Raw genomic sequence first — 57,671 nt, 5'->3', positions numbered from 1 at the left:
TCGGCGCCGACTACTCCGTGCAGTTCATCGGCAACCTGCCGATCTTCGGCGAGATCAACCCGAAGATCCCGCACTCCTTCGGGCAGAACCAGATCCACGCCCGCCAGATGGTCGGCGCCACGCGTTCCGACGCCCCCGTCCTCGAGGTTCCGCCGCTGCTGCCGGAGAAGGGGTCGGCCGAGCACCAGATCGCCGAGCTCATCGCCCCGGAGATCGGCGACCGCGATTGCCTGCAGTTGGGCATCGGCAAGCTGCCCAACGCGATCCTGGCCATGCTCAAGGACCGCAAGGACCTCGGCGTGCACACCGAGCTGATGTCCGACGGCGTCATGGACCTGGTCGAATGCGGCGCCGTGACCGGCCGCTTCAAGCGCTCGCACCAGCGCCAGTGCGTGGCCACGTTCATCATGGGCACCCGCAAGCTCTACGACTGGGTCGACCGCAACCCCGTCGTCTACCTCGATTCGGTCGAGCGGACCAACGACCCCTTCCTCATCGGCCTCGAGCCCAACATGGTCAGCGTCAACGCCACCACCGAAGTCGACCTGCTCGGCCAGGCGGCGTCGGAGACGGTCGCCGGCCGGTTCTACTCGGGTTCGGGCGGCCAGCTGGACTTCGCCATCGGCGCGCGCCGCTCGAAGGGCGGCCGCGGCTACATCGTGTGCCCGTCGGTCACCCGCGACGGCACGAGCCGGATCAAGGTGGAGCTCGGCCGCAACTCGCCGGTGACCACGCACAAGAACTACATCGACAACGTGGTCACCGAGCACGGCATCGCCCGCCTGCGCGGCACGGACTACTCGACGCGCGCGCAGCGCCTCATCGAGGTCGCCCACCCCGACCATCGCGAGGAGCTCTACCGTCAGGCGCGCGAATACAACATCATTTCCCGTCTCGCGTCGAAGTAGCGCGGCCCCCTCCTTCGGGTGACCGCAACACCGCTTCCCTGGTGCGGCCGTGACTCAAGTGCATGCCGTAAACCAGTGGGGCGGTGTTCGGCGACATCCTCCCGAAACGCCTCGCAGGGGCGGGTTTACGCGGTTACCGTTTCTTCCGTAAGGCCCACAAGGCCGGAAGATTCCAACGACACGCACAGGGGAACCCCATGAAATTGAATCGGAGCACGTCGATCATCGCCGCGATGATCGCCGCCGGAGCCACCTTCGCCGCACCGGCCGCCGCCAACGCCGTCACCGTGGGGCCGGGTTCCCCGATCCGCATGCCCGAGCCCGGGGCCGTCGTCGACGGCGGCCGCCACGTCCGGACGGGCATGTGCTCGACGAGCGTGCCCGGCACCGTCACCGACGCCGACGGCAACCGGCACCGCGTAATCCTCACGGCCGGCCACTGCGTGAACAAGGAGGGCCACGAGGGCATGCCGAAGTCGAGCGGCGTGATCTACGCCCCGGCCCCGGAGGGCGACGTGCGCATCGGCGAGGTCGGCCCGGCCATGTTCTTCATGCCGGACGACTCCGACTTCGAGGGCGGCGGCAACCTCCTGGATTCGATGCTCAACGGCTCCGACTACGCCTTCGTCGAACTCGACGAGGACGTCGACGCCACGTCCGTCAGCCGCTCCGTCGACGAAGACGGGCGCGTGCACGGCGAGGGCGCGCAGATGACCGGGGTCGTCGACTACCGCGAGCTCCAGCCGGGCGAGGTTTCGGTGGACAACTTCGGGCAGCCGGTCTGCTCCGACGGCGCCCGTTCCGGCCGCAACTGCGGCGTCCAGATCTTCCGCGTCCGCAACGGCGTGTGGGCGGTGTCCCGCCTGGAGAAGGGCGATTCGGGCGGAAACGCCTACGATCCCCGCACGAACCAGGTCGTCGGCATCAATTCCATGGCCGTCGGCCCGGTGTCGCGCTACCAGCCGGCCGACCAGGCGCTGCAGGACGCCTACGGCATCGAGGACGGCAAGGTCAACGAGCATTTCCAGGTGGAGGAATCCACCGAGCCGCACAGCGAGTTCCGCACCATCGGCCAGGACATCGCGGCCGACGAGGCCTGGATCGCAGAGAACGAGCCGGAGCAGGCGCCGTCGTCGCCGCTGCCGAAGATCCCGGGCCTGCCCGAGATCCCGCTGCCGGAACTGCCCCTGCCCTAGCTCTCCTGCCCTAACTCTCCTGCCCTAACCCCGGCGGGCCCCCGTGCGCGGGTGCTCCACGATGACGACGGTCCGTTCGGCCCGCGCTCCCGGCAGGGCGGGCGCGGCGAGGATCGCGCGCAGTTCGGCGGCGCCGGCGTCGTCGAGGTGCTCGAAGGGTTCGTCGAGGAGCAGGATCGGGGCGTCGGTGAGCAGGGCCCGCGCCAGCAGCAGCCGCCTGCGTTGGCCGCCGGACAGGTCGTCGGCGCCGGCGGCGAGGACGGTGCCCAGGCCGTCGGGCAGCCCCGCCACCCAGTCGCCGAGGCCCACCGCGCGCAGGGCGGCGTCCATCATCCCGTCGGTCGCGTCCGGCGCCCCGACCGCGAGGTTGTCGCGCACGGTGGTGGCGAAGACGTGCCCGTCTTCGGCGACGAACAGCGCCCCCGGCGCGGAGCAGTCGCCGCCGCGGGGCGGCAGCAGCCCGGCCAGCGTCATCAGCAGCGTCGTCTTGCCCGAGCCGGAGGGCGCGACGATGGTCTCCCGCGCCCCGAAAGGCAGGTCCAGGTCGCGCACGCCGAGGTCGCGGTCGTGGCCGTAGACCAGGCCGCGGGCCCGCAGGCGGGGCCGTTGCGGGACGCCTTCGCTTGACGACGCCCGCGCGGGATCCGCTTCGCCCGGCCCGGTCAATTCGGCGAGCCTGCGTGCGGCGCCGGCGGCGCCCGTGACCGCGACCGCGGCGCCGGGCAGCGCGGCGACGGATTCGAAGGCGGCCAGCGGCAGGAGCACCAGCACGCCGAGCCACTGCGGCGAATGTTCCGGCGCGGCGAGCCCGGCGACGGCCACCACCGCGACGACCGTCAGCGCCGACGCGAGCACGGAGATCGCGGCTCCGGCGGCGTCGGCGGGTGCGGCGGCCTCGTCGGCGGCGGCCAGGCGGCGGGCGGCGCGGTCGGCGTCGGAAAGCGCGTCGCCGATGTCCCCGCGCACGCGCAGCGCGGGCGCGTCGGACAGCACCCGGTCGACCGCGGTGACGTGGTCCTCCATTGCGGCCGCCCGCCTTTGCGCCGCGATGCGCGCGGCGCGGGCGGAGGCCCACGGCGCCACGGTGCCGGCGACGAGCAGGCCGACGGCCAGGGCAATCGCCGCGGCGGGGGAGAGCAGCGCGGTGAACGCGACGGCGGCCACCGACGTCACGGCCGCGACGCCGGCCGGCACGAGGGCGCGGACCACGACGTCGGAGACGAGGTCGACGTCGTCGCCGAGGCGCGTGAGCAGCGAGCCGCGGCTCAGGCGCATGGTCCGCGGGGACGCGCCGTCGGCGAGGGCCCGGTACGCGGCGGTGCGGGTGCGAGCGGCGCAGGTCAGAGCGAGGTCGTGCGAGACGATGCGGTCGAGGTACCGGAACACCGCGCGCGAGATGCCCAGCGCGCGCACCGCCGTGACGGCGACGGTGAGCTCCATGATGGCGGGCCGCTGCCACGCCTTCGTGATCAGCCACGCCGACACGATGGTCAGCGCCAGCGCCGAGATGAGCGTCACCGAGCCCGCCGCGACGGGGGCGACGAGCTCGCGCGCGCGGAGGCCGGTCAGCGGTCGGGCGGCGCGCAGGGCGCGGAGGTCGGAGGCCAGGCTCATCGGGCCACCTCCACGACGACGTCGGCGGCGGCGAGGGCCACCGGATCATGGGAGGCCAGCAGCACCGTGGCGCCCTCGTCCGCGCGGCGGCGCAGCAGGGCCATCATCTCCGCGGCATTCCCCTCGTCCAGGTGGGCGGTGGGCTCGTCCAGGACGAGCAGCTCGCGGCCCCGGAGCAGTTCCGCGCCGACGGCGACGCGCTGCCTCTCGCCGAGGGACAGGCCCGACGCATCCCCGACGAGAGCGGCGTCGAGCACCGGGCGCTGCGGCACGTAGGACGTGCGCCGCCACAGGTCCTCGCCGACGAGCGGCCCGTCCGGGCCGACCGCGGCGGCGGTGCCCGTCACCCCGTCGACGACGATGCCCAGCAGCGCCAGCAGCGCCGTCGACTTGCCGGACCCGTTTCCGCCGGCCAGGACGGTGATCGCGCCGGGCTCGGCGACCCCCGACAGGTCCCGCGGACGGTCGCCGTCTCGCCCGGCGGCGGTCAGGCGATCGAACGTGACCCGGATGCCCGCGTCGGGCCGGGCGTGATCCACCTGCGGGGCGGACCGCGGTGCGGCCGGGCCGTCGTCAAGCGAAAAGACCTCGTCGATGGCCGCCAACCCGTCCTGCGCGTCGTGGAACCGCACGCCGACCTCGCGGACCGGGCCGTAGACCTCCGGGACGATGATGAGCACCGTCAGGCCCGCCGCCAGCGTCATGCCGCCGTCGATCAGGCGGAAACCGATGCCGACCGCGACCAGCGCCACCGACAGGGTCGCCAGGAATTCGAGGACGAAGCCGGACAGGAACGCGATGCGCAGCACGGACATGGTGGAGGTGCGGTGGGCGTCGGACAGGCGGCGGATTTCCTCGGCCGGCGCGCGCTGGCGACCGAACGCCCGCAGCGTGGGCAGGCCGGCGACGAGGTCGAGCATCTGATCCGACAGCAGGCCCAGATCGCGCAGGCGGCGGGCCGTGCGACCGGCCGTCAGCGTGCCCACCAGCCACATGAAGATGGGGATGAGCGGCAGCGTGACCAGGGCGATCAGCGCCGAACCCGCGTCGAGCCACCACACCGCCGCCAGCGCGGCCGGGGTCGCGATGACGGTCGACGCCAGCGCGGGGAGGTAGCCCGCGATGTACGGGCCGACGCCCTCGATGCCCTCGCCGAGCAGGGTGCGCCACCGCGCGCGATCCACATTCCTGGGATCCGCGGCGGCCAGCCGGGCGAGGGTGCGGGCGCGCAGGTCCGCGACGACCTCGGCCCCGGCGCGACGGCCGAAGCGGGCCTCCGCCCACGCCACCGCCGCCCGGGCCACGGCGATCGCGGCCAGGCCCGCCAGATGCGCGGAATGATCCGCGACGCCGCCGTCCCCCGCGATGATCGCCGCCGCCGTCGTGCCCGCGAGCACGCCGAAGGCGAGGACGCCGATGACCCGCAGCGCCGCCAGCAGCGCGGCCACGGCGATCCACCGCCGGGCCGGGGCGGAGAGCCGGGCCAAACGGGGATCGACGGGGCCGCGGCGGGTCATGCGGGGATCGGCTCCGCGGTGATGCGCTTGCGGAAGACCCAGTACGTCCACGCCTGGTACGCGATGACCAGCGGCGTGATGAACAGCGCCGACCACGTCATGATGGTCAGCGTGTACGGGTTCGACGCGGCGTTCCACACGTCCAGGCCCGCGCCGTCGGCGAGGGTCGTCGGCATGAGCCACGGGAACATCGACCCGAAGATCAGCACCGTCACCGAGACGATGGCGACCGACGTCGCGGTGAAGGCGATGCCGTCGCGCCCGCGCAGGACCATGGCCACGCCGCCGACGACGCCGAGCAGCGCGAGCACCGCGACCGCCCAGGTCCACGGCTTGCCGTGCACGATCTGCGTCCACAGCACGAAGGCGGCGCCGAGGACCACCGCCGCCCCCGCCACGGGACGGAGCACCGTCTCCGCGGACTCGCGCAGGCCGCCGGCGGTCTTCAGCCGCAGGAAAGTCAGGCCGTGGAGGACGAACACCGCGGTCAGCGCCGCGCCGCCGAGCAGCGCGTAGGGGTTGAGCAGGCCGACCAGCACGTCGAGGCCGCTGGACATGCCGTGGTCGGCGTCCAGGGGCACGCCGCGGACCAGGTTGGCCACGGCCACGCCCCACAGCACCGGCGGCAGCCACGAACCGACGATGATCGCGGCGTCGCAGCGCCGGCGCCACGCGTCGTCGTCGACCTTCTTGCGCCACTCCAGCCCGACGATGCGGACGATCAGCGCCAGCAGGATCAGGAACAGCGGCAGGTAAAAGCCGGAGAACATGGTGGCGTACCACTCGGGGAACGCCGCGAACAGCGCGCCGCCGGCGGTGATCAGCCACACCTCGTTGCCGTCCCACACGGGGCCGATGGTGCGCAGCATGGCGCTGCGGCGGGCTTCGTCGCGGCCGAGGATCGGCAGCAGGATGCCGATGCCGAAGTCGAATCCCTCGAGGAGGAAGTAGCCGGCGAACAGGAACGCCACCAGGACGAACCAGACGACCGGGAGATCGAGACCGGACATGGTGATCACGCGTCCTTTCCGGCGGGTGCGAGGTCGTCGGAGCGGGCGGCGGCCGCGAACCGCACGGGCGCGGCCGCGCCGACGGTGGCCGACGGGCCCTCCCCGGTGGCGGACGGGCCGGATTCGGCCGGCGGCCCGGCGACGACGACGCGTTGGATGAGCCTGAACCACACGATTGCGAGGATCAGGTAGATCAGGGTGAATCCGGCCAGGGTGAGCATCACGGTCCAGGGTGCGTGATCGGACACGCCCATGTCGACGGTCATGCGGATCAGCTCGGTTCTCGGGTCACCGGCGGACTCGGGGTTCGGGTGGACGACCCAGGGCTGGCGGCCCATTTCCGTGAAGATCCAGCCGGCGGAGTTCGCCAGGAACGGGAAGGGGATCGCGGCGACGGAGCCCCACGCGAACCATGTGGCCCAACGGCCCTTCGGCAGGCGGCCGCCTCGGGTGAACAGCCAGCTGAAGAAGGCGATCGCCAGCGAGCCGGCCATCAGGCCGATCATGGCGCGGAAGGACCAGTAGGTGACGAAAAGGTTCGGCTGGTAGTTGCCGGGGCCGAACATCATCTCGTAGCGCTTCTGCAGGTCGAGCACGCCTTCGAGGGTGACGCCGGTGAACTTGCCCTCGGCCAGGAAGGGCAGGACCCACGGCAGATCGAGGACGTGGACGACGGACTCGCAGTTGTTGTGCGTGCCGATCGACAGGATGGAGAAGTTCGGGTTGGTCTCGGTGTGGCACAGCGACTCGGCCGACGCCATCTTCATCGGCTGCTGCACGAACATCAGCTTCGCCTGGATGTCGCCGGTCCACGCCACGCCGATGGAGGACAGCAGGACCGTCCACCAGCCCATGCGGTGGGCCGGGCGGTGCGCGTCGTGGCGTTCCTCGCCGCGCCGGGCGGCCTTGATCATCCACCAGCCGGTCACGCCCAGGACGAACGTGCCGGCGGTGAGCAGGGAACCCGCCACCGCGTGCGGGAACGCCGCCAGTGCGGTGGGGTTGGTCAGCAGCGCGACGATGTCGTTGAGCTCGGCGCGGCCGGTTTCCGGGTTGTACACCGCGCCGACCGGGTGCTGCATGAAGGAATTGGCCACGATGATGAAGTACGCGGAGAGGTTGACCGCCACCGCGACGACCCAGATCGACGCCGTGTGCAGCCAGCCGGGGATGCGCCCCCAGCCGAAGATCCACAGGCCCAGGAACGTCGACTCGAGGAAGAAGGCGATCAGGCCCTCGAGGGCCAGCGGCCCGCCGAAGACGTCGCCGACCATTCTCGAGTACTCCGACCAGTTCATGCCGAACTGGAATTCCTGGACGATGCCCGTGGCCACGCCCATGGCGAAGTTGATCAGGAAAACGGTGCCGAAAAATCGGGTGGCCCGGTACCAATGGGCCTTGCCCGTGACTTGCCACATCGTCTGCATCAGCGCGACCATCGGCGCCAAACCGATGGTCAGCGGCACGAATATGAAGTGGTACACGGTGGTGATGCCGAATTGCCACCGTGCCACGTCCACGACGTCCATGGAACGCTCCTAAGCGGAAAGCTGGCTAGGGAAAGGGCTTGAGAAACCGACCGGAGGGCAAAAAAGTCCCCCATTGGTACAGTCGGGCCGCGCCGTGCGGAGGTTCCCGCCGTCGATAGGGGTGGGGGTAATCGTAGTGGGCCTTTCGTCGCTTGACGACGGGTTGTCGTGAAACCGGGCGGGGGTGAACATTTCGGTGCGAAGTGATCCGCGGCACCGCCGGGAGGCCGTCCGCGCGACATGCGGCGGGCCGCTTTTCGCCGCGCGGGGCGGGGGCGGTAGGATTTCCTGCGTCGTCGCATGAGCCCCCGTGGCCGCGTGTGGCGCGGGCCTCTAGCTCAGTTGGTAGAGCTGCGGACTTTTAATCCGTAGGTCGTGGGTTCGAGCCCCACGGGGCCCACTTCGTTTGTCCTGGCAGGCGCGCCGAAGGTGCGGTCCGACATCATGTCGGGCCGCACCTTTTCGCATGTGCGGCACCGGACTTCGGTGCTCTGCGGTTGCACCCTGAACTTTACAGGTGTAAGAAGTTTACATGCGTAAAATCCAGACCATGCCGCGGGCGTCATCACGCTCGCGGGACAAGTTGCGAGCAGCCGCCGCCGCCCTTCTGGACCAGCGGGAACCGGTCGACATCACGATCACCGACCTGGTCCGCGAAGCCGGCGTCAGCCGCCCGACCTTCTACGCCGTCTACCGCGACCTCTCCGAAGCCTGGGCGGATGCCGCCGTGCTCCGCCTGGAAGAGGCCTTCGACGGCATCGACCCCGCCGCCGACGGCTTCGACACCGGCGACATCGACAGGATCCTCGAGGTCATCGGCATCGCCGTCGCAAAGCTGGAGCCGCACGTCGACTTCATGCACCGCGCCCTCGCCGGCCCGGGAGGGCCGGAGGTGCTGCGGCAGTCCATCGACTACCTCGCCGGGCGGATCCTCGCCTCGCCGACGTTCGGAGGCAACCTCGCCGAAGGGCCGCTCGCGCCCGAAACCGCGGCCCGCGCCATCGCCGCGTCCATCGCCTGGACGGCTGTGGACTGGGCGGCCGACGACGACCGCGGCCCGCTCACCGAACTCGTCTCGGACCTCGGCGTGCTGCTGGTCCGCGGCGTCGACGGCGGACTGGGGGTGTCGCGATGAACGGAGATGACATGAACGAGAACGGCACAGAGGCCAAGCCCCGCGACCCGCGCAGGACCTTCATGTTCTGGTTCGCGCCGACGCTCGCGGTGGCGCTGCTGACCATCTTCTTCGGCGGCGCGTACCTGGCCGGCAACGTCAACCCGCGGGAGAACCTCCACGATTTCCCCGTGGCCATCGTCAACGCCGACCGCGGCGCCGACACCGTCGACGGCAGCCACCTCAACGCCGGCGACAAGGTCGTCGACGGCCTGGTCGAGGGCATCGACCCCAATCAGTTCGACCTGCGCCACCTCACCGGCCAAGAGGCCATCGACCAGATGAGCAAGGGCGAGCTCTACGGAGCCATCGTCATCCCCGAGAACTTCAGCTCGCGCCTCAACGCCTGGGGCATCGGCACGATGGTCGGCAACGACGTCGTCGCCCCCGACATCCGCATCATCTCCAACCCGGCCGCCGGGCTCGGCGCCCAGACGATCGTGAAGGAAATGGGCTTCCAGGTCGGCGATCGGGTGGACGACGCCGTCGGAAAGCAGCTGCGCGAGAAGGTCCAGGCCGCCATCGACGAAGCCCCCGAGGGCGCGCCGTCGCCCACCGGCACGGCCCTGGCCGCCGCCGCCCGCCCGGTCAACGTGAAGTTCGAGGACTTCCACCCGCTGCCCGACGGCACGGGCAACGGCCTGTCCGCCTTCTACTGGACGCTGCTCATCGTCCTCGCCGGCTTCACCGGCGCGATGCTGACCAGCCAGATCGTGGACAACCGCCTGGGCATCCACTCGCTGGAATGGGGCCCCTTCTTCGTCCGGCACACCCACCACGGCGTCTCGCGCCTGGGCACGTTGGTGGCGAAGTTCGGCATGTCCGCCACGCAGGCCGCGCTGGTCGCCGCGCTGTACGTGCTCATCGGCACGATCGTCGGCATGCCGCTGGGGTCGCCGTTCGCGCTGTGGGGCTTCACCGCCGCGATGATCCTCGCCGTCGGCTGGGTCAGCCACGCCATCATTGCGCTGCTGGGCAACCCGGGCCTGGTGGTCAACCTCGTCGCGTTCATCGTGCTCGGCCTGCCCTCGGCCGGCGGCACCCTGCCGCTGGAGGCGGTGCCGGAGGTGTTCCGCGTGATCTCGCTGGTCTCGCCGATGCACCAGATCTACCTCGGCTCCCGGTCGATGCTGTACTTCGGCGGGACGTGGGATTCCGGCGTCGGCCAGGCGCTGGCGTACGCGGGCATCTCGCTCGTCGGCGCCGTGATCGTCGGCGTGGCCGCGGCGGTCCTGTACGACCGCAAGGGCTGGCACCGCGCACCGGCGCCCGCCTGACCTGCCGCGGCACATCGGCGGGAACTCTCGGGGGCATTCATTCGACTAATGGTCATTCGGCCGAATGATCCCAGTCACATCCCCCGAGGAGTCCCATCCCATGTCCGAAACCCCCGTGGCGCGTCGCGAAGCCCGCGACCGGCCCGCGCGTTTCCTCCATCGCCTGCACTTCTACGCGGGCCTGATGGTCGGCCCGTTCCTCCTGGTCGCCGCGATTTCGGGTGCGTTCTACGCGCTCGCGCCGGCGATCGAGAAGGTCGTCTACGCCGATCTGCTCACCGTCGACGCCGCGCCGCAATCCAAGACGGTCGGCGAGCAGACCGCGGCCGCAGCCGCCGAGCACCCCGACCTGGCCATCGCGCAGATCTGGCCGGCGGCGAACCCGGGCGACACCACGCGGGTGCTTTTCGACGACCCCGCCGCCACCGACAAGACCATGCCCGCCGTGTTCGTCGATCCCGCGACCGCCACCGTCGTGGGCGAGTCGCGCACGTACTCCGGACTCGGCGAGATGCCCGTGCGCCGGTGGCTGTCCGCCATGCACGAGAGCCTGAACCTGGGGGAGCCCGGCGAGCTGTACTCCGAGTTGGCCGCGTCCTGGCTGTGGGTGCTCGCGCTCGGCGGCCTGTACCTGTGGTGGCGCCGGGTGTCCGCCGCGCGCCGCCGTGATCCGGGCACGTCCGCGCGGCTGTGGCGGGCGGCCCCCGCGCCGAAGGGGGAGAAGGGCCGGCGCCGACGTTCCCTCAACCTCCACGCCGTGTTGGGCGTGTGGCTGCTGGTCGCGCTCCTCGGCCTGTCGGCGACGGGCATCACGTGGTCGCAGAAGGCCGGCGCCAACGTCGATTCGGTGGTCACGTCCCTGAATTGGAAGGCGCCGAAGGTCGACGCCTCGCTGCCGCAGGGCTCGCCCGGCGCCTCCGCGCCGGCCGGCGGCGACGCCGCGGCGGACCAGGTCGACCGGGTCCTCGCCGCCGCCCGCGCCGACGGGCTCACCGGCTCCCTGATTCTCCGGCCCCCGGCGGAGGACGGCCACGGCTGGCGGGCCTCCGAGCGCTGGGTGGAGTGGCGCACCGCGTCCGATTCGGTCGTCGTCGACGGCGTCGACGGCACCGTCGCCTCGCGCCAGCCCTTCTCGGAGCTGCCGCTGTTCTCCAAGCTGTCGTCGTGGGGCATCTACCTGCACATGGGCATCATGTTCGGCCTGCCGCTGCAGCTGGCGCTGTTCGCCGTCGGACTCGGCATCGCCACCATGATCGTCCTGGGCTACCGCATGTGGTGGCTGCGCCGCCCCACCGCCCGCGGCACGTCGGTGCCGGGGCTGCCCGACCGCCCGTCGTGGGCGATCATCGCCGGCGTCATCGTCTTCGCCGCCACCGTCGGCGCCTTCCTGCCGCTGCTGGGCATCTCCCTGATCGGTTTCCTGCTGCTCGATCTGGTGCTCATTGCCCGCTCCCGGGCGTCGCGCCGGGACGTCGAAAAGCAAGCCCCACATGCTGTTTTGTCGGGTGGTGCGCCGTAGGCTAATCTTTGATGCGTTGCCGCGGGGCACGCCCCGCGCCCAACGCGAAGACGAGCTCCCTTCGTCTAGCGGCCTAGGACACCGCCCTTTCAAGGCGGCAGCGCGGGTTCGAATCCCGTAGGGAGTACCACTCCCCGAATGGGAGCACAACAGAACATGGCCCTGTGGCGCAGTTGGTTAGCGCGCCGCCCTGTCACGGCGGAGGTCGCGGGTTCAAGTCCCGTCAGGGTCGCCATTTTCGGGCGAAAGGCGGTCATCCACTTTTATGTGGGTGGCCGCCTTTCGCTTTCGCGCATCCGCATGCTTTGCGACGCCCGCCCATCCGCCCCCATCCGCGGGGTGCCGGCGCCGTGGTGCAATGCGCCGTTTTTCGCCTTGAACAGCGGATTTGTGCCCCCATTGAGCCGCTGTGTAGAGTAACGACTCGTGCACGGACGAGAGTTCGGGCGCGGCATGAGGCCCTGTGGCGCAGTTGGTTAGCGCGCCGCCCTGTCACGGCGGAGGTCGCGGGTTCAAGTCCCGTCAGGGTCGCCGACATTCCCTCCGGGGATTGTTCGGCCAGATAGCTCAGTTGGTAGAGCGTCCGCCTGAAAAGTGGAAGGTCAGCGGTTCGATCCCGCTTCTGGCCACAACATCGACAACCGGGGAGCCGTTGGAAAACAGCTCCCCGGTTTTTCGTTTCCCCGGCAGTGCCCCGGCGCAATGGGGCCGACGTGCCTCCGCGCAATGGGGCCGACGTGCTTCCGCGCAATGGGGCCGACGGTAAGGTGATTTCCCATGACTACCGAATACGCATCGGCGGGAACGATGTCCGGCGATGAGTCGCTGCCGTCGGTCATCCGCATCTTCATCTTCACCGACGAAAAAGGCCGCGCCGCCGCGGCCGGGAAGATCCGCGGGGCGCTGGAGGAATTCGTGCCCGGCGCCGGTGCGGAGGTCTACGAGGACGTCATGCCCGACGGCGACCAGGGGTCCTCCATGCAGGACGAGTGGCTCGACGCCAACCCCGGCGCAGACGTGGGGGAGCGGGCGCGCCAGCGCATCACCATCGTCGTCCCCGGCCTGTCCCACGCCGAGCTGGCCGACCTCTCCGCGCCGCTGGCCGGCGTCGTCAGCCCCGGCTGGGGCACCGGCGTCGCCGCCGAACGCGCCCACGGAGAGGGCTCCGTGCCCTGCCGCGTGGCCGTCGGCCGCGCCGACGAGCAGCCCGGCACCCCGCCGGCCGCCGTCGACCACCGCTCCGTCTGATCGGCGGCACCACCGCACGTACCCTGTGGGAAAGGACCCCGCGGGAAAGAACACCGTGGGGAAGAAACCCGAACAAGAGGAGAACACCACCATGGCGCACACCATCGACCACGATGAGGCCGGCCACCGCTACGTCCTCGTCGTCGACGGCGAAGAAGCCGGATTCGCCGCCTACGAGCCCGCCGAGGGGGCGCTGGACTTCAACCACACCGTGGTGCACGAGCAGTTCCAGGGCAAGGGCCTGTCCAAGCCCCTCGTCCAGGCCGCGCTCGACGACGTGCGCGCCAACGGCGGAAAGGTGATCGCCAGCTGCTCGGCCGTCGAGCGCTTCATCGAGAAGAACCCCGCCTACGCCGATCTGGTGGCGTAGCGCGGGGTTTGGGGGCGGGGGAGGAGCGTCGGGCGGCGGGGGCTAGATGCCGTCTCCGTCGCCCTGCACGTACTCGCAGGCGTCGCGCAGCGGCTTGTGCTCCTCCGGCTTGCGGCTGCGGATCTTGCCCGGGATGCCCACGACGATGGAATCCGGCGGGCAATCCCGCGTGACCACCGCGTTGGCGCCGATGGCGGAACCGGCGCCGATCACGACCGGGCCGAGCACCTTCGCGCCGGCGCCGACCGTGACATTGTCCTCCAGGGTCGGGTGGCGCTTGACCTTCGCCAGGCTGCGGCCGCCCAGGGTGACGCCGTGGTACAGCATCACGCCGTCGCCGATCTCCGCCGTTTCGCCGATGACCACGCCCATGCCGTGGTCGATGAAGAACCGGCGGCCGATGGTGGCGCCCGGGTGGATTTCGATGCCCGTCAGGAAACGGGTGAATTGGGCCAGGATGCGCGCGAGCCCCTTCGCGGGCCCTCCCCGGAGCCACAGCGCGTGGGCCGCGCGATGCGCCCAAATGGCGTGCAGGCCCGAGTAGACCAGCGCATTTTCCACGTCGCCGCGGGCGGCGGGATCGTGCTCGCGGGCGTTGTCCAGGTCCTCCTTGAGGAGCCTCAGGAACGAGTTCATGGTGACCAACTTTACATAGACCGCCGCCGACGTCCCGGCGGCGGGAACGTCGGCGGCGGTGGCGGAGCGGGGGACTAGTCGCGCAGGTCCTGGTACAGGATCGACGACACGTAGCGCTCGCCGAAATCGGGGATGATCACCACGATGGTCTTGCCCTCGGCCTCGGGGCGCGCGGCGATTTCCAGGGCCGCCTTCACGTTGGCGCCCGCCGAAATGCCGCCGAGGATGCCCTCCTGCGTGGCCAGCTTCCGGGACGTCGCGATGGCGTCGTCGTTGGTGCAGGTGAGCACCTCGTCGAGCAGATCGCGGTCCAGGATCTCGGGCACGAAGTTGGCGCCCAGGCCCTGGATCTTGTGCGGGCCGGCCTTGCCCTCGGTCAGCAGCGGGGAGTCCGCCGGCTCGACCGCGACGAGCTTGATGTCCGGGTCGTGCTTCTTCAGCGTGCGGCCGGCGCCGGTGATGGTGCCGCCGGTGCCGATGCCGGCCACCAGGTAATCGACCGCGCCGTCGGTGTCGGCCCAGATTTCCTCGCCGGTCGTGGCCGCGTGGACCGCCGGGTTCGCCTCGTTGGCGAACTGCGACGCGAGGATGGCGTTGTCGGTGTTCTCCACGATCTCGTTCGCCTTGTTCACCGCGCCCTTCATGCCCTCGGCGCCCGGGGTGAGCACCAGCTCGGCGCCGAACGCGCGGAGCACCACGCGGCGCTCCTGGCTCATGGTGTCCGGCATGGTGAGGATGACCTTGTAACCGCGGGCCGCGCCGACCAGCGCGAGGGCGATGCCGGTGTTGCCCGACGTGCCCTCCACGATGGTTCCGCCCGGCTTGAGCTCGCCCGAGGCCTCGGCGGCGTCGATGATGGCCTTGCCGATGCGGTCCTTGACGCTGTTGGCCGGGTTGTAGAACTCGAGCTTCGCGACCACCGTGCCCGGCAGGCCCTCCGTGAGTCGGTTGAGCTTGACCAGCGGCGTGCCGCCGATCAGGTCGGTGATGTTGTCGTGGATGGTCATCCAGTCGTTTCCTTTCCCGTTTGCTTGTTCGTTGCTTCGTCGGTCGGCGATTCTACGCGCCGCCCCCGGTTTTGTACAGACAGGTTCGTCTACTTTCGGGTGGGGGCGGGCCCGGCCGGGTGCGCAACCTGAAAGAACGCTTAGGATGGGCGCAGATCCTCGGTGGACGGGAACGCCCTGCGAATGGGCGGCGGCCCTCGCCACTGTGATCGGGGTGACCCCGGTCCGGCACATGCCACGGGATCCCGGGCGTCCGATGGAAAGGGCGCGCGGGATCCGGGAAGGCGCCGGCCCGGATGCCGCAGGGCGGCCCCGTCAGCCAGGAGACCGGCCGTGGATCGACTCCGGCGCCGACGGGCGCCGGACCGGACTGTGCGCCGCCGCGAGGTGTCGGGGGCGCGGGAGGAAAAATTCACATGCATATCGCGGAGGGCTTCCTGCCCGTCGGCCATGCGGTGGGATGGACGGTCGCCGCGGCGCCGTTCGTCGTCCACGGCGCGTGGCGCGTCAACAAGCTGCTCAAGGAGAAGCCGGGCACCGGCATGCTCCTGGGCGCGGCCGGGGCGTTCACGTTCGTGCTCTCGGCCCTCAAGATCCCGTCGGTGACCGGCTCCACGTCGCACCCCACCGGCACCGGCCTGGGCACCGTGCTGTTCAGGCCGCCCGTCATGTCCCTTTTGGCCACCATCGTCCTGCTCTTCCAGGCGCTTTTGCTCGCCCACGGCGGCATCACCACGCTCGGCGCGAACGTGTTCTCCATGGGCATCGTGGGCCCGTGGGTGGCGTGGGGAGGGTACGTCCTCACGCGCCGCCTCGGCGGCGGCCTGCTGCCCGCGGTGTTCGTCGCCGCGTTCCTGGCGGACCTGTCCACGTACGTCGTCACGGCGACGCAGCTCGCGCTGGCGCACCCGGCCGACCCGGGCGGCTTCGGCGGCGCGCTGGCCACGTTCCTGTCGCTGTTCGCCATCACCCAGATCCCCCTGGCCATCATCGAGGCGCTGCTGACGGTGCTGGTGGTCAAGGCCCTGCGCACGGTCGCCGAGAAGGAGCTCTTCTCGCTGGGCGTGCTGAAGAAGAACGAGCTTTCCGACGGCTCGATCGCCGATGAGGTCGCCCACGACGGGCGCCTCACCGCCGACGCAGATCGGACCGAGCAGAAGGAGGCCGTGCGATGACCGCGTCGGCGAACGAGAACGTCGAAAAGCAGGACAAGACGGAAAAGCAGGACAACGTGAAGGACAAGACGGCCGCCCCCAAGCGTTCCGGTGCGGGGGTCACCGTCGCGATCATCGCCCTGGTGATCGTCCTCGCGGCGTTCCCCATGTTCTTCAACCTGGGCGACCCGGACGCCGAGGAGGCCTTCGGCGGCACCGACGGCGCGGCCACCGAAGCCATCGAGGAGAGCAACCCGGATTACGAGCCGTGGTTCGAGCCGATCATCGGCGAGCTGCCGGGCGAGGTCGAATCCGGCATCTTCGCGCTCCAGGCCGGCCTGGGCGCGGGCGTGCTCGGCTACGTGCTGGGCTTCTACCGCGGCCGCGGCAAGGGGCGCGACGAGGCCCTGGCCGAGGGCCGGGAAGCGGGGACCGCCTAGCGTGAACGCCCTCGAAGCCGCCGCCGCCCGCAACCGGTGGGCGCGGCGCAACGTCGGCGAGAAGGCGGTGCTGTGCGGCGGTCTGCTCTTGCTGGCCATTTCGCTGCCCCCGTGGCCGGCCGCGGCGCTCATCATCGCCGCGGTGTCGGTCACGGCGGTCGTCGCCCGGGTGCCGGCGGGGCTGTTCCTGGCGCTGTGGACGGCTCCCGCGGCCTTCGTCGCCGTGGGCATCCTCCCCCTGCTCTTCTCCATCACGATGGACGGACCGGTCTGGTCGCCGACGGGGCCGCAGCGGGCGGCGGAAGTCGTCGCCCGCGCCACGGCCGCCATCGGCTGCACGATGCTGTTCACGGTGACCACCCCGCTGTCGGAGGTGCTGGCGTGGGCCGGGCGATCGGGCATCCCGCGCACCCTGACCTACCTCGCCGAGCTCATCTACCGGATGGTCGGCACGTTGGCGGGCACCGCGAAGATGATGCACGAGGCCCAGGCGCAGCGACTGGGGCACCTGACCCGGAGGGGCCTGCTCACCGGCGTCGCCGCGCAGTCGGCGAATCTGTTCGTCCTCTCATTCCAGCGCGCCCGCCGGCTGGGGGAGGGCCTGGAGCTGCGCGCCGAGCCGGGGTCGGCCGACGTCATGGTCGTCGACCGCCCGCGCGACGGCCGCTTCCTCGCGGTGGCGCTCGGGCTGCTCGTCGCGGTCGTCGCCGCCACCGCGACGGTGCGGGGGTGGTGGCCGTGAGCATCCTCGCCGCCCGCGGCCTGGGCTTCCGGCACCCGGGTGTCCACGTGCTGTCCGGGGTCGACCTCGAAGTCTTCCGCGGCGAGCGCATGGCGCTGCTGGGGGCCAACGGCTCGGGCAAGTCGACGCTGCTGCGCCTGCTGGCCGGCGCCATCCGCCCCACGTCGGGCTCCCTCGAATTCGACGGGTCGCCGTATTCCTACGGGCGCCGCGGTCGCAACCACCTCCGGCAGCGCGTCCAGCTGGTCCTCCAGGACCCCGATGACCAGCTGTTCGCCACCTCCGTGGCCGCGGACGTCTCCTATGGGCCGGTCAACCAGGGGCTCCCCGACGACGAGGTCCGGCGCCGCGTCGACGAGGCCATGGCGGCCGCCGAGGTCGCCGACCTGGCCGACCGCGTCCCGCACCAGCTGTCCTACGGCCAGCGCAAGCGGGTCGCGCTGGCGGGTGCGCTGGCCATGCGCCCCGACGTCCTGCTCCTCGACGAACCGACCGCCGGCCTCGACCCCGCCGCGACGGAGAATCTGCTGGGCACCCTCGGCGCGCTCCACGACGGGGGCGTGGCCGTGGTGATGGCCACCCACGACGTCGACGTCGCCTGGTCCTTCGCGGCCCGCGCCGCCGTGCTCGTCGACGGGTCGGCGGTGACCGGTGCCGCCTCCGAGATCCTCGTCGATCCCGATCTGGCGCGGCGGGCGCGGCTGTCCCTGCCCTGGGCGCCGGTCGTGGCCGAAGCGCTGGGCCGCGACCCGGCGGGCATCCGGCGTCCGGAGGATCTTCTGGGCCGATGACGCCCACGTGGGCGTCGCAAAGCGAAAAGAACCGCTCCCCCCGCCACGCGGACTGCCGGAACGCGTACGGGGGAAGCGGTCTTTTCATTCATCGCCGCAGCATGCGGCCGGCGGTAGGAGGCCCGCCGGCCGGCCGGCTACAGCGACGCCCGGACCTTCCGGGCGGCTTTCACGAGGGCGTCCAACGACGCCCTGGTCTCGGGCCAACCGCGGGTCTTCAACCCGCAGTCGGGCACCACCCACACCCGGTCGGGGCCGAGGGTGCGGGCGGCGTGGTCGATGCGCTCCGTGACCTCGTCCACGCCCGGCACGCGCGGCGAGTGGATGTCCCACACGCCGGGGCCCAGGGGCAGGTCGAAGTCCGAGGCGGCGATGGCGTCGACGAGCTCGAAGCCGGCGCGGGCGGCCTCGATCGTGGTCACGTCGGCGTCCATGTCCCGGATCAGGTCGAGGATCGACCCGAAATCCGAGTAGCACATGTGCGTGTGCAGCTGGGTGGAGTCCGCCAGTCCGCCGGTGGCGGTGCGGAACGCCTCCACCGACCACTCCGCGTACTCGTCGCGGTCCTCCGGGCGCAGGGGGAGCAGCTCGCGGATCGCGGCCTCGTCCACCTGGATCACCTGCGCGCCCGCCGCCTCCAGGTCCTCGCACTCGGCGCGGATCGCCAGAGCAACCTGATGCGCGGTGTCCGCCAGCGGCTGGTCGTCGCGCACGAAGGACCAGGCCAGCATGGTCACCGGGCCGGTGAGCATGCCCTTGACCGGCCGTTCCGTCATGTCCTGCGCCGCGCGGAACCAGCGCACCGTCATCGGCGCCGGGCGCGAGACGTCGCCGTGCAGGATCGGCGGGCGCACGCACCGCGTGCCGTAGGACTGCACCCACGCGTTCGACGTGCAGTGGAAACCGTCGAGCTGCTCGGCGAAGTACTGCACCATGTCGTTGCGCTCCGGCTCGCCGTGCACCAGCACGTCCAGGCCCAGGCGCTCCTGTTCGCCGATGACGTTGACGATCTCCCGGATCATCGCGGCCTCGTACGCCCGGGCCGACGACTCGCCGCGGGCGTACGCCGCGCGGGCGGCGCGGACCTCCGGCGTCTGGGGGAAGGAACCGATCGTCGACGTCGGCAGCGGGGGCAGGTCCAGGGCCCGCTCCTGGGCTTTGCGACGAAGCGGGAACGGCGAACGATCGTGGACGCCGCCCTTCCGGCGGGGGACCCGGTGCTCCGGGGCTCGTGCACCCCGCTCCCGCTCGTTCCCCTGCTCCTCCGCCCGGTCCCCATTCGCGGCGGCCTCCGCTTCGGCCAGGAAACCGTTGCGGCGGATGCGCTGGCCGTCCGGGTGGTGCAGGGCGCGGGCGAGCGAGACGACCTCGATGATCTTCTCCTCGCCGAACGCCAGCCGCGCCCGCAGCTCCGGCTCATTCGCCAGCGACGGCTCCGCCGCCAGCGAATGCGGGACGTGCAGGAGCGAACACGACGTCGACACCGCCACCGGGTGCGTCCGGGCGACGCCGGCGAGGGTGGCCAGCGCCCGGGCGCAGTCCGTGCGCCAGACGTTGCGGCCGTCGACGACGCCCGCGACGATCAGCGTCGACTCCGGGAGAGCCGACAGATCCGGCGCATCACCGGCGACGTAGTCCACGCCGATCGCGTCCACGCCGGTGCCCGCCAGCACATCGACGGCCCGCTGCCCACCCGTGAAGTACGTCTGGGCGAGCACCCGCAAACCGAGGCCATGGGCGTGGGCCACCAGGCGCCGCCACTGCCGGGACGCCTCCGCCCCGCGGTCGGCCGGCAGGCGATCGGTGTTGAGGGCGGGCTCGTCGAGCTGGACCCACTCCACCCCCTCCGCGGCGAGTGCGTCGAGGATGCCCAGGTAGACGTCGACGAGCTCGGGCAGCCTGTCCAGCGGCTCGCCGGGCGAGCCCGGGGCGGCCTTGGACAGCGCCAGGAACGTCACCGGGCCGATGAGCACCGGCCGCGCCGGCACGTGGTTCCGGCGTGCCCCGCGCACCTGCGACACCAGGAACGACGGATCGGCGGCGAAGGGGCGGGCGGCGTCGAGCTCGGGAACCAGGTGGTGGTAGTTCGTGTCGAACCACTTGGTCATCTCGAGGGGCGGGATGCCCTCGGCGCCGCGGGCCGCCGCGAAGTAGCGGTCGAGCCACGGCGGCAGCAGGCCCCCGGACTCCGCCACCTGCTCCTCCGGGTAATCGGCGATGCCGTCGACGCGGGCGGGCAGGGCGCCGACCATCGCGGCGACGTCGAGCATCTGGTCGTAATAGGAGAAGGTGCCGACGGGCACCGAATCCAGGCCGGTGGTCGTGGCGCGCCGCAGGCGGCGGTCGATGAGCGTCGCCGCGGTGTTCGCGAGCTCCGGCGCCAGCGACGGGTCGCGCCAGTAGGCTTCGATGGCCTTCTTCAGCTCCCGGTGGGCGCCGATGCGGGGGAAGCCCGGCACCGTGGCTATGAACGGCGGGCGTTGTCCCGCCGGGTTCGGAAATGCGGTCATTGGGTGATCTCCTCGATCCTCGTCAAGAAAGACCGGGGCCGCTCGCGGACCGCACGCGGGAGCATCCGATGGGAGACGCGCGTGTGCGACATCGCCGAAACGACGTCCGCGCCCATCGGGTTTTGCCACGTCGCGCCTGTCCGCGGGCGCCCTCGGTGAGCCGGATCGGATGAGCCGGCGCAACGGGCAGGTATTCGGGCTCGCCGGCGACGCCCAATCGGGCGGGGACCTACCGGCCGTCGCTTCCCAGGGATCGACCCCAGTGCCTCTGACGGCTTTCGTTCCGGCATACCGCTGCGGGACAGCTCCGGATTCTCACCGGATTCCCTCTTGCGACCGACACCCCGCGGTGAACGCGGGGGCGGAACCTGTTGCGCAGCTCACCATAGGGGAGGATTCGCAAAAAGAAAACTCGTTCGGCGAATCGGGTGCGCGGGGGCGTCGTAAAGCAAGGTGGGTAATGGTGTTGGTGGCCCATATGCTGGGGATCCAAGAGTTAACAAGCGATTCGCAATCTTCACTCGCCAACCCCGTTCGTGAATTGCTTTTGCCCCTGGCTAGATTTCGTGACCCCCGTCACATACCTTTTCGGTTAGTGATCATTAACCGAACTGCGGCGGGCAACCGCCCGCGACGAAGGGAACACCAGGCATGAGCATCCGCATCCCCCACATCATCGGCGGCGAAGAGGTCCACGCCGAAGGCGCCGTCATGGACGTCACCGTCCCCGCCACCGGCGCGGTCCGCGGCACCGTCGGGCTGGCCGACCGGGCCCTCGTCGACCGGGCCGTCGCCAACGCCAAGGAGGCGCAGAAGGACTGGGGTGCCTGGAGCCCGCTCAAGCGCACGCGCATCCTCAACGAGTGGATCCGCCTGATCCGCGCCAACGCCGACGACATCGCCCGCGAACTGTCGCTCGAGCACGGCAAGACCTTCGCCGACGCCCACGGCGACCTGCAGCGCGGCCTCGAGGTCGTCGAGTTCTCCCTCGGCGCCCCGCACCTGCTCAAGGGCGAGTTCTCCGAGTCCGTCGGCACCGGCGTCGACGTCCACTCCGTCCGCCAGCCGCTCGGCGTCGTCGCCGGCATCACCCCGTTCAACTTCCCGGCCATGATCCCGCTGTGGAAGGCCGGCCCCGCCCTGGCCGCCGGCAACGCGTTCATCCTCAAGCCCTCCGAGCAGGACCCGTCCGTTCCGGTCACCCTGGCCAAGCTCTTCCTCGAGGCCGGCGGCCCGGCCGGCGTGCTCAACGTCGTCCACGGCGCCCACGACGCCGTCAACGGCCTGCTCGAGCACCCCGACGTCAAGGCCATCGGCTTCGTCGGCTCGACCCCCGTCGCCGAGCACGTCTACGTCACCTCCGCGAAGCTGGGCAAGCGCGCCCAGTGCTTCGGCGGCGCCAAGAACCACATGATCGTCATGCCGGACGCCGATCTCGACCGCGTCGTCGACGCGCTCATCGGCGCCGCGTACGGCTCCGCCGGCGAGCGCTGCATGGCCATTTCCGTGGCCGTGCCCATCGGCGACGAGGTCGCCGACGCCCTGCGCGACGCCCTGGTCGAGCGCATCAAGGAGCTGAAGGTCGGCCACTCCCTCGACCCGGACGCCTCCTACGGCCCGCTGATCACCCCGCAGGCGCTCGAGCGCGTCCGCGACATCGTCGGCTCGGCCGAGGGCGAGGGCGCGACCCTGGTCATCGACGGCCGCGAGTCCGGCGCCACCGACGACGAGTTCGAGGGCGAGTCCCTCGCCGACGGCCTGTTCATCGGCCCGTCGCTGATCGACAACGTCAAGCCGGGGATGCGCTGCTACGACGAGGAGATCTTCGGCCCCGTCCTCTGCATCGCCCGCGCCAAGGACTACGAGGAGGCCCTCGCCCTGCCCAGCGAGCACGAGTACGGCAACGGCGTGTCCATCTTCACCCGCGACGGCGACGCCGCCCGCGACTTCGCCTCCCGCGTGGAGGTCGGCATGGTCGGCGTCAACGTCCCGATCCCGGTCCCGGTGGCCTTCCACACCTTCGGCGGCTGGAAGCGCTCCGGCTTCGGCGACCTCAACCAGCACGGCCCGGACGCCTTCCGCTTCTACACCCGCACCAAGACCGTCACCACCACGTGGCCGAAGGGCCCGCGCGAGGGCGCGTCCTTCAACATGCCGGTCCTGGGCTCCTAGGCCCCACCGGCCACGGCCCACCGCCCACCGCCCGCGAAAACCCGCCGGAACCACAGGAAGATCAGGAAGGTACCCATGACCTGGATCACCGAAGACCAGAAGATGCTCGCCGACACCATCGACGCGTACGTGGCCAAGCACATCGCGCCCAACGCCGCCGAATGGGACGCGACCCACCATTTCCCCGTCGACGAGATGCGCGGCCTGGCCGAGCTGGGCGTGGGCGCCCTGTACTGCTCGGAGGACCACGGCGGCACCGGCCTGACCCGGTCCGACGGCGTCGTGGTGTTCAACCGCATCGCCCGCGGCTGCCCGGTCACCTCGGCCTTCCTCTCCATCCACAACATGGTCACGTGGATGGTCGACGAGTTCGGCACCGAGGAGCAGCGCGCCGAGTTCATGCCGAAGCTGGCGGCGATGGAGATCATGGGCTCCTACTGCCTGACCGAGCCCGACGCCGGCTCGGACGCCGCGTCGCTGTCGACCCGCGCGGTCAAGGACGGCGACGAGTGGGTCCTCGACGGCGTGAAGCAGTTCATCTCCGGCGCCGGCGCGTCGGACGTGTACCTGGTCATGGCCCGCACCGGCGAGGAGGGCGCCAAGGGCATCTCTGCGTTCCTGGTGGACAAGGGCACCCCGGGGCTGTCCTTCGGCCCGAACGAGAAGAAGATGGGCTGGCGCAACCAGCCGACCGCCCAGGTCATGTTCGACGGCGTGCGCGTGCCCGCCGACCGCCTGATCGGCGGCGAGGAGGGGCTGGGCAAGGGCTTCACCATGGCCATGCGCGGGCTCAACGGCGGCCGCATCAACATCGCGGCCTGCGCGCTGGGCGGCGCGGAGTTCGCCTTCGGCCGCGCGGTGTCCTACCTGCGCGACCGCAGGGCCTTCGGCGGTTCCCTGGTGGACAACGACGCCCTGCGCCACCGCATCGCGGACATGGCCGCCGGCCTGCAGTCGTCGCGCCTGATGCTCTCGCACGCGGCGAATGCCCTGGACACCAAGGCCCCGGGCTACGCCGAGGCCTGCGCGATGGCGAAGCTCCACGTCACCGAGACGTGCTTCAAGGTAGCCGACGAGGCCCTGCAGCTCCACGGCGGCTACGGCTACCTGGAGGAGTACGACGTCGAGCGCATCGTCCGCGACCTGCGCGTCATGCGCATCCTCGAGGGCACCAACGAGATCATGCGCATGATGATCGGCCGCGCCGCCGCGAAGGGCGCGCTGGCCTTCTAGCCCCGACCGCTTGACGACGAACCACCCCACCAACGAGGAGCGAGAACCGAGATGAGCACCACCGACATCCGCACCGTGGCCGTCATCGGCCTGGGCAACATGGGCGGCCCCATGGCCGCCAACCTGGCCAAGGCCGGCCTGACCGTCCACGGGTCCGACCCGTCGCCGGAGGCCCGCCGGGCGGCCGCCGACGCCGGCGTCACGGTCCACGACAACGCCGTCGACGCGGTCACCGCCGCCGACGCCGTGGTCACCATGCTGCCCAACGGCAAGATCGTGGGCGCGGTCTACGACGAGCTGCTGCCCGCCACCCCGGGTGGGGCGCTGTTCATCGATTCGTCGACCATCGCCGTCGACGACGCCCGCGAGCTGTCGGCCCGCGTCGCCGCGGCCGGCCACCGGCACGTCGACGCCCCGGTCTCCGGCGGCGTCTCCGGCGCCGCCGCCGGCACGCTGGCGTTCATGGTCGGCGGCGACGCCGCCGACGTCGAGCGCGCCCGCCCGGTGCTGGAGCACATGGGCCGGTCGATCGTCCGCTGCGGCGACTCGGGCGCCGGCCAGGCCGCGAAGGTCTGCAACAACATGGTGCTGGCCATCGAGCAGATCGCCATCGGCGAGGCGATGGTCCTCGGCGAGAAGCTGGGCCTGTCGCCGGAGGCGTTCCACGAGGTGGTCTCGAACTCGACCGGCGCCTGCTGGTCGCTGACCGTCAACTGCCCGGTCCCGGGCCCGGTGCCGACGTCGCCGGCGAACAACGGCTTCAAGCCCGGCTTCGCCACCGCGCTGATGGACAAGGACCTCGGCCTGGCCGAGCACGCCCTGGACACCGCGGGCACCTCCGCTCCGATGGGTCGCCTGGCCCGCGAGCTTTACTCGCGGTTCCTGGCGGACGGCAACGGCGGCCTGGACTTCTCTGCCATCATTGAACAGACCCGGGCCGATGGCACGGCCTCCGACGAAAGGAACTAGGCGAAACCAATGTCCGACGCCACTTACGAAACCATCCTCACCTCCGTCGAGGGGCGCGTGGCCACGATCACGCTGAACCGCCCCAAGGCGCTCAACGCCCTGAACTCCACGGTCATGAACGAGCTGGTGGAAGCCGCCGAGGGCTACGACCGCGACCGCGGCATCGGCGCCATCGTGATCATCGGCTCGGAGAAGGCCTTCGCGGCCGGCGCCGACATCAAGGAGATGAAGGACCTTTCGTACAAAGACGCGTACCTGGACGAGCTGTTCTCCGGCTGGGACCGCCTGTCGCGCGTGCGCACGCCGATCATCTCCGCGGTGTCCGGCTACGCGCTGGGCGGCGGCTGCGAGCTGGCGATGATGGGCGACATCATCCTGGCCGCGGACAACGCGAAGTTCGGCCAGCCCGAGATCACCCTGGGCGTCATCCCCGGCATGGGCGGCTCGCAGCGCCTGACCCGCGCCGTGGGCAAGTACAAGGCGATGGACCTGGTGCTCACCGGCCGCATGATGGACGCCGAGGAGGCCGAGCGGTCGGGCCTGGTCTCGCGCATCCTGCCGCTGGAGGGCTTCGCCGAGGAGGTCGCGAAGGTCGCGGAGAAGGTCGCCGGCATGCCGCTGACGGCGTCCTACATCGCCACCGACGCCGTCGACCGCGCGCTGGAGACGTCCCTGGCCGAGGGCATCCACTACGAGCGCCGCGTCTTCTACTCGCTGTTCGCCACGGCCGACAAGTTCGAGGGCATGAACGCCTTCGCCGAGAAGCGCAAGCCCGAGTGGGAGCGCTGACCGGCTGACCCCCGGCTGACGGGGGAACGTTTCCCGGCCGGCCGTCGTCAAGCGGAGTTTTCGCTTGCCGACGGCCGGTCTTTTTCGTGCGTGCCCCGCACCCGGGGACCGCTCGGGGGTGGGAAACGGGCACGCCTTCGGGGACCCGCATGATTTGAATGAAGATATTCATGAACGTCGGGGGTGGGGCATCGGTCAAAATGTGAGAATCGCCTCAATGCAGGGGCACCCTTTTGGAGGGTATAGTTTCCCCTGTACGGAAACGCGCCCCCCGCTCGGGGTCACCTGGCGGCGGCGCAGCAGGTAGGGCAGCAGGAGGCAGGTTGATGGATCCCCACCGAATTCTGGACGACGACGAGGTAATCAAGTCGTCCCTGGTCACCCTCAAGAACGCGACCGGGATCCCGGTGACCATGTACGCGGAAGCCATCGACGGCGGCAAGATGCAGATCAGCCACTGGGTGGGGCTGCGCACCCCGGCGATGCACAATCTGGTCATCGAATCCGGTGCCGGCGTCGGCGGCAGGGTCATGTCGACCCGCCGGCCCGTGGGCGTCAGCGATTACCTCCGCGCGAAGGTGATCACCCACGAATACGACCAGAACATCAAGGACGAGGGACTGCACTCGCTCGTCGCCGTGCCCGTGATCGTCGCCCGCCAGGTGCGCGGCTTGCTCTACGCCGGTGTGCACTCCTCGGTGCGGCTGGGGGACAAGGTGCTGGAGGAGGTCACCATGACCGCCCGGTGCCTCGAGCAGGATCTGGCCGTCGCGGACGCCTGCCGCAACATGGACCGCGCTTCCGGCGGCAAGGGCGGCCGCGTCATGAACGGCGCCGAGTGGGAGCAGGTCCGCTCCACCCACTCGAAGCTGCGCATGCTGGCCAACCGCGTCGACGACGAGAAGTTGCGCCAGGAGCTCGAGGAGCTTTGCGACCAGATGGTCACGCCGGTGCGCGTGAAGCAGACCACCAAGCTGTCGGCGCGCGAGCTCGACGTGCTGGCGTGCGTGGCGCTCGGCCACACCAACGTCGAGGCGGCCGAGGAAATGGGCATCGGCGCCGAAACCGTGAAGTCCTACCTGCGCTCGGTGATGCGCAAGCTCGGCGCCCACACCCGGTACGAGGCGGTCAACGCCGCCCGCCGCATCGGCGCCCTGCCCTGATCGACGCCGTGCCCTGATCGACGCCGTGCCCTGATCGACGCGGCGGCCCGGCTTCCCCGTCCTCCTACTCGGTGGAGCCGGCGTCGCCGCCGCGCTCGCCGCCGGGGACCCACAGGACGTCGTCTCCGCCGTTGGCCACGCGCGACAGGATGAACAGCAGGTCCGACAGCCGGTTGAGGTACTTCGCCGGCCACGCCGACGTGGTGTCGGGGAACTCGCGCACCGCGGTCCACGCCTTGCGCTCCGCGCGGCGGGCCACCACGCGCGCCGAGTGGAGCAGCGCGCCCGCCTTGGTGCCGCCCGGCAGGATGAACGAGTTCAGCGCCGGCAGGTCCTCGTTGAACGAATCGCACCAGCCCTCCAGGCGGGTGACGTAATCCTCCGTGATGCGCAGCGGCGGGTACTTCGGGTTCTCCTCGATCGGGGTGGCCAGGTCGGCGCCGGCGTCGAAGAGGTCGTTCTGGATGTGCCGGAGCACCGCGGCGACGTCCTCGGACGGTTCGCCGAAGACGAGGACCTGGCCGATGACGGCGTTCGCCTCGTCGCAATCCGCGTACGCCTCCAGGCGCGGATCATCCTTGGGGACGCGGCTGAAATCGGACAGGCCGGTGGTGCCGTCGTCGCCGGTGCGGGTGTAAATGCGGGTCAAGTGAACGGACATGGCTCCACTCTAGGCAGCGGCGGCGAAAGTGTGGTTTCGTTGTTCCCGTGGCGAATGAACGATTCCTGGTCAAGGGAGGCGCACGGCTGAGCGGGCAGGTCCGCGTCGCCGGCGCGAAGAACTCCGTGCTGAAGCTGATGGGCGCGGCGCTGCTGGCGGAGGGCACGACCGTGCTGACCAACTGCCCGGCCATCGACGACGTCCCGCTGATGCAGAACGTGCTCGAGGGTCTCGGCTGCACCGTGGCACGGGAGCGCGACGTCGTTCGCATCGACGTGCCGGCCGAATTGTCGCCGCGGGCCGACTTCGACGCGGTGCGGCAGTTCCGCGCCTCGGTGTGCGTGCTCGGTCCGCTGACCGCCCGCTGCCGCGAGGCCGTCGTCGCCCTGCCCGGCGGCGACGCGATCGGTTCGCGCCCGCTGGACATGCACCAGTCGGGGCTGGAGAAGCTCGGCGCGCGGACCTACATCAACCACGGGTGCGTGGTGGCGGAGGCCGATCACCTGCGGGGCGCGCACATCAAGCTCGACTTCCCGTCGGTCGGCGCGACCGAGAACATCCTCACCGCGGCGGTGCTGGCGGAGGGCCGCACCGTGCTGGACAACGCCGCCCGCGAGCCCGAGATCATCGACCTGTGCGACATGCTCGTGGCCATGGGCGCCCGCATCCGGGGCGCCGGGTCGAACACCATCACCGTCGATGGGGTGGAGAAGCTCACCCCGACCCGCCACGAGGTCGTCGGCGACCGCATCGTCGCAGGCACCTGGGCGTACGCGGCCGCGATGACCGGTGGCGACATCACCGTCGGCGGCATCGACCCCAGCCACCTGCACCTGGCGCTGGAGAAGCTGAAGAACGTCGGCGCGAACGTCGAGACCTACGGCGCCGGATTCCGGGTGCGCATGCACGGCCGCGCGAAGGCCGTGAACTACCAGACCCTGCCGTTCCCCGGATTCCCCACGGACCTGCAGCCGATGGCCATCGCGCTCGCCGCGGTGAGCGAGGGCGTCAGCGTGCTCACCGAGAACGTCTTCGAATCGCGGTTCCGCTTCGTCGACGAGATGATCCGCCTGGGCACCGACGCCACCGTCGACGGGCACCACGTGATGATCCGCGGCAAGGAGCGCCTGAGCTCCGCGCCCGTGTGGTCCTCCGACATCCGCGCGGGCGCCGGCCTGGTGCTCGCCGGCCTGTGCACCGAGCCGGGCGACGTCACCGAAGTGCACGACGTCTACCACATCGACCGCGGGTACCCGGGTTTCGTGGAGACCCTCAATTCGCTCGGCGCAGAGGTCGAGCGGGTGGGCTAGAAAAAAGCGGCTTTGCGACGGCGGCCGGGATCCCCGGGAACGGGATCCCGGCCGTCGGCGTTTGCGGGGTTTGCGGTGAAACATGGGTTGACGTGGCGTTTTGCTTTGTTCGAAGCGGCGTGTGTAATGTTCTGGGAGTCAGCGAGGCCGACGCCGCAAGGCGGGACGGGCCGCTGGTTGGGGGAAGAGCCAGACACTGTTGGTTGGACGCTGCTTGCGCGGTGTTCGGCGGGTGTGCTAAGTTCTTCTCTCGCTGCTTGAAGCGCCGGGTGAGGCCTGGTTGTTTTGGGTGTGCGCGTGTTTTTTGAGAACTCGATAGTGTGCCGATGTACTATTTTTTGTGTTGATTTGGTGAGTGCCAGGAGTTTCTGGTTGCTCTTATTTCAACCTTTTTTGGCGTGCCTGCTCCTTCACCCTGTCGGGGTGGGTGCGCTGTTGTTTTTTTGGATGATGAATGCCAGGCTGACCATGTTTTTGTGGTTGGTTTGTCGTTTGTTTTTGCCGGTTTCGGGCTTTTCACTAAAAAAAGTCTTTTGTGGAGAGTTTGATCCTGGCTCAGGACGAACGCTGGCGGCGTGCTTAACACATGCAAGTCGAACGGTAAGGCCCCAGCTTGCTGGGGTACACGAGTGGCGAACGGGTGAGTAACACGTGGGTGACCTGCCCCGCACTTCGGGATAAGCCTGGGAAACTGGGTCTAATACCGGATAGGACCGCATCGTTGGGATGTGGTGGAAAGTTTTTTCGGTGTGGGATGGGCCCGCGGCCTATCAGCTTGTTGGTGGGGTAATGGCCTACCAAGGCGGCGACGGGTAGCCGGCCTGAGAGGGTGGACGGCCACATTGGGACTGAGACACGGCCCAGACTCCTACGGGAGGCAGCAGTGGGGAATATTGCACAATGGGCGGAAGCCTGATGCAGCGACGCCGCGTGGGGGATGACGGCCTTCGGGTTGTAAACTCCTTTCACCATCGACGAAGGTTTTCTGACGGTAGATGGAGAAGAAGCACCGGCTAACTACGTGCCAGCAGCCGCGGTAATACGTAGGGTGCGAGCGTTGTCCGGAATTACTGGGCGTAAAGAGCTCGTAGGTGGTTTGTCGCGTCGTCTGTGAAATTCCGGGGCTCAACTCCGGGCGTGCAGGCGATACGGGCATAACTTGAGTACTGTAGGGGAGACTGGAATTCCTGGTGTAGCGGTGAAATGCGCAGATATCAGGAGGAACACCGGTGGCGAAGGCGGGTCTCTGGGCAGTAACTGACGCTGAGGAGCGAAAGCATGGGTAGCGAACAGGATTAGATACCCTGGTAGTCCATGCCGTAAACGGTGGGCGCTAGGTGTAGGGGTCTTCCACGACTTCTGTGCCGTAGCTAACGCATTAAGCGCCCCGCCTGGGGAGTACGGCCGCAAGGCTAAAACTCAAAGGAATTGACGGGGGCCCGCACAAGCGGCGGAGCATGTGGATTAATTCGATGCAACGCGAAGAACCTTACCTGGGCTTGACATGTACGGGATCGGGCCAGAGATGGTCTTTCCCTTGTGGCTCGTATACAGGTGGTGCATGGTTGTCGTCAGCTCGTGTCGTGAGATGTTGGGTTAAGTCCCGCAACGAGCGCAACCCTTGTCTTATGTTGCCAGCACGTTATGGTGGGGACTCGTGAGAAACTGCCGGGGTCAACTCGGAGGAAGGTGGGGATGACGTCAAATCATCATGCCCCTTATGTCCAGGGCTTCACACATGCTACAATGGTCGGTACAGTGGGTTGCGATGCCGTGAGGCGGAGCTAATCCCTTAAAGCCGGTCTCAGTTCGGATCGGGGTCTGCAACTCGACCCCGTGAAGTCGGAGTCGCTAGTAATCGCAGATCAGCAACGCTGCGGTGAATACGTTCCCGGGCCTTGTACACACCGCCCGTCACGTCATGAAAGTCGGTAACACCCGAAGCCAGTGGCCCAACCTTTTTTGGGGGGAGCTGTCGAAGGTGGGATCGGCGATTGGGACGAAGTCGTAACAAGGTAGCCGTACCGGAAGGTGCGGCTGGATCACCTCCTTTCTAAGGAGCTTATTTTTTGAAAGTCGGGTTGTTGCCTGGTCACTCCTGTGGGGTGTGGTGGCGGCCCGCGTTTTTTGGGTGGACGCTTGCCGGCCGCATGGTGCGGTCCAACACGAAGAAGTTTGTGCATCGGTGCGCTGTCGGGTGTCTGGGAAGGCACGCTCGCATTACAGGCGGTTTTGGCCGTGTGTGGTGTGGTGGTTTTTCCTGTTGCGGTCATTGCCTGCTTCTCCTGCTTGTGTGGTGGGGGTGGTGTGGTGGTGGTTGGTGTTGTGTGAGAACTGGATAGTGGACGCGAGCATCTTGATTTTTCTGTAGATTTGTTCCAACAGTTTGTTCTGTTTGGTCGTTTTGTGTGTTGTGTTGTAAGGGCACACGGTGGATGCCTTGGCATCAGGAGGCCGATGAAGGACGTGAGAGGCTGCGAAATGCCTCGGGGAGCTGCCAACTGAGCGTTGATCCGAGGGTGTCCGAATGGGGAAACCTGGCCGTCGTTATGGGCGGTCGCCGCCAGATGAATTCATAGTCTGGTTGGTGGTTACGCGGGGAAGTGAAACATCTCAGTACCCGTAGGAAGAGAAAACAATTGTGATTCCGTTAGTAGTGGCGAGCGAACGCGGAGGAGGCTAAACCGCATGCGTGTGATACCTGGCAGGGGTTGCGTGTGTGGTGTTGTGGGGTTTGCGCGTGCATGGTCTGCCAGCTGTGCGCCGATGTTTGTTCGTGGTTAGCGGAAAGTGCGTGGAATCGCCTGCCGTAGACGGTGAGAGCCCGGTACGTGAAAGCCATGGCGCGTTGGTTGCGTTTGTCCCCGAGTAGCAGCGGGCCCGTGAAATCTGCTGTGAATCTGCCGGGACCACCCGGTAAGCCTGAATACCTTCTGTGACCGATAGCGGATAGTACCGTGAGGGAATGGTGAAAAGTACCCCGGGAGGGGAGTGAAATAGTACCTGAAACCGTGTGCTTACAATCCGTCAGAGCCTCCTCGTGGGGTGATGGCGTGCCTTTTGAAGAATGAGCCTGCGAGTCAGCGGCACGTCGCGAGGTTAACCCGTGTGGGGTAGCCGTAGCGAAAGCGAATACTAACTAGTGTGTTTGTAGTGGCGTGTCCTGGACCCGAAGCGGAGTGATCTACCCATGGCCAGTGTGAAGCAGAGGTAAGACTCTGTGGAGGCGCGAACCCACTTAGGTTGAAAACTGAGGGGATGAGTTGTGGGTAGGGGTGAAAGGCCAATCAAACTCCGTGATAGCTGGTTCTCCCCGAAATGCATTTAGGTGCAGCGTCGTGTGTTTCCTCCTGGAGGTAGAGCTACTGGTTGGTTTAGCGGGACTATCATCTTAGCGACATCAGCCAAACTCCGAATGCCGGTGAGGTGAGAGCACGGCAGTGAGACTGCGGGGGATAAGCTTCGTAGTCGAGAGGGAAACAGCCCAGATCGCCGGCTAAGGCCCCTAAGGGTATGCTAAGTGGAAAAGGATGTGGGATCGCGAAGACAACCAGGAGGTTGGCTTAGAAGCAGCCATCCTTGAAAGAGTGCGTAATAGCTCACTGGTCGAGTGGTCCTGCGCCGACAATGTAGTGGGGCTCAAGCATACCGCCGAAGCCGCGGCAATCAGCCTTTTGGTTGGTTGGGTAGGGGAGCGTCGTGTTCGGCTGTGAAGCTGCGGGGTGACCTGTGGTGGAGTGGACGCGAGTGAGAATGCAGGCATGAGTAGCGAATGAGGAGTGGAAAACTCCTCCGCCGGATGACCAAGGGTTCCTGGGCCAGGTTAATCCTCCCAGGGTGAGTCGGGACCTAAGGCGAGGCCGACAGGCGTAGTCGATGGACAACGGGTTGATATTCCCGTACCCGCGCAATCGCGCCCATGGTGAATCAGTGAGACTAACCCTCCTGAAGCGTCTTTTCGCTGCCCTTTGGGTGGTGTCTGGTCGTGGATGCAGGGGACCTGATCTGGTAGTAGCCAAGTGATGGGGTGACGCAGGAAGGTAGCCGTGCCACCGGATGGATGGTGGTGTAAGCGTGTAGCCCGCAGCCCAGGTAAATCCGGGTTGCGCTAAGGGTGAGACGTGATGCGTACCCGTAGTGGGGAAGTCGGTGATCCTATGCTGCCGAGAAAAGCCTCTAGCGATGTGGTTGTGTGGCCCGTACCCCAAACCGACACAGGTGGTCAGGTAGAGAATACTAAGGCGATCGGGTGAACTGTGGTTAAGGAACTCGGCAAAATGCCCCCGTAACTTCGGGAGAAGGGGGGCCTCGTGGTGTCCATGCCTTTTCGGCGGACGGCGCCGTGTGGCCGCAGAGAATAGAGGGAAGCGACTGTTTACTAAAAACACAGGTCCGTGCGAAGACGTGTAAGTCGATGTATACGGACTGACGCCTGCCCGGTGCTGGAAGGTTAAGAGGACCTGTTAGGTTGGCTTTTGGCCGGCCGAAGCGGAGAATTTAAGCCCCAGTAAACGGCGGTGGTAACTATAACCATCCTAAGGTAGCGAAATTCCTTGTCGGGTAAGTTCCGACCTGCACGAATGGCGTAACGACTTCCCTGCTGTCTCAACCACAGACCCGGCGAAATTGCAGTACGAGTAAAGATGCTCGTTACGCGCGGCAGGACGAAAAGACCCCGGGACCTTCACTATAGCTTGGTATTGGTGTTCGGTTCGGTTTGTGTAGGATAGGTGGGAGACTGTGAAACCTCAACGCCAGTTGGGGTGGAGTCGTTGTTGAAATACCACTCTGATCGTATAGGATATCTAACCTCGGCCCGTGATCCGGGTTGGGGACAGTGCCTGGTGGGTAGTTTAACTGGGGCGGTTGCCTCCCAAAGAGTAACGGAGGCGCCCAAAGGTTCCCTCAGCCTGGTTGGCAATCAGGTGTTGAGTGTAAGTGCACAAGGGAGCTTGACTGTGAGACTGACAGGTCGAGCAGGTACGAAAGTAGGGACTAGTGATCCGGCACCGGCTTGTGGAAGCGGTGTCGCTCAACGGATAAAAGGTACCCCGGGGATAACAGGCTGATCTTCCCCAAGAGTCCATATCGACGGGATGGTTTGGCACCTCGATGTCGGCTCGTCGCATCCTGGGGCTGGAGTAGGTCCCAAGGGTTGGGCTGTTCGCCCATTAAAGCGGCACGCGAGCTGGGTTTAGAACGTCGTGAGACAGTTCGGTCTCTATCCGCCGCGCGCGTGGAAACTTGAGGAAGGCTGTCCCTAGTACGAGAGGACCGGGACGGACGTACCTCTGGTGTGCCAGTTGTTCCGCCAGGGGCATTGCTGGTTGGCTACGTACGGAAGGGATAACCGCTGAAAGCATCTAAGCGGGAAGCCTGTTCCGAGATCAGGTTTCATTTGAGGTCCCCCATAGATGATGGGGTTGATAGGCCGGATCTGTACGCACGGTAACGTGTTCAGGTGACCGGTACTAATAGGCCGAACGTCAACACACACCCCACTTCGGGGTATGGCGTGTGACATTTCTACGTAACGAGAAGAACCAGGTTTGGTTCGCGTCCACTATCCAGCGTCTGGGACAGCACCGCCCACCCGCCCCGGTTTTGTTGGGGTGTTGTGGTGGGTTGCGGAGAAGTCCCGTGTATACGTGTCGGTGGTTATAGCGGTGGGGTCACGCCCGGTCCCATTCCGAACCCGGAAGCTAAGCCCACCTGCGCCGATGGTACTGCACCTGGGAGGGTGTGGGAGAGTAGGTCACTGCCGGCCAATAAACATGGTTTGTGTTGGAGCCGTCGTTGGTTCATGCCCCCTGGTGGGGTGTGGGCCGGCGACGGCTCCTTCGCGTTTGGGGGGTGTGGTGGTTAACCCACCCCGAATGGGCAGAGCCACCCGTTGCAGCGGGTGGGTGTGCGCATTCAGGGTGGGTGTGCCGCGCCGCGAAGGGCGTTGCGGTCGGCCGAGGCATGAAGAGGGGGTGGCGGTCGCCGGGGCGTGGCGGGGTGCGCCACAGCTTTTGAATCCTCGAGGCCGTCCTCGAGCTCTGCATGTTCGCGGAGCGGAAGGATCCCGGAATGGACGGGTTGCCGGGGTGCGGCGCCTCTGCGGGTTCCTTGCCGACGTCCTCGAGCTGGCGGTGCCCGCTGCGCGATGGGCCGCCGGGCCGGACGTGTCCACGCTCGGTCAGCCGGCTTCGGAGAATGGGAACGCCCCCGCGATCACGATGAGGGTGATCGCGGGGGCGTTGTCGTCGTAAAGCGAGCTGCGGCCGCGGGTGACCCGCGGGCGCCGGGGTCAGCGCTGGTCCGGGGTGTCTCCCCATCCGTCGTGATCCTTGTCCTGCGAGTTGATCCCGCCGCGGAAGGTGTCGTGGACGGTGTACTCCGCCGAATGCGGCGCTCGTTCGCCGGTGTTGAAGACCAAGTTGAGCAGGATCGCCGCCACCGCGCCAATGCAGATGCCCGACGCCATGAACGTCTGCGCCCACGACGGCAGCTGCGTGAACAAGCCGGGCGCGACGGCCGGCAGCAGCGCGAGCGCGAGGGGGACGCCGACGACGATGACGTTGGACTCGGTGAACTTCACCTTCGACAACGTGCGCACGCCCGATGCCGCGACCATGCCGAACAACGCGATGCCGGCGCCGCCGAGCACCGGGGCCGGGATCGCCGCGACGAGCGCCGCGGTCTTCGGGATCAGGCCCAGGATCACGAGCATGCCGCCGGCGACCGCGGTGACCCAGCGCGAGCGCACGCCCGTGATCGACAGGACGCCGATGTTCTGCGCGAACGCCGTGTACTGGAACGTATTGAAGATGCCGCCGACGACGGTCGCTGCACCATCGGCGCGCAGCGTGTCCGCGATCCGCCGGTCATCGACCTTCGAATCCGTGATCTCGCCGATCGCCAGGACGTCGCCCGTCGCCTCGACCATGGTCACCAGCGACACGATGCACATGGCGAAGATGGCGGCGAAGACGAACTCCGGGAGCCCGAAATAGAACGGGGTGGTGAGGCCGAAAACCGGGGAATCCGCGGTCGTGGACCAGTCGACCATGCCCAGCGGGATGCAGACCACGAGGCCCGTCAACATGCCCACCAGCACCGCAATGCGGGACAGCCACGCCGGCCCCCACCTGTCGATGACCAGGATGAGGGCGAGGACGCCGAACGCCACCGCGAGGTTCTGCGGCGTGCCGTAGGCATCCGTGCCCTTCACCTCCGCGCCGCCGCCGACCCAATCCGCCGCGACCGGCATGAGCGTCGAACCGATAATGAGGAGCACGGTGCCCGTCACCAGGGGAGGGAAGAACCGAAGCAGCGACGCGAACAGCGGGGCGAAGAGCATCATGAAGATGCCCGAGGCGATCACCGAGCCGTAGATGGCCGGCACGCCGTACTGGGAGCCGATGGTGACCATCGGAATGGCCGCGGAAAACGTGCAGCCCTGGATCAGCGGGAGCCGGACGCCGAAGCGCCAGATGCCCACCGACTGGACGATCGTGGCCAGACCCGCGACGAACAGATCGGCCGCGATGAGATGCGGGATGTCCGACGGCTGCATCCGGCCGGCGTCGACGAGCGCCCAACCCACGAAGAGGGGCACTGCGACCGCGCCCGCATAGGCCGCGAGGACATGTTGGAATCCGAGCAGCAGCGCCTTCGCGTGCCCCGGATACTGATCTACTGGATGGACCGCGGGCGGAGCCGCGACTTTCGAGGTGCTCACACGTGGAGCGTACGCCGCCGGTTAACCAACGGTAAATTGAACGGGATCGGCGCCCTGTGCTGGGGGTTTGTTGGGGTGCGGGGCCGTGTGTAGTGTTACCGGGGCAAGCGAGACGCCGGGTCGGTGCCGATGAGGTGCTGGTCGGGTGGGGTTGTTTGCGGGGAGTTCACCTTCTGGTCGGGCCGAGTTTGACTTCGGTTCGGCGGGTGGTTTAAGATTCCTTCTTGCTGCTTGAAGCGCCGGGTTCGGTCCTGGTTGTTTTGGGTGTGCGCGTGTTTTTTGAGAACTCGATAGTGTGCCGATGTACTATTTTTTGTGTTGATTTGGTGAGTGCCAGGAGTTTCTGGTTGCTCTTATTTCAACCTTTTTGGCGTGCCTGCTCCTTCACCCTGTCGGGGTGGGTGCGCTGTTGTTTTTTTGGATGATGAATGCCAGGCTGACCATGTTTTTGTGGTTGGTTTGTCGTTTGTTTTTGCCGGTTTCGGGCTTTTCACTAAAAAAAGTCTTTTGTGGAGAGTTTGATCCTGGCTCAGGACGAACGCTGGCGGCGTGCTTAACACATGCAAGTCGAACGGTAAGGCCCCAGCTTGCTGGGGTACACGAGTGGCGAACGGGTGAGTAACACGTGGGTGACCTGCCCCGCACTTCGGGATAAGCCTGGGAAACTGGGTCTAATACCGGATAGGACCGCATCGTTGGGATGTGGTGGAAAGTTTTTTCGGTGTGGGATGGGCCCGCGGCCTATCAGCTTGTTGGTGGGGTAATGGCCTACCAAGGCGGCGACGGGTAGCCGGCCTGAGAGGGTGGACGGCCACATTGGGACTGAGACACGGCCCAGACTCCTACGGGAGGCAGCAGTGGGGAATATTGCACAATGGGCGGAAGCCTGATGCAGCGACGCCGCGTGGGGGATGACGGCCTTCGGGTTGTAAACTCCTTTCACCATCGACGAAGGTTTTCTGACGGTAGATGGAGAAGAAGCACCGGCTAACTACGTGCCAGCAGCCGCGGTAATACGTAGGGTGCGAGCGTTGTCCGGAATTACTGGGCGTAAAGAGCTCGTAGGTGGTTTGTCGCGTCGTCTGTGAAATTCCGGGGCTCAACTCCGGGCGTGCAGGCGATACGGGCATAACTTGAGTACTGTAGGGGAGACTGGAATTCCTGGTGTAGCGGTGAAATGCGCAGATATCAGGAGGAACACCGGTGGCGAAGGCGGGTCTCTGGGCAGTAACTGACGCTGAGGAGCGAAAGCATGGGTAGCGAACAGGATTAGATACCCTGGTAGTCCATGCCGTAAACGGTGGGCGCTAGGTGTAGGGGTCTTCCACGACTTCTGTGCCGTAGCTAACGCATTAAGCGCCCCGCCTGGGGAGTACGGCCGCAAGGCTAAAACTCAAAGGAATTGACGGGGGCCCGCACAAGCGGCGGAGCATGTGGATTAATTCGATGCAACGCGAAGAACCTTACCTGGGCTTGACATGTACGGGATCGGGCCAGAGATGGTCTTTCCCTTGTGGCTCGTATACAGGTGGTGCATGGTTGTCGTCAGCTCGTGTCGTGAGATGTTGGGTTAAGTCCCGCAACGAGCGCAACCCTTGTCTTATGTTGCCAGCACGTTATGGTGGGGACTCGTGAGAAACTGCCGGGGTCAACTCGGAGGAAGGTGGGGATGACGTCAAATCATCATGCCCCTTATGTCCAGGGCTTCACACATGCTACAATGGTCGGTACAGTGGGTTGCGATGCCGTGAGGCGGAGCTAATCCCTTAAAGCCGGTCTCAGTTCGGATCGGGGTCTGCAACTCGACCCCGTGAAGTCGGAGTCGCTAGTAATCGCAGATCAGCAACGCTGCGGTGAATACGTTCCCGGGCCTTGTACACACCGCCCGTCACGTCATGAAAGTCGGTAACACCCGAAGCCAGTGGCCCAACCTTTTTTGGGGGGAGCTGTCGAAGGTGGGATCGGCGATTGGGACGAAGTCGTAACAAGGTAGCCGTACCGGAAGGTGCGGCTGGATCACCTCCTTTCTAAGGAGCTTATTTTTTGAAAGTCGGGTTGTTGCCTGGTCACTCCTGTGGGGTGTGGTGGCGGCCCGCGTTTTTTGGGTGGACGCTTGCCGGCCGCATGGTGCGGTCCAACACGAAGAAGTTTGTGCATCGGTGCGCTGTCGGGTGTCTGGGAAGGCACGCTCGCATTACAGGCGGTTTTGGCCGTGTGTGGTGTGGTGGTTTTTCCTGTTGCGGTCATTGCCTGCTTCTCCTGCTTGTGTGGTGGGGGTGGTGTGGTGGTGGTTGGTGTTGTGTGAGAACTGGATAGTGGACGCGAGCATCTTGATTTTTCTGTAGATTTGTTCCAACAGTTTGTTCTGTTTGGTCGTTTTGTGTGTTGTGTTGTAAGGGCACACGGTGGATGCCTTGGCATCAGGAGGCCGATGAAGGACGTGAGAGGCTGCGAAATGCCTCGGGGAGCTGCCAACTGAGCGTTGATCCGAGGGTGTCCGAATGGGGAAACCTGGCCGTCGTTATGGGCGGTCGCCGCCAGATGAATTCATAGTCTGGTTGGTGGTTACGCGGGGAAGTGAAACATCTCAGTACCCGTAGGAAGAGAAAACAATTGTGATTCCGTTAGTAGTGGCGAGCGAACGCGGAGGAGGCTAAACCGCATGCGTGTGATACCTGGCAGGGGTTGCGTGTGTGGTGTTGTGGGGTTTGCGCGTGCATGGTCTGCCAGCTGTGCGCCGATGTTTGTTCGTGGTTAGCGGAAAGTGCGTGGAATCGCCTGCCGTAGACGGTGAGAGCCCGGTACGTGAAAGCCATGGCGCGTTGGTTGCGTTTGTCCCCGAGTAGCAGCGGGCCCGTGAAATCTGCTGTGAATCTGCCGGGACCACCCGGTAAGCCTGAATACCTTCTGTGACCGATAGCGGATAGTACCGTGAGGGAATGGTGAAAAGTACCCCGGGAGGGGAGTGAAATAGTACCTGAAACCGTGTGCTTACAATCCGTCAGAGCCTCCTCGTGGGGTGATGGCGTGCCTTTTGAAGAATGAGCCTGCGAGTCAGCGGCACGTCGCGAGGTTAACCCGTGTGGGGTAGCCGTAGCGAAAGCGAATACTAACTAGTGTGTTTGTAGTGGCGTGTCCTGGACCCGAAGCGGAGTGATCTACCCATGGCCAGTGTGAAGCAGAGGTAAGACTCAGTGGAGGCGCGAACCCACTTAGGTTGAAAACTGAGGGGATGAGTTGTGGGTAGGGGTGAAAGGCCAATCAAACTCCGTGATAGCTGGTTCTCCCCGAAATGCATTTAGGTGCAGCGTCGTGTGTTTCCTCCTGGAGGTAGAGCTACTGGTTGGTTTAGCGGGACTATCATCTTAGCGACATCAGCCAAACTCCGAATGCCGGTGAGGTGAGAGCACGGCAGTGAGACTGCGGGGGATAAGCTTCGTAGTCGAGAGGGAAACAGCCCAGATCGCCGGCTAAGGCCCCTAAGGGTATGCTAAGTGGAAAAGGATGTGGGATCGCGAAGACAACCAGGAGGTTGGCTTAGAAGCAGCCATCCTTGAAAGAGTGCGTAATAGCTCACTGGTCGAGTGGTCCTGCGCCGACAATGTAGTGGGGCTCAAGCATACCGCCGAAGCCGCGGCAATCAGCCTTTTGGTTGGTTGGGTAGGGGAGCGTCGTGTTCGGCTGTGAAGCTGCGGGGTGACCTGTGGTGGAGTGGACGCGAGTGAGAATGCAGGCATGAGTAGCGAATGAGGAGTGGAAAACTCCTCCGCCGGATGACCAAGGGTTCCTGGGCCAGGTTAATCCTCCCAGGGTGAGTCGGGACCTAAGGCGAGGCCGACAGGCGTAGTCGATGGACAACGGGTTGATATTCCCGTACCCGCGCAATCGCGCCCATGGTGAATCAGTGAGACTAACCCTCCTGAAGCGTCTTTTCGCTGCCCTTTGGGTGGTGTCTGGTCGTGGATGCAGGGGACCTGATCTGGTAGTAGCCAAGTGATGGGGTGACGCAGGAAGGTAGCCGTGCCACCGGATGGATGGTGGTGTAAGCGTGTAGCCCGCAGCCCAGGTAAATCCGGGTTGCGCTAAGGGTGAGACGTGATGCGTACCCGTAGTGGGGAAGTCGGTGATCCTATGCTGCCGAGAAAAGCCTCTAGCGATGTGGTTGTGTGGCCCGTACCCCAAACCGACACAGGTGGTCAGGTAGAGAATACTAAGGCGATCGGGTGAACTGTGGTTAAGGAACTCGGCAAAATGCCCCCGTAACTTCGGGAGAAGGGGGGCCTCGTGGTGTCCATGCCTTTTCGGCGGACGGCGCCGTGTGGCCGCAGAGAATAGAGGGAAGCGACTGTTTACTAAAAACACAGGTCCGTGCGAAGACGTGTAAGTCGATGTATACGGACTGACGCCTGCCCGGTGCTGGAAGGTTAAGAGGACCTGTTAGGTTGGCTTTTGGCCGGCCGAAGCGGAGAATTTAAGCCCCAGTAAACGGCGGTGGTAACTATAACCATCCTAAGGTAGCGAAATTCCTTGTCGGGTAAGTTCCGACCTGCACGAATGGCGTAACGACTTCCCTGCTGTCTCAACCACAGACCCGGCGAAATTGCAGTACGAGTAAAGATGCTCGTTACGCGCGGCAGGACGAAAAGACCCCGGGACCTTCACTATAGCTTGGTATTGGTGTTCGGTTCGGTTTGTGTAGGATAGGTGGGAGACTGTGAAACCTCAACGCCAGTTGGGGTGGAGTCGTTGTTGAAATACCACTCTGATCGTATTGGATATCTAACCTCGGCCCGTGATCCGGGTTGGGGACAGTGCCTGGTGGGTAGTTTAACTGGGGCGGTTGCCTCCCAAAGAGTAACGGAGGCGCCCAAAGGTTCCCTCAGCCTGGTTGGCAATCAGGTGTTGAGTGTAAGTGCACAAGGGAGCTTGACTGTGAGACTGACAGGTCGAGCAGGTACGAAAGTAGGGACTAGTGATCCGGCACCGGCTTGTGGAAGCGGTGTCGCTCAACGGATAAAAGGTACCCCGGGGATAACAGGCTGATCTTCCCCAAGAGTCCATATCGACGGGATGGTTTGGCACCTCGATGTCGGCTCGTCGCATCCTGGGGCTGGAGTAGGTCCCAAGGGTTGGGCTGTTCGCCCATTAAAGCGGCACGCGAGCTGGGTTTAGAACGTCGTGAGACAGTTCGGTCTCTATCCGCCGCGCGCGTGGAAACTTGAGGAAGGCTGTCCCTAGTACGAGAGGACCGGGACGGACGTACCTCTGGTGTGCCAGTTGTTCCGCCAGGGGCATTGCTGGTTGGCTACGTACGGAAGGGATAACCGCTGAAAGCATCTAAGCGGGAAGCCTGTTCCGAGATCAGGTTTCATTTGAGGTCCCCCATAGATGATGGGGTTGATAGGCCGGATCTGTACGCACGGTAACGTGTTCAGGTGACCGGTACTAATAGGCCGAACGTCAACACACACCCCACTTCGGGGTATGGCGTGTGACATTTCTACGTAACGAGAAGAACCAGGTTTGGTTCGCGTCCACTATCCAGCGTCTGGGACAGCACCGCCCACCCGCCCCGGTTTTGTTGGGGTGTTGTGGTGGGTTGCGGAGAAGTCCCGTGTATACGTGTCGGTGGTTATAGCGGTGGGGTCACGCCCGGTCCCATTCCGAACCCGGAAGCTAAGCCCACCTGCGCCGATGGTACTGCACCTGGGAGGGTGTGGGAGAGTAGGTCACTGCCGGCCAATAAACATGGTGTTGGAGCCGTCGTTGGTTCATGCCCCTGTTGGGGGTGTGGGCCGGCGACGGCTCCTTCGCGTTTCAGGCATCAAGTGCGCCACACGCGTTGATCATGTCTTCCAGCGAATCGAACAAAACTTCAGTGGACCCACTGTCGTGGTAGAAGATGAATATCCGATTGTCGCCGGCTTTCATCAAGATTTCGTTGCCGGAGCCGTCGTCGGAAATCGCGAAGTAGTTCAAGTGGCTTTCGTCCGCGGCGTCCGGCCATGATTCCCTGAACCATTCGGTCAGCTCTATCACGGTTTCCCTGCCTTGGATGGGCGAGTTTTCGAAGGCGTGGACATCGATGCCGATGATGCAGCCGCCGAAGTTCCGGATGAGTTGTTCGTACTCATCGTTGAATTTCAATCCCAATGTGCTTTCCGCGTGGGCTATGTCGGCATCCGACGCCGGTTTTCCTGCGAACCGCGGGTTCTTGCCGAAGTAAATTTCAAGCTTCTTCAGGGTGTTGGGGTCCATGGCATCCTCTTCCGTTCATCGGGTACTGCGGCCCTAACGCCCCTCGAGATGGTTCCGCAGCTTCTCCAGCGCCTCGCGGAGCACGCTCTCCCGCTTGCAGAAGCCGAACCGCGCGAGATTCCTCCACCGCTCGTCGCCGGCATCGTCGACGAAGGCCGTGACGGGGATGGCGGCGACGCCGACGGTCTCCGGCAGGGCCATGCACGTCTCCATCGCGTCGCCCAGGCCCAGCGGCGAAACATCGGCGACGACGAAGTACCCGCCCTGCGCATCGTGGACGGTCAGGCCGAGCCCGCGCAGCCCGTCGACCAGCAGATCCCGGTTCGACTCCAGCTCCCGCGCCATCCGCTCGACCCACTCGTCGCACTCGTCGAGGCCCCGCGCGACGGCGGGCTGCACGTGGGTGACGCCGACGTAGCTCAGGTACTGCTTGGACGTCGCGACGGCGGAGACGATCTCCGGGCAGCCGAGCACCCATCCGGTCTTCCACCCGGTGACGTTGAAGGTCTTCGCGGCGGAGGAGACGACCACGCACCTGTCGCGCATGCCCGGCAGGTCGGCGATGGACAGGTGCGCGTTGCCGTCGTAAAGCAGTCGCTCGTAGACCTCGTCGGCCAGGACGAAGGCGCCGGCGCCGCGCGCCGCCTCGGCCACGGCCCCGAGCTCCTCCGCCGTGAGGATGGCGCCCGTCGGGTTGTGCGGGGAGTTGACGATGATCATCGAGGTGTCGTCGCGCACGGCCGCCCGCAGCGCGGCAACGTCCAGGCGCCAGCCGCCCTCGCCCGGAACGAGCGGCACCGACGTCCACTCCGCGCCGGCGAGGGCGACGGCGGCGCGGTAGGAGTCGTAGAACGGCTCGATGAGCACCACGTGCGCCCCGGGCTCGACCAGCGCCAGCACCGCCGCGGTGATGCCCTCGGTGGCGCCCACGGTGACCAGGCACTCGGTGTCGGGATCCCACCGCTGACCCAGGCGCCGGGCGCGGTCGTCGCAGATCGCCCGCCGCAGCCCCGCATCACCGCGCCCGGGCGCGTACTGGTTGTCGCCGCGGCGGATGGCGGCCACGGCCTCGTCGAGCATGACCTGCGGCCCATCGCTGTCGGGGTAACCCTGTCCGAGGTTGATCGCCCCGGTGGTCGCGGCCAGGCGGCTCATGGTGGCGAAGATCGTCTCGCCGAAGGGGCGCAGTCGCCGCACGGTCGGGGTGGCCGGCGCGGCATCGGTGGTGCTGGTGGGGCTGTCCTTCATGGGAACGACGTTATGCGAATCGCGGGCGCCGGGTGGGGCGTTTTTCGCATCGGCGCTTCCTGGCACAATGTGCGGCATGAGTGAACCGATTTCCGGCTTCGACGCCCGGCCCGGCTACGACGCCGCCGGCGAGGGCTTCACGCCCGTGACCACCGACGAGGGCAAGCTGCGGCAGCTCATCGACTACCTGGAGGAACACGTGTCGGCGTACGCCGAAGCCCCGCCGACGCCGTGGGACGGCACCGCGGACGAGATCGCCTCCGCCCGCGCCGCAGCCAACGACCGCGCCGCCCGGTTGCCCGACGCCATCGTCCACGCCTCGATGCTCGTGCTCGGCGCGGGAGTCGACCACACCCTGCCGTTCGTGGCGTTCGACGGCGCCTCCTGCCGCATCGCGGACCACGATGCCGGCGGCGTGCCGGTCCGCGTCTTCGTGCCGCGCGATCCCACGGGTGCCGTGGTGGTCGGTGCCCACGGCGGCGCGTGGTGGATGGGCGACGGCACCGCCCGCGACAACACCTTCGGCCCGGAGTGCGCCGCGCTGGCGCAGAGGTCGGGCGCCGTCGTCGTCGACGTCGACGTCCGCCTGGCGCCGGAGCACCGGATGCCCGCGGCGGCCGAGGACCTCGCGGCGGCGGTGCACTGGGCGCGCACCGGGCCGCTGCCGGAGATCGCCGCCGGTGCACCGGTGGTGCTGTGGGGCGAGTCGTCCGGGGGGCATGCGGCGGTGGTTGCGGCGAAGTTGCTTCACGACGCCGGTTCGCCCGTCGATTCGGTGGCCCTGACCGCGCCGGCGCTGGACCTGCGCGGGCGCGCCCCCGAGGAGCTCACGGCGGTGTTCGGCCACGCCGACGCCGCGGATCCGTCCGTTTCCCCGGCGCTCGGCGACGTGTCGTGGCTGCCCCGGGTGCACGTGCAGCTCGGCACCGAGGATGATTCGGTGGCCGGCGGGGACGTGGTCGTCGACAAGCTGCGGGACGCGGGCCGCCCGGCGACGTCGTCGGAGTTCCTGGCCACCCACCTGGTCGCCGTGCCCGCGGTGCAGCGGGAGCGGATCACCGACCTCGCCCGCCACATCCTCGATGCGACGGGCACGGAGCGGGAGCTGCCCGGCGAACCCGCGGGGGAGTACGACAAGGATGCCGTCGACCGGGCGAACCGCGAGGCCTGGGGGAGCTAGAGCTCCAGCAGGTCGTACTTGGTGGCGCGGACCTCGGCGACGCGGCCGATGTTGTCGTTCAGCAGCCGCCAGTCCTCCTCGGGGATGGAGCGCTCGGCGTTGCGCCGGGTGCGCGACGACGGCGTCGCCCAGGCGATCGGGACCGGCGTGATCTGGTCCCAGTGGTCGCGGCCGCGGCGGTGCTTGCCTCCCACGGCCACCGAGGGCACGCGCGCGCCGACGGTGCGCGGGGTGCCGGCGACCTTGGTCACGGTGCGCAGCGCCAGGGCGCGCCGGGGCTCGGCGCCCTCGTCGGAGGCCGTGTCCACCAGGGCCATCAGCGTCATGGTGCGCGGGTCGACCTCGGCGATCATCGCCGGCGCCAGCGGCCACGTGTCGTAGAGGTCCTGCGGGGTGCCGGTGGTGCCCGGCAGGGTCAGCGCCACCCAGGCGCACATCGTGCCGAAGGTGATGCTGAGGATGCCCAGGAACAGGGCCACCCCGGAGGTGCCCAGCAACCACAGCGCGAGGCCGCCGCCGACCCACAGCAGCACGGCCATGATCGCCGCCGACAGCCGCAGGCGTTTGCCGTCGCGGAAGTACTCGTTGTTGGCGTCGTTGTGGGCCTCGTCGACGGTGAAGTCGAAGTTCATCGGGCGTCCTCTCCGGGTGGTCTCGTGCCCTGGCGGGTCATCTACAGCGTATCCCCGGGCAGGGAGGGGCCGAGCAGCTCGTCGGCGTCGGCGATGCGGTAGGCGTAGCCCTGCTCGGCGAGGAAGCGCTGGCGGTGGGCGGCGTACTCGGTGTCGAGGGTGTCGCGGGCGACGACGGAGTAGAAGATCGCCCCGCCGCCGTCGCTCTTGGGGCGCAGCAGGCGGCCCAGTCGCTGGGCCTCCTCCTGGCGCGACCCGAAGGTGCCGGACACCTGCACCGCGACGGCGGCTTCCGGCAGGTCGATGGAGAAGTTGGCCACCTTCGAGACGACGAGCGTGGTCAATTCGCCGGACCGGAAGGCGTCGAAAAGCTCCTCCCTGCGCTTGTTGGGCGTCTTGCCGTCGATGACGGGCGCGTCCAGCGCGCGGCCCAGCTCCTCGAGCTGGTCCAGGTAGGCCCCGATGACCAGCGTCGGCTCGCCGGGGTGGCGCTCCAGGAGCTTTTCGACGACCGGGATCTTCGTGGGCGAGGTGGCGGCCAGGCGATAGCGGTCCGCGGCTTCGGCGGTCGCGTAGACCATCCGCTCGGATTCGGTGAGGGTGACGCGGACCTCGATGCACTCGGCCGGGGCGATCCAGCCCTGCGCCTCGATGTCCTTCCACGGGGCGTCGTAGCGCTTCGGGCCGATCAGGCTGAACACGTCGCCCTCCCGGCCGTCCTCGCGCACCAGCGTGGCGGTCAGGCCCAGGCGGCGCCGCGACTGCAGATCCGCGCTCATGCGGAACACCGGCGCGGGCAGCAGATGGACCTCGTCGTAGATGATCAGCCCCCAGTCGCGGGAGTCGAACAGCTCCAGCGCGCGGAACTCGCCCTTCGTCTTGCGGGTGACCACCTGGTAGGTGGCGATGGTCACCGGGCGGATCTCCTTGCGCTCCCCGGAGTACTCGCCGATCTCGTCCTCCGTCAGCGACGTCCGCCGCAGCAGCTCGTCGCGCCACTGGCGGCCGGCGACGGTGTTGGTCACCAGGATCAGCGTCGTGCGCTTGGCGTCGACCATGGCGGCCGCGCCGACGATCGTCTTGCCGGCGCCGCAGGGCAGCACCACCACGCCCGAACCGCCCTCGCGGAAGGAATCGGCGGCGTGGCGCTGGTAGTCGCGCAGCTCCCAGTCCTCGTGCTCGCCGACCCAATCGATGTCGTGGGCCTCGCCGTCGACGTAGCCCGCGGAGTCGCCCGCCGGCCAACCGACCTTGAGCAGCTCCTGCTTGATGCGGCCGCGCTCCGACGGGTGCACGGTCCACGTGTCGGCGTCGATCTCCTCGCCGAGCATCGGGCGGATCTTCTTGTGGCGGGTGATCTCCGCCAGCACCGCCGGATCCTTCGACTCCAGCACCAGCCCGTGGGCCGGGTGCTTGGTCAGCGTCAGGCGCCCGTACCGGTCCATGGTCTCCGCGACGTCGATGAGCAGCGCCTGGGGGACCGGGAAGCGCGAGTACTTCTCCAGCACGTCGACGACCTGCTCGGCGTCGTGGCCGGCGGCGCGGGCGTTCCACAGGGCCAGCGGCGTGATCCGGTACGTGTGGATGTGCTCCGGGGCCCGCTCCAGCTCGGCGAACGGCGCCAGCGCCGCGCGGGCGGCATCGGCGTCGTCGTGGTCGATCTCGAGGAGGACCGTCTTGTCGGATTGGACGATCAGGGGGCCGTCGCCGAAGGACACGGGGCATCACCACTGCTTCCGGTTGGGGAACTGGGTCGCTTTGGGAAACTGGGGCGCGCGGACGGCCGGCCGGGCCGAAACGCGCCAAAACCCCATTATGACCCCGTGGGCGTCAGCCGTCGAGGACGACCTCCGTCACCCTGTGGAGCAGGAAGCGCAGCACCTGCCCGGACGCCGGGTCGACCGCGTCGACCTGCCCGCCCGACACCGTCACCGGCCGCACCTTCCGGCGGCCGGCCCGGCCGTTGCGGTCGACGAAGCCGATGGTGACGTCGAGGCCCGAGCGGGCCGCCCGGTGCAGCAGCGCCTGGGCGGCGGCGCCGGTGGCGGGGTCGTCGTCCATGTCGATGCGGGTGCCGTCCCCGGTGTCGGCCGCGCGATCGCCGGCCTGGATGGATTGCAGGGCCTGGCTGATCCGCCCGTCGTCGGCGCGCGACGGCGGCGCCGGCCGGCGCGGCGCCTCGGGCACCCGGAACCGCTCCGGCCGCAGATCGAGCGCCGCCCCCAACGGGTCCTCCGCGATGGCCGACAGGCCGGCGTCGCGCAGCGCCGCGATCATCGCCGGGGGATGGACCTGCGCGATGGCGACGGTTTCGGCCAGTCGGCGCAGCCCCAGCCGCTCGGCCACCGGATCGGCGAGCACCTGCGCCAGCAGCGCCGGATCCTCGCACCGCAGGTACGCCGCCGCCGGGCCTCCGCGCAACCGGCCGTGCCGGCGGGCTACGTCGTCGACGAGGAACGTCACCGATTGCGGCACCTCGCCCAGCGCACGGTCGGACAGGAACCCGTGCAGATCCGCGGCCGACGTCCCCGCGTCGAGGGCTCGCCGCACCGATTCCTCCGAGATGCGGTGGACGCTGGCCACCCCGGGCGACTCGAGGTCGGTGAAGGATTCCAGCTTCTCCAGGAACGAGCCCTCCGCCGGGCCCGGCACCAGGAGAGTCAGGTCGGCCTGGACGATGAACTGGGTCGCGGGGGCCGGCAGCAGCGACGCCAGCGCGCCGGCCAGGTCGCCGTCGTGAAGCTCGCCCGCCTCGCCGGCCGCGGCCCGGCCCGCCCCCGAGGCGCCCGCGCCGAGCACGCCTCCGGCACCGCCGCCCGCCGGCACGGCCAGGCCCAGCAGGGCGAACTCGGAGAGGATTTCGGCGAGGACGTCGTCCGGGCAGTGCGACGACGCGATCGGGGCGCGCGCGGCGAAGCGGGCGCGGACGTCGGCGACGCCGAAGCCGGGATCGGTGCCCTCGCACAGGATCCGGAGAATGCGGGTGCGCAGCTCCGGGGCGCCCGCGCGCCGGGCGTCGGGCGACAGCAGCGCCAGGGGTTTGCCGTTGGGGCCATCCGCACCGACCAGCCAGGGGGCCTCCTCCGACGCGAGCCACCCGGTGATCAGGCGGGCCCAGCGCTGCCCGGCGGGCTCCTCGAGGAAGGAATCCGCCGTCGCGGTGGGGGCGAGGTAATCGCCGCCGGAATCGTCCTCCGGCAGCGGCCGCGGGGTGCCCACGTGGACGAGCCCGGCCGCCGCCGCCATGGCCACGATGCGGGCGAGCTCCAGGTCGCCGACCCCGAGCGCCTCCACGAGCCGGCGGTGCTCCCGCACGCCGATCGTGCCGTCCTTCAGCGTCGGCGCCGCGCGCTCGCCGAGCAGCTCCAGCAGGGCGCGGACGGTGCGCATCGATTCCAGCGCGGCGGCCGCGGCGGCTCCGTCGGGGTCGCGCAGCTCCACCGCGTCGGCGGGGCCGGGGCGCAGGTTGGGCGGGCCATCCGGGGGCACGGACCCCCGCAGCAGGGCGCGGACGCGGCCCGGCAGGCGCACCGTCGAATCGTCGATGCGCTCCAGCAGCCCGGCGGCGATCAGGCGCGGCACGGGCAGCGACGGGTCGGCGTCCTCGGCGGCGTCGCGCGTGGTGCCCAGGCCCCCGGCGTCGGCCAGCGTGCCCAGCAACTTGCGCTGCCGGTCGTCCGTGGCGGCCAGGGCCGCGCGCAATTCGCCGGTGGTCGGCTCGCCGGGGCGGGGGATCAGGCGCCACCCGGCGGGCAGCGCCGCGACGACTTCGTCGGCGACGAGCAGCCGATCCTCCCATTCGCCGGACGACTTGCGCGTCGAGCGGCCCGAGAACGCGCCCGCCCCGCCCGGCCCGTCCCCGTGGATCAGCGCGGAACGCCGCAGCTCATCGAGGGCCTCGCGGGCATGCGCGATGGTCGGCCGCTCCTTGGCGGGCACTCCCGCCGCGGCGAGGTCGTCGCGCAGCTTCCCGATCACGTCCGCCGCCGCGACCGGTTCGGCGTCCCCGCCCAGGTCGACGGCTGCCTCGAGCAGCCCGAGCCCGAGCGCGTCGACGTCGGCCAGCGCCCGCTGCACCGAGGAACGCAGCTGGAGCCGGCCCGCGAGGGCATCGGAGGAACGGGGCGGCGGCGACAGCGCATCGGGGCGCCGGCGCAGGACCTCGGCCAGGAACCCGTCGGAACGGGCCGCCAGCCAACGTCGGAACGGGGGGAAGGGGGTGGCGTGGGTCATGTCGCTTCCCACATTAGCCCCGGGAAACGTGACTGGCGTCGGCGTTTCTGAGATGATGATGAGCATGGCTAACGTTGAGAAGAAGAACAAGTACGTTGATCCGGGCTGGCCGCAGGACCTCGCTCCGGGCGAGCACGCCGTCACCGAGCTCGTGGGCCGTTTCGCCGGCGCCGACTCCCCCTTCGGCGAGACCACTTTCCCGGTCCCGGTCGAGTCCCTCAACTACGTTCACCCGACCACCGTCATCAACAAGTAGCGACGGCGGCCGCGCGCGGCGCGGCCAGAGCCCGATGGCCCCGGCGATGCGGTGGCCATCGGGCATCCGTCATGCCCCGAACGTCCGGCCATCCGCCTCCGGCATGAGATGACCGGGACATGAGAAAACACGGGCATGGGAAAACCCGCCTCCGGCGTCGCCGGGAGGCGGGTTTTCGTTTCGCTCTCGTGGGCCCCGTCGGGGCGGCCCGGAGCGGATGTCTTAGGCGAGGGCCGCGGCACCCGGGACGTTGCCCAGGAACTGCTTCAGGACCTCGTTGTACTGCGAGGTGATCTCGGTCGGCAGCGCGACGCCCTGGCCGGACGCGGCGGTGCGGGCCTTGCCCAGGATGGAGTTCAGGTCCTCGATGGAGCGGGCGCCCTGCATCTCGGACAGGATGCCCTGGATGGAGGCGGCGTCGAGCGACGGGGCCGCGGCGGCCGGGGACTCGGACTGCGCGGCCTGGTTGCCGGCGTAGTTGGCGCCGCCGCCGGCGCTCGGGTGCGCGCGCTCGGTCGGGCCGGAGGTCAGGCCCAGCTGGGCGGAGCAGGACGGCCAGGCGCCCCAGCCCTGCTGCGCCAGGACCTTCTCGGCGACGTAGATCTGCTCGGTGCGGGAAGCCTTGTCGGCGGTGGGGGCGAACTCCTGGCCGCCGTAGCCGGACCAGGTGCCGGCCGAGAACTGCAGGCCGCCGTAGTAGCCGTTGCCGGTGTTGATCTGCCAGTTGCCGCCGGACTCGCACTGCGCCAGGCGATCCCAGTCGGAATCCGGGGCGGCGGTGGCGGTCGGGGCGGCCATGGCGGCGCCGGCGCCGAGGATGGCACCGGTCAGGGCGACCTTGGCGGAAGTGGAGACGAAGCTGCGGTTCTTGCTGGCGTGACGGGCCATGTCTGTTGTTTCCCTCTCGTTGATTTCGGTGATTCGCCGTCGGGGTTAGCTGTCGGGTTCGGGCGGTGGGGATGCCCGGCGGACGTGGTTCGTCCGGCTTCACCCCAGGGAATCGGGGCATCGCGGTGGATGCCCGTCCCATCCGGTTCGCACCGGTGGTTTCCCCGACCCCGTCTCGATCAGGATTGCGTCCATGAAGTTTTCGCCTGCCACGGGTCTCCGTGCTGCCGTCCCGGACGGGGTTGGGCGAGGGCCGGCGGAGGTGCCGTGGTGCGTCGTCTGCGTACGCTAGCGGTTGGTAACGGAATAGTCACGTTATCCGGCCGAATCATTTGGGGCGGCGTTTTCGTCGAAAAGCACCTGCTTTGCGACGTCGCCGCTGGTCACCCTGCATTGCGTGGCGCATGTTACGGATGTGATTGAACTGAAATGTGACCAAGGTCACGTTATCGGGCCGTGATCTTCGGGCGGTTTTGGGCCGTCCGCTATAATCGGGTGTTTCACCCGGCGAGGGACAACCCGTGATCATTCGGCAACATGCGGGATCATGGGGCGCGGATCCCGTCTCCGGGACGGCGACGAGAGAAAGGTGGCCCCGGTGCCCATCGGCAAGGTCAAGTGGTACGACAAGGATCGCGGCTTCGGCTTCGTGTCCAACCCCGGCGGGGAGGACGTCTACGTCGGCCATGCCGTGCTGCCCGAGGGCGTCGAGGAACTGGTGAAGGGCCAGCGGATCGAGTACGACTACGCCGATGGCCGCCCCGGGCCCCAGGCGCTGCACATCAACGTCATCGAGGAGGCGCCGCGCGCCGGCCGCGGAGGCGGCGGGGGACGCCGGCAGGCCAAGCGGCACTCGCCGGAGGATCTCAACGGAATGATCTCCGACATGATCTCGATGCTGGAGTCGACGGTGCAGCGCGACCTGCGATCGGGCCGCTACCCGGACCGCAAGAGCGGCCACCAGGTGGCCGAGGTGCTGCGCGCCGTGGCCCGCGAACTCGACCGCTGAGAATTAGAGCGCCCCTCCGCGCGATCAGTTCCGGCCGGCGTCGTTGGCCACGGACCAGGTGATTCCGTAGGGCACTTCCTCGCCCGCGGCGTCGCGCCCGATGATCGTCGCCGAGACCTCGACGACGCCCAGCGGCGTGCGCTCGCCGTTGACCGACGCGGAGCCCGCGACGGTCTCCTTCTTCGCCTTGCCCGGCTCCTTGCGGTCCGCGGAGTTGACGGTCTCGTCGACGTAGAAGCGCTGCAGCACCCACGTCACCGAGGACACCTCGTCGGGGACCTCGATCTCCGCGGTGTCCTCCGCGCCGAGGGACACGCGCGCCGTGGCGCCCTCGTCCGTGGTGCAGGCGCCCTCGCCCTTCTCGAACATGTTGCACACGCGGTAGGGGGAGACCTCGATCTCCCGGTCGCCCGCGCGCACCGTCATGGTCAGGGCCCGGGGATCCTCGACGGTGCCGTCGTTGGCGCGGTCGAGGACGAGGACCACTCCCGTGATGATCAGCGCGACGGCGACGATCACGCCGATGATCCGCCACGTCTTCTTGTTCGCCTTGGCCGCCACGGGCTCGCTCCTCTGCTCGTCGTCCCCGGCGCCGCGCGGTGCCGGACGGCGGCAATTCTAACGGCGGTCAGCCGACCGGGAGGAACCGGACCTCGAACAGGGTCGGCCAGTACTTGCCGGTGACCAGGAAGCGGTCGGCCCCCGGGATGCGGGCGATGCCGTTGAGTACGTCGGCCCCCGCCCGGGCCTCCGGCGGCAGCGACCGGGCGAGTGCCGCGGCGTCGGCGACGCCGGTGACCTCGCCGGTGGCCGGATCGATGCGGACGATGTCGTCTGTCAGCCAGCGGTTGGCCCACACCTCCGGGCCGCCGGGCCCGTCGACGCATTCGAGTTCGTTGAGGTTGCCGACCGGGGCCCCGCCGGCGGTGACGTCCACGCGGCCGGTTTCGGCGAAGGTCGCGGGATCGCGGAAGGTCAGCGAATGCGAGCCGTCGGACATCACCAGCCGGTCGCCCTGGCCGCACAGCCCCCAGCCCTCGCCGGGGTACGCCGCCCGCCGCGTCTCCTCCAGGGTCGCCGCGTCGCGGGCGATGGCGACGCCCTCCCGCCACGTCAACTGCCAGACGGTGTCGCCGGCGCGCGCGATGCCCTCGCCGAAAAGCTCCGGCGGCAGCTCGCGGCGGTCCTCCGCGGGCGATCCCGCGCGCCAATCCCGCACCCGCCAGATCGCGGATTGGCCGTACTGCCCCGTGCCGACCAGCAGCGCCCCGTCGCCGTCGATCTCCAGGCCCTGGGTGAACGCGCCGGCGTCGAAGGGGTGCTCCGCCACGACCTCGACGCGCAGGCGCGGGACGCCGGCCGGCACCGGATCGACGGCGGTCCGCTCCACGGGGGCGGCGGACGTCGCGGGCGCCGGGCCGTCGCCAAGCGGATCCCCCGAGCAACCCGCGAGAAGGACGACGGCCGGCAGGAGGCCGGCCAGGGCGGCCCGCGCGCTGAGCTTCATGCCCCCACTCTAGAATGACCCGTGTGACAGACAACCGACGACGCCGTTCCCGCAATCGCCGCCGCTCCCGCGGCCCCCTGTTGGGCAACCGGGCCGTCGACATCGCCCGCGCCGCCGTCGACGACATGGACGAGGGCCCCGCGGGGGACCACGTCGGGGTCAACGTCACCCACCCCGGCACGGCGGTGCACAGCTTCGCGGCGGACCTGCCCGGCTATCGCGGCTGGGAATGGCACGTGGTGCTGGCGTGCGCACCGGGCACCGACCACATCACCATCAGCGAGGTGGCGCTCGTCCCCGGCGACAGCGCCCTGCGCGCCCCGGAGTGGGTCCCGTACGAGGAACGCCTGCGCCCCGGCGACCTGGGCCCCCGGGACCTGCTGCCGCCGGCGGCCGACGACCCGCGCCTGACGACGGCCGACGCGGAGGACCGGGAGCTCACCGCGGAGGGGCTCCGGCTCGCCGCGGAACGCTGGCTCGACGGCGACACCGGGCCCCGCGGCGAATTCGCCGAAGAGGCGCTGCGCCACTGCGGCACGTGCGCGTTCTTCATCGCCCTGGAGGGGCCGCTGGGCGCGGACTTCGGGGCGTGCGTCAACGAGTGGGCGTTCGACGGCGACGTCGTCCACGTCGACCACGGCTGCGGCGCGCACTCCGCCACCCCGGAGGTCACCGGCGCGGGGGCGCCGGAGGGGGAGGCCTACGACGACCACGAGATCATCGAGCGCGCGGATCTGCGGGGGAACTGACCGGGGCCCGGGCGGCGGCCGGAGCCCCGTGTTGCCCGCCGGGGCCCGGGGGTGCGATTCTGAGAGCCGCATGAACGTTTCCCGGCCGCGGCGCTGACCCGCGGCGGCCGGCCTTCCAGACTGGAGCCCAAGCGCATGGCCGAATCCAAGGTGGAGCCCGCGGAGCACGAGGGGGAGGCCGGGGCGACCCGCCGCGGCCCCGCGTCCGCGCTGGACCGCTACTTCAGCATCACCGAACGCGGATCGAGCGTCGTCACGGAGGTCCGCGGCGGCGTCGTCACGTTCTTCGCGATGGCGTACATCATCCTGCTCAACCCGCTGATCCTCGGCGGCATCGAGGACGTCGAGGGCACGGCGCTGTCCGTGCCGCAGGTCGCGGCGGTGACCGCGTTCGCCGCGGGCGTCATGACCATCCTCTTCGGCGCGTGGGCCCGGTATCCCTTCGGCATCGCCGCGGGCCTGGGCATCAATACGCTGGTCGCCGTCACCTTCGTCGCCAACGAGGGCCTGACCTGGGCCGAGGCGATGGGCCTGGTGGTCATCGACGGCCTGATCATCGTGGCGCTGGCGGTGTCGGGATTCCGCTCGGCGGTGTTCGACGCCATCCCGCCGTCGCTGAAGGCCGCGATGGCCGTGGGCATCGGCCTTTTCATCTCGATCATCGGCTTCGTCGACGGCGGCCTGGTCCGCCGCATCCCGGACGCCGCGGGCACGACGGTGCCGGTGCAGCTGGGCATCGGCGGGCACATCACCTCGTGGCCGACGGCCGTGTTCGTCCTGGGCATCTTCATCTGCGGCATCCTCGTCGTGCGGAAGGTGCCGGGCGGCCTGTTCATCGGCATCATCGTCAACACGGTCATCGCGCTGATCGTCGAGGCGCTGACCAAGTCGGGCCCGTCGTTCGTCGACGGCGAGCCGAACCCGCGCGGGTGGAACCTGGCGGTGCCGGGGGCGCCCGACGGCATCGGCGGTCTGCCGGACATGTCGCTGCTCGGGCAGTTCGACCCGTTCGGCGCGTTCATCCGCCTCGGCGCCATCGGCGCGACGATGCTGGTGTTCACGCTGGTGCTGGCCAACTTCTTCGACGCCATGGGCACGATGACGGGCCTGGGCAAGCAGGCCGGCCTGGCCGGCGAGGACGGCGTGCTGCCGGGCATGAAGCGCGCCCTGGTCGTCGAGGGCCTCGGCGCGGTGGTCGGCGGCGCGACGTCGTCGTCGTCGAACACGGTGTACGTCGACTCCGCCGCCGGCATCGGCGACGGCGCCCGCACCGGCCTGGCCAACGTGGTCACCGGCGTGCTGTTCCTGCTGGCGATGTTCCTCACGCCGCTGTACGAGATCGTGCCGGTGGAGGCGGCGGCGCCGGTCCTGGTGATCGTCGGCGCGATGATGATGGCGCAGATCAAGGAGATCGATTTCTCCCGCTTCGACATCGCCCTGCCGGCCTTCATGACCATCGTGATCATGCCGTTCACGTACTCCATCGCCAACGGCATCGGCGTCGGCTTCGTCACCTACGCCCTGCTGGCGCTGTTCTCGGGCCGCGCCCGCGAGGTCCATCCGCTGCTCTACGTCGTCGCCGCGCTGTTCCTGGTGTACTTCGGCATCGAGCCGGTGTCGGCGATCCTGGGCGCGTAGCCGTGCCCGATCCGAGCCCGTCCCGATCCCCGCACCGTATCCGCGTCGACGATCCCGCCGATCCGCGCCTCGATGACGTCCGCGACCTGAACCGCTCCGACACCCGCCCGGACCTGCCGGGCGGCAAGGGGCTGGTCATCGCGGAGGGGGCGTTGATCGTCCCCCGGCTGGCGGGGTCGAGGTTCCCCTTGCGCTGCATCGTGGGCACGCCTCCGCGCCTGGATGCGCTTGACGACGACCTGGCCTCCGGAGATCCCGCCGCACGGGCCGCGGCGCTGTCGGTGCCGTGGTACGAGGTGGACCGCCCCGTGCTCGCGGCCGCCGTGGGATTCGACATGCACCGCGGGCTGCTCGGCGTCGCCGACCGCGCGCCCGAACCGGCCGTGGCGGACGTCGTGGCGGGGGCGCGCACGCTGCTGGTCCTCGAGGGCGTGGGGGATCACGAGAACATCGGCGCCATGTTCCGCAATGCCGCGGGCATGGGCGTCGACGGCGTGCTCTTCGGCGCCGCCTGCGCCGACCCGCTGTACCGGCGGTCGGTGCGGGTGTCCATGGGGCACGTGCTGCGCACGCCCTTCGCGCATCTGCCGGGCACCACGACGACGTGGCAGCGCTCGCTGGACGGCCTGCGGCGAGAGGGCTTCCGCATCGTGGCCATGACGCCGGGGGAGGGGTCGGTGCCGCTGTGGGAGGCGATGGCCCACGACAAGGTGGCCATCCTCGTCGGCGCGGAAGGCCCCGGCCTGACCGAGCACGCGATGCGCGCGGCGGACGTCCGCGCCCGCATCCCGATGGCCGAGGGCACGGACAGCCTCAACGTGGCCACCGCCGCGGCGATCGCGTTCTACGAGCGGTTGCGCTTCTGAACCTTGGCCCAGGCCCTCCGGCCCAGGCCGCGCACGCCTTCGCCGATCGCGCGGGCACCGTCCGCGGCGGCGCGGCCGACCCGGCGGATGCCCTCCGCCGAATCCTCCGGTTCCGGCGTCGCATGGTCCTCGTAGTCGTCGTAGTCGACGTTGCCGGCTGCCGCGTGCGGCATGTCCCGCGCGGCGCCGCGCCGGGCCATGACGGCTTCACCCGCGGACGCCCTGCGCCCGTCGACGGCGAATGCGCTCACCGGGATGTCCGGGCCCGGGTCGGCGGGATCGAAGCCCAGCCAGCCCTCCGCCGCGGCGGCGCACAGTTCGGAGGGCACGAAGGGCATGGCCACGCCCGGGAGGATGGGGTTCTCCCCGCCGTTCCCGCCGGCGCCCGTGCCGTCGGTGCGGCCGGTCTTCGCCTCGTCGTTCTTCGCCTCGTCGGTATTCTCGTCGCCGGCCTTTTCCTCCGCCGCCGGCTTGCGCAGCCCCGCCCAGAAATCGCCCTCGAAGACCCCGGGGAGCCCGACGTCCTCGAAGATGGTGAACCG

Annotated in this window: 41 protein-coding genes, 5 tRNA genes, 6 rRNA genes and 3 riboswitches (2 of these 55 running past the window's edge); of the genes, 34 read left to right on the top strand and 18 right to left on the bottom strand. The window is 68.3% G+C overall.

Going from position 1 to position 57,671, the window contains the following annotated elements; genetic code table 11:
- Together CHAN_RS11655 and CHAN_RS11650 are read left to right on the top strand one after the other, a co-directional pair.
- Positions 1–908, top strand: partial view of an acetyl-CoA hydrolase/transferase family protein gene (locus CHAN_RS11655; RefSeq protein WP_290289944.1) — the 3' portion only. Its footprint begins 388 nt before the window's first position; the window shows 908 of its 1,296 coding nt (coding positions 389–1,296); the start codon falls outside the window, past its left edge; its stop codon occupies positions 906–908.
- A 197-nt stretch (positions 909–1,105) separates the two neighbouring features.
- Positions 1,106–2,104 (top strand): chymotrypsin family serine protease, encoded by a 999-nt coding sequence (locus CHAN_RS11650; RefSeq protein WP_053088105.1) that lies wholly within the window; start codon positions 1,106–1,108, stop codon positions 2,102–2,104.
- 24 nt (positions 2,105–2,128) lie between these two features.
- On the opposite strand, the gene cydC is transcribed toward CHAN_RS11650, so the two are convergent.
- From cydC to CHAN_RS11630, 4 genes are read right to left on the bottom strand one after another with little or no spacing between them, the layout of a single operon-like run.
- On the bottom strand, positions 2,129–3,718 hold the full coding sequence (cydC, locus tag CHAN_RS11645) for a thiol reductant ABC exporter subunit CydC (protein ID WP_290289940.1): 1,590 nt from the start codon (positions 3,716–3,718) through the stop codon (positions 2,129–2,131).
- Positions 3,715–5,235 (bottom strand): ABC transporter ATP-binding protein/permease, encoded by a 1,521-nt coding sequence (locus CHAN_RS11640; protein WP_290289938.1) that lies wholly within the window; start codon positions 5,233–5,235, stop codon positions 3,715–3,717. The genes cydC and CHAN_RS11640 overlap by 4 nt, the downstream gene beginning before the upstream one ends.
- Positions 5,232–6,245 carry a cytochrome d ubiquinol oxidase subunit II gene (cydB, locus tag CHAN_RS11635; RefSeq protein ID WP_290289936.1) on the bottom strand — a complete coding sequence of 338 codons (1,014 nt, stop codon included), beginning with the start codon at positions 6,243–6,245 and terminating at the stop codon, positions 5,232–5,234. Before cydB ends, CHAN_RS11640 begins: the two co-directional genes overlap by 4 nt.
- A 5-nt stretch (positions 6,246–6,250) precedes the next feature.
- A complete protein-coding gene (locus CHAN_RS11630) occupies positions 6,251–7,774 on the bottom strand; it encodes a cytochrome ubiquinol oxidase subunit I (RefSeq protein ID WP_048742516.1) in 1,524 nt (507 codons plus the stop codon).
- A gap of 327 nt (positions 7,775–8,101) precedes the next feature.
- Between CHAN_RS11630 and CHAN_RS11625 the strand changes: the two genes are divergently transcribed.
- From CHAN_RS11625 to CHAN_RS11580, 10 genes are all read left to right on the top strand, one after another.
- A tRNA-Lys gene (locus CHAN_RS11625) sits at positions 8,102–8,174 on the top strand.
- Between the two features lie 132 nt (positions 8,175–8,306).
- Positions 8,307–8,909 (top strand): TetR/AcrR family transcriptional regulator, encoded by a 603-nt coding sequence (locus tag CHAN_RS11620; RefSeq protein WP_153251532.1) that lies wholly within the window; start codon positions 8,307–8,309, stop codon positions 8,907–8,909.
- 11 nt (positions 8,910–8,920) lie between these two features.
- Positions 8,921–10,225 carry a YhgE/Pip domain-containing protein gene (locus CHAN_RS11615; protein WP_290289930.1) on the top strand — a complete coding sequence of 435 codons (1,305 nt, stop codon included), beginning with the start codon at positions 8,921–8,923 and terminating at the stop codon, positions 10,223–10,225.
- Positions 10,226–10,325: 100 nt separating this feature from the next.
- A complete protein-coding gene (locus CHAN_RS11610) occupies positions 10,326–11,744 on the top strand; it encodes a PepSY-associated TM helix domain-containing protein (protein WP_290289928.1) in 1,419 nt (472 codons plus the stop codon).
- 54 nt (positions 11,745–11,798) lie between these two features.
- Positions 11,799–11,874: transfer RNA gene (locus CHAN_RS11605), tRNA-Glu, on the top strand.
- A 28-nt stretch (positions 11,875–11,902) separates the two neighbouring features.
- Positions 11,903–11,979 (top strand) — tRNA-Asp (locus tag CHAN_RS11600).
- A gap of 222 nt (positions 11,980–12,201) precedes the next feature.
- Positions 12,202–12,275: transfer RNA gene (locus tag CHAN_RS11595), tRNA-Asp, on the top strand.
- 25 nt (positions 12,276–12,300) lie between these two features.
- Positions 12,301–12,373 (top strand) — tRNA-Phe (locus tag CHAN_RS11590).
- A gap of 148 nt (positions 12,374–12,521) precedes the next feature.
- Positions 12,522–12,992, top strand: coding sequence for a hypothetical protein (locus CHAN_RS11585; RefSeq protein ID WP_290289926.1), 471 nt, complete (start codon positions 12,522–12,524; stop codon positions 12,990–12,992).
- A 91-nt stretch (positions 12,993–13,083) separates the two neighbouring features.
- Positions 13,084–13,362, top strand: coding sequence for a GNAT family N-acetyltransferase (locus CHAN_RS11580; protein WP_048742552.1), 279 nt, complete (start codon positions 13,084–13,086; stop codon positions 13,360–13,362).
- 42 nt (positions 13,363–13,404) lie between these two features.
- Here CHAN_RS11580 and epsC read toward each other — a convergent pair whose 3' ends face one another.
- On the bottom strand, positions 13,405–13,998 hold the full coding sequence (epsC, locus tag CHAN_RS11575) for a serine O-acetyltransferase EpsC (protein WP_048742509.1): 594 nt from the start codon (positions 13,996–13,998) through the stop codon (positions 13,405–13,407).
- Positions 13,999–14,072: 74 nt separating this feature from the next.
- The gene (cysK, locus tag CHAN_RS11570; RefSeq protein WP_290289923.1) at positions 14,073–15,005 is read right to left on the bottom strand and encodes a cysteine synthase A; all 933 of its coding nucleotides are present in this window, start codon (positions 15,003–15,005) and stop codon (positions 14,073–14,075) included.
- 143 nt (positions 15,006–15,148) lie between these two features.
- Positions 15,149–15,355, top strand: a riboswitch (cobalamin riboswitch).
- Positions 15,356–15,421: 66 nt separating this feature from the next.
- Here cysK and CHAN_RS11565 point away from each other — a divergent pair.
- From CHAN_RS11565 to CHAN_RS11550, 4 genes are read left to right on the top strand one after another with little or no spacing between them, the layout of a single operon-like run.
- A complete protein-coding gene (locus tag CHAN_RS11565; protein ID WP_290289921.1) occupies positions 15,422–16,180 on the top strand; it encodes an energy-coupling factor ABC transporter permease in 759 nt (252 codons plus the stop codon).
- Positions 16,177–16,599, top strand: a complete 423-nt coding sequence (locus CHAN_RS11560; protein ID WP_048742503.1) for an energy-coupling factor ABC transporter substrate-binding protein — start codon at positions 16,177–16,179, stop codon at positions 16,597–16,599. Before CHAN_RS11565 ends, CHAN_RS11560 begins: the two co-directional genes overlap by 4 nt.
- A 1-nt stretch (position 16,600) precedes the next feature.
- Positions 16,601–17,341: a CbiQ family ECF transporter T component gene (locus CHAN_RS11555; RefSeq protein ID WP_290289918.1), complete on the top strand. Its 741-nt coding sequence runs from the start codon at positions 16,601–16,603 to the stop codon at positions 17,339–17,341.
- On the top strand, positions 17,338–18,132 hold the full coding sequence (locus CHAN_RS11550) for an energy-coupling factor ABC transporter ATP-binding protein (RefSeq protein ID WP_053088107.1): 795 nt from the start codon (positions 17,338–17,340) through the stop codon (positions 18,130–18,132). The genes CHAN_RS11555 and CHAN_RS11550 overlap by 4 nt, the downstream gene beginning before the upstream one ends.
- A 137-nt stretch (positions 18,133–18,269) precedes the next feature.
- Here the strand turns inward: CHAN_RS11550 and metE are convergent, their stop codons facing one another.
- Complete coding sequence (gene metE / locus CHAN_RS11545) at positions 18,270–20,642, bottom strand: 5-methyltetrahydropteroyltriglutamate--homocysteine S-methyltransferase (RefSeq protein WP_290289914.1); 2,373 nt, start codon at positions 20,640–20,642, stop codon at positions 18,270–18,272.
- A 168-nt stretch (positions 20,643–20,810) separates the two neighbouring features.
- A riboswitch (cobalamin riboswitch) is annotated at positions 20,811–21,029 on the bottom strand.
- A gap of 264 nt (positions 21,030–21,293) precedes the next feature.
- Here metE and CHAN_RS11540 point away from each other — a divergent pair.
- The 5 genes from CHAN_RS11540 (at position 21,294) to ramA (ending at position 26,968) form a co-directional block, all read left to right on the top strand.
- On the top strand, positions 21,294–22,814 hold the full coding sequence (locus tag CHAN_RS11540) for a CoA-acylating methylmalonate-semialdehyde dehydrogenase (protein WP_048742490.1): 1,521 nt from the start codon (positions 21,294–21,296) through the stop codon (positions 22,812–22,814).
- 75 nt (positions 22,815–22,889) lie between these two features.
- On the top strand, positions 22,890–24,047 hold the full coding sequence (locus tag CHAN_RS11535) for an acyl-CoA dehydrogenase family protein (protein ID WP_290289910.1): 1,158 nt from the start codon (positions 22,890–22,892) through the stop codon (positions 24,045–24,047).
- Between the two features lie 51 nt (positions 24,048–24,098).
- Entirely contained in the window at positions 24,099–25,016 is a 918-nt protein-coding gene (gene mmsB, locus CHAN_RS11530; protein ID WP_290289908.1) for a 3-hydroxyisobutyrate dehydrogenase, read from the top strand.
- A 9-nt stretch (positions 25,017–25,025) separates the two neighbouring features.
- On the top strand, positions 25,026–25,805 hold the full coding sequence (locus CHAN_RS11525; protein ID WP_290289906.1) for an enoyl-CoA hydratase: 780 nt from the start codon (positions 25,026–25,028) through the stop codon (positions 25,803–25,805).
- Between the two features lie 326 nt (positions 25,806–26,131).
- Positions 26,132–26,968, top strand: coding sequence for an acetate metabolism transcriptional regulator RamA (ramA, locus tag CHAN_RS11520; protein WP_290289904.1), 837 nt, complete (start codon positions 26,132–26,134; stop codon positions 26,966–26,968).
- Between the two features lie 64 nt (positions 26,969–27,032).
- Here the strand turns inward: ramA and CHAN_RS11515 are convergent, their stop codons facing one another.
- The gene (locus CHAN_RS11515; RefSeq protein WP_048742481.1) at positions 27,033–27,629 is read right to left on the bottom strand and encodes a cob(I)yrinic acid a,c-diamide adenosyltransferase; all 597 of its coding nucleotides are present in this window, start codon (positions 27,627–27,629) and stop codon (positions 27,033–27,035) included.
- Positions 27,630–27,676: 47 nt separating this feature from the next.
- On the opposite strand from CHAN_RS11515, the gene murA reads away from it, so the two are divergent.
- The 4 genes from murA to rrf (CHAN_RS11495) all read left to right on the top strand — a co-directional run bounded on the left by murA (position 27,677) and on the right by rrf (CHAN_RS11495) (position 34,706).
- Complete coding sequence (murA, locus tag CHAN_RS11510) at positions 27,677–28,939, top strand: UDP-N-acetylglucosamine 1-carboxyvinyltransferase (protein ID WP_290289900.1); 1,263 nt, start codon at positions 27,677–27,679, stop codon at positions 28,937–28,939.
- Between the two features lie 532 nt (positions 28,940–29,471).
- A 16S ribosomal RNA gene (locus tag CHAN_RS11505) occupies positions 29,472–30,992 on the top strand.
- A 354-nt stretch (positions 30,993–31,346) separates the two neighbouring features.
- Positions 31,347–34,435, top strand: a 23S ribosomal RNA gene (locus tag CHAN_RS11500).
- A 154-nt stretch (positions 34,436–34,589) separates the two neighbouring features.
- Positions 34,590–34,706 (top strand): 5S ribosomal RNA (rrf, locus tag CHAN_RS11495).
- Together the 16S, 23S and 5S rRNA genes form the textbook arrangement of a ribosomal RNA operon.
- A gap of 525 nt (positions 34,707–35,231) precedes the next feature.
- On the opposite strand, the gene CHAN_RS11490 is transcribed toward rrf (CHAN_RS11495), so the two are convergent.
- Positions 35,232–36,665, bottom strand: coding sequence for a nucleobase:cation symporter-2 family protein (locus tag CHAN_RS11490; protein WP_048744246.1), 1,434 nt, complete (start codon positions 36,663–36,665; stop codon positions 35,232–35,234).
- Between the two features lie 506 nt (positions 36,666–37,171).
- On the opposite strand from CHAN_RS11490, the gene CHAN_RS11485 reads away from it, so the two are divergent.
- The 3 genes from CHAN_RS11485 (at position 37,172) to rrf (CHAN_RS11475) (ending at position 42,406) form a co-directional block, all read left to right on the top strand.
- Positions 37,172–38,692 (top strand): 16S ribosomal RNA (locus tag CHAN_RS11485).
- Positions 38,693–39,046: 354 nt separating this feature from the next.
- Positions 39,047–42,135, top strand: a 23S ribosomal RNA gene (locus tag CHAN_RS11480).
- A gap of 154 nt (positions 42,136–42,289) precedes the next feature.
- Positions 42,290–42,406, top strand: a 5S ribosomal RNA gene (gene rrf / locus CHAN_RS11475).
- Between the two features lie 76 nt (positions 42,407–42,482).
- Here rrf (CHAN_RS11475) and CHAN_RS11470 read toward each other — a convergent pair.
- On the bottom strand, positions 42,483–42,923 hold the full coding sequence (locus CHAN_RS11470) for an SMI1/KNR4 family protein (protein ID WP_290289896.1): 441 nt from the start codon (positions 42,921–42,923) through the stop codon (positions 42,483–42,485).
- Positions 42,924–42,956: 33 nt separating this feature from the next.
- A complete protein-coding gene (locus CHAN_RS11465) occupies positions 42,957–44,171 on the bottom strand; it encodes a pyridoxal phosphate-dependent aminotransferase (RefSeq protein WP_290289894.1) in 1,215 nt (404 codons plus the stop codon).
- Between the two features lie 76 nt (positions 44,172–44,247).
- Here CHAN_RS11465 and CHAN_RS11460 point away from each other — a divergent pair, with 76 nt between their 5' ends.
- On the top strand, positions 44,248–45,351 hold the full coding sequence (locus tag CHAN_RS11460) for an alpha/beta hydrolase (RefSeq protein ID WP_290289892.1): 1,104 nt from the start codon (positions 44,248–44,250) through the stop codon (positions 45,349–45,351).
- On the opposite strand, the gene CHAN_RS11455 is transcribed toward CHAN_RS11460, so the two are convergent.
- The 3 genes from CHAN_RS11455 to CHAN_RS11445 all read right to left on the bottom strand — a co-directional run bounded on the left by CHAN_RS11455 (position 45,348) and on the right by CHAN_RS11445 (position 50,216).
- A complete protein-coding gene (locus CHAN_RS11455) occupies positions 45,348–45,983 on the bottom strand; it encodes a DUF3239 domain-containing protein (protein WP_048740753.1) in 636 nt (211 codons plus the stop codon). The genes CHAN_RS11460 and CHAN_RS11455 overlap by 4 nt on opposite strands.
- 41 nt (positions 45,984–46,024) lie before the next feature.
- Entirely contained in the window at positions 46,025–47,701 is a 1,677-nt protein-coding gene (locus tag CHAN_RS11450; protein WP_290289889.1) for a DNA repair helicase XPB, read from the bottom strand.
- Positions 47,702–47,813: 112 nt separating this feature from the next.
- A complete protein-coding gene (locus tag CHAN_RS11445) occupies positions 47,814–50,216 on the bottom strand; it encodes a helicase-associated domain-containing protein (protein ID WP_290289887.1) in 2,403 nt (800 codons plus the stop codon).
- A gap of 64 nt (positions 50,217–50,280) precedes the next feature.
- On the opposite strand from CHAN_RS11445, the gene CHAN_RS11440 reads away from it, so the two are divergent.
- Entirely contained in the window at positions 50,281–50,472 is a 192-nt protein-coding gene (locus CHAN_RS11440) for a hypothetical protein (RefSeq protein ID WP_048741859.1), read from the top strand.
- A 222-nt stretch (positions 50,473–50,694) separates the two neighbouring features.
- Here the strand turns inward: CHAN_RS11440 and CHAN_RS11435 are convergent, their stop codons facing one another.
- On the bottom strand, positions 50,695–51,360 hold the full coding sequence (locus CHAN_RS11435) for a transglycosylase family protein (RefSeq protein WP_065421457.1): 666 nt from the start codon (positions 51,358–51,360) through the stop codon (positions 50,695–50,697).
- Positions 51,361–51,379: 19 nt separating this feature from the next.
- Positions 51,380–51,560, bottom strand: a riboswitch (cyclic di-AMP (ydaO/yuaA leader).
- Between the two features lie 398 nt (positions 51,561–51,958).
- Between CHAN_RS11435 and CHAN_RS11430 the strand changes: the two genes are divergently transcribed.
- Entirely contained in the window at positions 51,959–52,369 is a 411-nt protein-coding gene (locus CHAN_RS11430; protein ID WP_048741864.1) for a cold-shock protein, read from the top strand.
- Positions 52,370–52,393: 24 nt separating this feature from the next.
- Here CHAN_RS11430 and CHAN_RS11425 read toward each other — a convergent pair whose 3' ends face one another.
- Together CHAN_RS11425 and CHAN_RS11420 are read right to left on the bottom strand one after the other, a co-directional pair.
- Positions 52,394–52,930, bottom strand: a complete 537-nt coding sequence (locus CHAN_RS11425) for a DUF2771 family protein (RefSeq protein ID WP_290289881.1) — start codon at positions 52,928–52,930, stop codon at positions 52,394–52,396.
- A gap of 67 nt (positions 52,931–52,997) precedes the next feature.
- On the bottom strand, positions 52,998–53,876 hold the full coding sequence (locus CHAN_RS11420; protein ID WP_290289880.1) for a glutaminyl-peptide cyclotransferase: 879 nt from the start codon (positions 53,874–53,876) through the stop codon (positions 52,998–53,000).
- A 14-nt stretch (positions 53,877–53,890) separates the two neighbouring features.
- Between CHAN_RS11420 and CHAN_RS11415 the strand changes: the two genes are divergently transcribed.
- The 3 genes from CHAN_RS11415 to CHAN_RS11405 all read left to right on the top strand — a co-directional run bounded on the left by CHAN_RS11415 (position 53,891) and on the right by CHAN_RS11405 (position 57,129).
- Positions 53,891–54,625, top strand: a complete 735-nt coding sequence (locus tag CHAN_RS11415) for a DUF3027 domain-containing protein (protein WP_377748474.1) — start codon at positions 53,891–53,893, stop codon at positions 54,623–54,625.
- 135 nt (positions 54,626–54,760) lie between these two features.
- The gene (locus CHAN_RS11410; protein WP_082144322.1) at positions 54,761–56,263 is read left to right on the top strand and encodes an NCS2 family permease; all 1,503 of its coding nucleotides are present in this window, start codon (positions 54,761–54,763) and stop codon (positions 56,261–56,263) included.
- Between the two features lie 2 nt (positions 56,264–56,265).
- Complete coding sequence (locus CHAN_RS11405; RefSeq protein ID WP_290289873.1) at positions 56,266–57,129, top strand: TrmH family RNA methyltransferase; 864 nt, start codon at positions 56,266–56,268, stop codon at positions 57,127–57,129.
- Here the strand turns inward: CHAN_RS11405 and CHAN_RS11400 are convergent.
- Positions 57,108–57,671, bottom strand: partial view of a DUF6928 family protein gene (locus CHAN_RS11400; RefSeq protein ID WP_290289871.1) — the 3' portion only. The gene runs 405 nt beyond the window's last position; only the last 564 of its 969 coding nucleotides appear in the window; its start codon lies off the right edge, out of view; it ends in the stop codon at positions 57,108–57,110. The genes CHAN_RS11405 and CHAN_RS11400 overlap by 22 nt on opposite strands.

Source organism: Corynebacterium hansenii (genome assembly GCF_030408795.1).
GTDB classification, from domain to species: domain Bacteria; phylum Actinomycetota; class Actinomycetes; order Mycobacteriales; family Mycobacteriaceae; genus Corynebacterium; species Corynebacterium hansenii.
Note: the sequence above shows the minus strand (reverse complement) of the source record. Positions and strands in the feature narration are given on the sequence as shown.

Excerpts from the sequence above, each read along its gene's own strand:
- CHAN_RS11650 (WP_053088105.1), top strand. The coding sequence starts at position 1,106 with ATGAAATTGAATCGGAGCACGTCGATCATCGCCGCGATGATCGCCGCC.
- cydC (WP_290289940.1), bottom strand. The coding sequence starts at position 3,718 with ATGAGCCTGGCCTCCGACCTCCGCGCCCTGCGCGCCGCCCGACCGCTG.
- CHAN_RS11640 (WP_290289938.1), bottom strand. The coding sequence starts at position 5,235 with ATGACCCGCCGCGGCCCCGTCGATCCCCGTTTGGCCCGGCTCTCCGCC.
- cydB (WP_290289936.1), bottom strand. The coding sequence starts at position 6,245 with ATGTCCGGTCTCGATCTCCCGGTCGTCTGGTTCGTCCTGGTGGCGTTC.
- CHAN_RS11630 (WP_048742516.1), bottom strand. The coding sequence starts at position 7,774 with ATGGACGTCGTGGACGTGGCACGGTGGCAATTCGGCATCACCACCGTG.
- CHAN_RS11620 (WP_153251532.1), top strand. The coding sequence starts at position 8,307 with ATGCGTAAAATCCAGACCATGCCGCGGGCGTCATCACGCTCGCGGGAC.
- CHAN_RS11615 (WP_290289930.1), top strand. The coding sequence starts at position 8,921 with ATGAACGAGAACGGCACAGAGGCCAAGCCCCGCGACCCGCGCAGGACC.
- CHAN_RS11610 (WP_290289928.1), top strand. The coding sequence starts at position 10,326 with ATGTCCGAAACCCCCGTGGCGCGTCGCGAAGCCCGCGACCGGCCCGCG.
- CHAN_RS11585 (WP_290289926.1), top strand. The coding sequence starts at position 12,522 with ATGACTACCGAATACGCATCGGCGGGAACGATGTCCGGCGATGAGTCG.
- CHAN_RS11580 (WP_048742552.1), top strand. The coding sequence starts at position 13,084 with ATGGCGCACACCATCGACCACGATGAGGCCGGCCACCGCTACGTCCTC.
- epsC (WP_048742509.1), bottom strand. The coding sequence starts at position 13,998 with ATGAACTCGTTCCTGAGGCTCCTCAAGGAGGACCTGGACAACGCCCGC.
- cysK (WP_290289923.1), bottom strand. The coding sequence starts at position 15,005 with ATGACCATCCACGACAACATCACCGACCTGATCGGCGGCACGCCGCTG.
- CHAN_RS11565 (WP_290289921.1), top strand. The coding sequence starts at position 15,422 with ATGCATATCGCGGAGGGCTTCCTGCCCGTCGGCCATGCGGTGGGATGG.
- CHAN_RS11560 (WP_048742503.1), top strand. The coding sequence starts at position 16,177 with ATGACCGCGTCGGCGAACGAGAACGTCGAAAAGCAGGACAAGACGGAA.
- metE (WP_290289914.1), bottom strand. The coding sequence starts at position 20,642 with ATGACCGCATTTCCGAACCCGGCGGGACAACGCCCGCCGTTCATAGCC.
- CHAN_RS11540 (WP_048742490.1), top strand. The coding sequence starts at position 21,294 with ATGAGCATCCGCATCCCCCACATCATCGGCGGCGAAGAGGTCCACGCC.
- CHAN_RS11535 (WP_290289910.1), top strand. The coding sequence starts at position 22,890 with ATGACCTGGATCACCGAAGACCAGAAGATGCTCGCCGACACCATCGAC.
- mmsB (WP_290289908.1), top strand. The coding sequence starts at position 24,099 with ATGAGCACCACCGACATCCGCACCGTGGCCGTCATCGGCCTGGGCAAC.
- CHAN_RS11525 (WP_290289906.1), top strand. The coding sequence starts at position 25,026 with ATGTCCGACGCCACTTACGAAACCATCCTCACCTCCGTCGAGGGGCGC.
- ramA (WP_290289904.1), top strand. The coding sequence starts at position 26,132 with ATGGATCCCCACCGAATTCTGGACGACGACGAGGTAATCAAGTCGTCC.
- CHAN_RS11515 (WP_048742481.1), bottom strand. The coding sequence starts at position 27,629 with ATGTCCGTTCACTTGACCCGCATTTACACCCGCACCGGCGACGACGGC.
- CHAN_RS11470 (WP_290289896.1), bottom strand. The coding sequence starts at position 42,923 with ATGGACCCCAACACCCTGAAGAAGCTTGAAATTTACTTCGGCAAGAAC.
- CHAN_RS11465 (WP_290289894.1), bottom strand. The coding sequence starts at position 44,171 with ATGAAGGACAGCCCCACCAGCACCACCGATGCCGCGCCGGCCACCCCG.
- CHAN_RS11460 (WP_290289892.1), top strand. The coding sequence starts at position 44,248 with ATGAGTGAACCGATTTCCGGCTTCGACGCCCGGCCCGGCTACGACGCC.
- CHAN_RS11455 (WP_048740753.1), bottom strand. The coding sequence starts at position 45,983 with ATGAACTTCGACTTCACCGTCGACGAGGCCCACAACGACGCCAACAAC.
- CHAN_RS11445 (WP_290289887.1), bottom strand. The coding sequence starts at position 50,216 with ATGACCCACGCCACCCCCTTCCCCCCGTTCCGACGTTGGCTGGCGGCC.
- CHAN_RS11440 (WP_048741859.1), top strand. The coding sequence starts at position 50,281 with ATGGCTAACGTTGAGAAGAAGAACAAGTACGTTGATCCGGGCTGGCCG.
- CHAN_RS11435 (WP_065421457.1), bottom strand. The coding sequence starts at position 51,360 with ATGGCCCGTCACGCCAGCAAGAACCGCAGCTTCGTCTCCACTTCCGCC.
- CHAN_RS11420 (WP_290289880.1), bottom strand. The coding sequence starts at position 53,876 with ATGAAGCTCAGCGCGCGGGCCGCCCTGGCCGGCCTCCTGCCGGCCGTC.
- CHAN_RS11415 (WP_377748474.1), top strand. The coding sequence starts at position 53,891 with ATGACCCGTGTGACAGACAACCGACGACGCCGTTCCCGCAATCGCCGC.
- CHAN_RS11410 (WP_082144322.1), top strand. The coding sequence starts at position 54,761 with ATGGCCGAATCCAAGGTGGAGCCCGCGGAGCACGAGGGGGAGGCCGGG.